Here is a 57671-nt window from a genome sequence, read left to right as displayed (position 1 = left end):
ACACCGATTCGGCCATGGGCAGCCACCGTATCGACGGAGTGCAGCTGAGCCACGCCGCCTCCTTCGGCCTGGCCGCGGCTGCCGTGCGGGCCGCTGGGACCGGACGGCACGTCCATGTCGGGCCCGTCTTCACCACCGACCACTTCTATCTGGAGCGTCCGGCACTGTTCGAGCGCCTGGAGGCGCACGGCACCCTGGCCGTGGAGATGGAGGCCGCGGGTCTGTACGCGACCGCCGCCGCCGAGGGCGGTCGCGCGCTCGCCGTGCTGACGGTCAGCGATCACGTGCGCCGCACGGAGGCGCTCACTCCGGCCGAGCGCGAGACGGACTTCGACCGTGCCGTCACCATCGCGGCCACCGCGCTGCTCACGGAAACAATCTCCTAACACGAGAGGCCATAGCCAAAACGTTTTGCATTGCATAGCTTTCGGCCAATGACAAAAAGCGGCCCCCGCTTGAGGAATCAAGAACCCGAGAAAGAGATCAAAACAATGAACAAGATCAGAGTTCTGGGGGCCGTCGCGGCGCTCTCCCTCACCCTCGCTGCATGCGGCGCCTCGACAGACGCCGACTCCGCCCAGTCCGGGAAATCCGGAAAGCTGAGAATCAAGTTCGTCATCAACGGAAACCTCGGCGACCGTTCCTTCTTCGACTCCGCGTACGCGGGCCTGAAGAAGACGGAGAAAGACCTCGGTTACAGCCTGAAGGTCGTCGAGCTGGGCAGCGACCGTACCAAGTGGTCCTCGGGCTTCGAGGACGCGGCTGCCGGTGACGACTACGACGTGCTCGCCGCGGGTACTGTCGACACGGTCGGCTTCGTCTCCAAACTGGCCCCGGAGTACCCGGACAAGAAGTTCTGGCTCTTCGACGGATCCGTCGACTACACAGGCAAGAGCGGCTGTTCCAACAAGTGTGCGAACGTCTATTCCGTCACCTTCAAGCAGAACGAGGCCGCCTATCTGGCCGGATTCCTCGCCGACAGACTCGTCGCCGCCAAGGCCCTTCCCGGCAGCAGCGGCAACGGAAAGGTGGGCGTGATCGGCGGAGTGAAGATTCCGGTCATCGAGGACTTTGTCATCGGCTTCAAGGCGGGCTTCAAGGCAGCGGGCGGAAATCCCTCCTCGAGTGTCCTCGTGCAGTACGTCGGCGGCGACAATCCGTTCGGCGACCCGGCCAAGGGCAAGCAGATCGCCTCGGCGATGTACGGGCAGGGCGCCGAACTGGTGTGGCCCGTCGCCGGATCCTCCGGTCTCGGGGTGTTCGAGTCGGCCGTCGCCAGCAAGCGGTACGCCTTCGGGGTCGACTCCGACCAGTACAAGACGCTCGCCGACGCGGCCCAGCGGCAGACCGTCGTCACCTCCATTCTCAAGAACGCCGGCAACGCCCTCTACCTGGCGGCCAAGGCGAACAAGGCCGGCACCCTCGCCTATGGCAAGCCTTCCGCCGTCGGCCTGGCCGAGGACGGCGTGGGCTACGTGGACAACGCAAACTTCGACAAGCTCGTCCCCGCCGCCGTGCGCGCCGAACTCGACGCGCAGGCCGCGAGGGTCAAGTCCGGTGCCGTCAAGGTCCCTTCGGCCTTCTGACCTCCGAGGAACACTGGTGGAACCCATGGAGAATGCCGACGACACCGGGGCCGGAACCCTCGACAAGGCCCCTGTCGCCCTGGAGGCCGTGGGCCTGGGCAAGACCTACCCCAACGGCACCCGCGCCGTCAGCGACGTCGACCTGTCGGTACCAGGCGGCGAGATCAGGGCGATCGTCGGACAGAACGGCGCCGGCAAGTCCACCCTGATGAAGCTGTTGTACGGACTCGAACAGCCGTCAGCGGGGCACATCGGCGTGCACGGGCGACGGGTCAGGTTCTCGGGGCCGCAGGACGCCATCGCCCTCGGCGTGGGCATGGTCCACCAGAACCTCATGCTGGTCCCGTCGTTCACCATCGCCGAGAACGTCGTCCTCGGCGTCGAGCCCGGCCGGGCGGGCCGCGTCGACCGCGTGGCCGCCGCCGAACGTACCGCCGCACTGGCCGAGGAGGCGGGCCTGGCCGTCGACCCGGAGGCGAGGGTCGACGCGGTGTCCGTGGGGATGCGCCAGCGCGCCGAGATCCTCAAGGCCCTGCACCGCGGCGCCCGCATCCTGATCCTCGACGAGCCCACCGCCGTGCTCACCCCGCAGGAGACCGCCGACCTCTTCACGGCGGTCCGCAGGCTCCGCGACTCGGGCATGACCGTGCTGTTCATCTCGCACAAGCTCAAAGAGGTACGGGAGATCAGCGACCACGTCACCGTCATGCGCGCCGGGTCGGTGATCGGCACCGTACGCACCGAGGAGGCGACGCCCGCGCAGCTGGCGTCCATGATGGTCGGCCGGGAGATGTCCCTCGACGTGCCGAAGCCCCCGGCACGACCCGGGGCGAGGGTGCTGCGGGTGCGTGGACTCTCGGGCCCGGCGGTGCACGGCGTCTCCTTCGACATCGCGGCCGGTGAGATCGTCGGCCTCGCGGGCGTCGAGGGCAACGGCCAGACCGAACTCGTCGAACTCCTCGCCGGGCTGCGCCGCCCCACCGCTGGATCGGTCACCGTCGACGACGCCGACGTCACCCACCTCGACGCGGCGGGCCACCGCAGGGCCGGTGTCGCCCACGTGCCCGAGGACCGGCTGTCCAACGGGGCGGCCCTGGACCGGTCCATCGCCGACAACCTGATCGTCGACCGCCACGACCGACCCCCGGTCGCACGCCGGGGCACCATACGCACCCGCCGCGTACGCGAGCTCGCGGAGGACCTGATCGGCCGCTACGCGATCCGCGCCCCGCACCCCAACACGGCGGCCGGGGCACTGTCCGGCGGCAACCTGCAGAAGGTCGTCGTCGCCCGCGAACTGTCCGCCCGGCCCCGCCTGTTGCTGGCCGCGCAACTGACCCGAGGAGTCGACATCGGAGCCATGCACTTCATGTACGAGCGGCTCGTCGAGGCCCGTGACGCAGGTGCGGCGGTGCTGCTGGTCTCCGCCGACCTCGGTGAACTGCTCGCGCTCTCCGACCGGTTGCTAGTGATCAAGGACGGCCTGCTCGTCGCCCGCTTCGACAACCCGGCTGAACTCACCGAGGAGACAACCGGCTTGTACATGCTCGGGGTGGAACGGCATCCGGACGAGCGGGTCACGGCAGGTGTCCGATGACCTCGACCCTGGAACCGGCCGCTGAGCAGCAGGGGCGGCCCGAGACGCAAGGCCGCCGGGCGTTCCTCGCCACCCGACGCCGTACGGTGGTCGTCGAGCTGACGATGACGGTGCTGACCGTCGCCGTCGCTGTCCTCATCGCCTTCCTGGTGGTCCTGGCCACCGGCAAGGACGCTACCGGCGCGCTGAACGCCCTGCTCACCGGCCCGCTGGAGCGCACCCCCCGGATCGGCCGCTGGCTCGCCGACGCCACCACCCTGGCGCTGCTCGGGCTGTCCGTCGCGATCCCCTTCCGGGCCCGGCAGATCAGCCTGGGCGCAGAGGGCCAGGTGTACGCCGGCGCCCTGGCAAGCGCGCTCGTGGCGATCAACTTCCATCTGCCGCCCGTCGCCGCCGTCCTGGTACCGCTCGTGGTCGCCGCCCTCGCCGGGGGCGCGCTGGGCGCGGTGCCGGGGGTGATGAAGGCCCGCCTCGGCGCCAACGAGATCGTGGCCACGCTGATGCTGAACGCCGTGGTCGTGCGGGTCTTCGACTATCTCCTCACCGACCATCTCAAGGCGCCCGACAGCAGCGCCGTACAGTCCGCCCCCGTGCGGCCGGACTCGGTGCTGCCCCTCCTCTCCGACTTCTTCGACGTCCCCCTGGACCAGGCGAACGTAGGCCTCTTCGGGATGCTCGCGGTGGCCGCCGCCGTCTGGTTCCTGCTCGCCAGGACACCGCTCGGCTACCGCATCCGCATCACCGGCTCCAACCCGGGCTTCGCCCGCTACGGCGGCCTCGACGTGCCGCGCACCATCGAGTGGAGCTTCGTCATCGGCGGCGCGCTGGCCGGTCTGGCCGGAGCCCACCTCGCGCTCGGGGTCTACGGCGGACTCCAACCCGACATGGCTGGCGGGCTGGCCTTCGAGGGCATCGTCGTCGCCCTGCTGGGCCGCAACAATCCGGTCGGAGTGGTCGCCGCCGCGCTCCTCTACTCGTATCTGCGGGTCGGCGGCGACGTGATGGAACAACAGACCGACGTCGGCTCCGACGCCGTGACCATCATCCAGGCGGTCATCGTGCTGCTCGTGACCGCGCGGGCGCTGCCCGAACTCGTCAAGCGGTACCTCGCCCGAAGGGAGGCCCGCTGATGGGCCCCGTCCTCGACGTCGTGCTCAGCACGGCATTCCTCGCGGCGATCCTCGGGGTGTCCACGCCCTACGTCCTCGCCGCCCTCGGCGGGCTGCTGGCCGAGCGGGCCGGAGTGCCCAACATCGCCCTTGAAGGCTCGATGCTGAGCGCCGCCTGCACGGGCGCGCTGGTCGCCGGGTACAGCGGCTCGGTCTGGACCGGAGCCGTCTGCGGGATCGCCGCCGGTTCGCTGCTCGCGCTGCTGCTCGGTGTGCTGCACCTGTATCTCGGCGCGGACGCCATCATCGCGGGCATCGGACTCAACCTCCTTGCCGCGGGCGTGACCGCGTACATCGTGTACGCGCTGCTCGGCGACAAGGGCGGGACCAGCCGACTGCACAGCGGCGCGCTGCCCTCGGTCCGCCTGCCGCTGGTCGAGGACGTTCCCGGCCTCGGCGCGGTGCTCAGCGGGCAGAACGTGCTGACCTGGGCCGCCCTGGCCGCCACCCCGGCGGTCGCCTGGCTGCTGTACCGGGCCCGGTTCGGCTTCCATCTGCGCGCGGTCGGCGAGCACCCCGAGGCGGCACGCTCGGTCGGTATCCACGTCCACCGGGTCCAGTTCCGCGCCCTCGCGCTCAGCGGCGCGCTGGCCGGGGCGGCCGGAGTGTTCCTGAGCATGGGCGCCGTGTCGTTCTTCGTCACCGGTATGACCGCCGGCCGCGGCTACATCGCCCTGGCCGCCGTCTTCCTGGGCGCGCTGCGCCCCTGGGGCGTGTTCCTGGCCGCCCTCGGCTTCGGCACCGCCGAGGCCCTCGCCGTCCAGCTCGGCAATCTCGCCGTTCCGTCCCAGCTGGTCTCCGCGATTCCCTACGTCTTCACCCTGCTGGCCCTCGCGTTCTTCGCCTGGCGCCGCCGCCGCGCGTCCCGTACCGCGGCTGCTCCCACTCCTCCCTCCGGCCTGCCCACCTTGGAGACCACATGAGCATCCGTGCCACCCGCGCCCGGATCATCGCCACCGCGGTCGTCCTCGCCGCACTCCCCGCCGTGGCCGGCACCCCGGCCGCCGCCCACGACAGCGGCATACGGCTGGACTTCCTCGGCGAGCGGGAGCTGCCGAACGCGATGGCCTTCCAGGGCACCACCGTCGGCGGGCTGTCCGCTGTCAGCTACGACGCGAAGACGGGCACGTACTACCTGATCAGCGACGACCGGTCACAGACCGGCCCGGCCCGCCTCTACACCGCTCACATCGACTTCGCCCACGGCGCCCTCAAGGATGTGGAACTCACCGGCACCCACCCGTGGCTCCGCCCGGACGGCACCACCTTCCCGCCCACCTCGACCGCCACCCCCACCGTGGCACCCGACCCGGAGGGCATCGCCGTCGACCCGCGCGACGGCAGCCTCGCCTGGACGAGCGAGGGCGAGCGCATCGTCCCGTCCGACGGGCCCGCCCTCCTCGGCGACCCCTGGATCCGCCGCGCCACCACGACCGGCGCCTACCGCGGACAGCTCCCCATCCCCCCACAGCTGCACATGAACTCTCAGGAGTTCGGCCCCCGCAAGAACCAGACCCTCGAAGGCGTCACCTTCACCCCGGACGGACGGCGGATCGTCACCGCCATGGAGGACCCCCTCTACCAGGACGGCGACGACCCCACCCCCGAGCACGGCGCGCTCACCCGCATCACCGTCCACGACGCACGCACCGGACTGCCACTGGCCCAGTACGCCTACCCCCTGGAACCGCTGTTCGCCACGCCGCCGACCGGCAGCACCGACACCAATGGCGTCAGCGACATCGTGGCCCTCGGCCACGACCGCTTCCTGATCCTCGAACGCGCCTCGATCTACAGCGACAACAACTGGATGACCCGCATCTACCTGGCCGACCTCCACGGCGCCACCGACGTCCTCGGCCGCGATTCCCTCACCGACACGTCCGCGCAACCGGTCCAGCGGATCCGCAAAACGCTCGTGACCGACCTGTCCGACGTCCCCGGGCTGACCCGAGTCGACAACGTCGAGGGCATCACCCTCGGGCCCCGACTCCCCGACGGTCGCCGAACCGTCGTCCTGGTCTCCGACGACAACTTCGCCGCACGTCAGGTGACCCAGTTCATCACCTTCGCAGCCCACGGCATCTGAAGGCGTGCTGGGCATTCGGCAACATCCGCCGCTTCCACGACGACAGTTCGCTCGCCACAGAGGCGGTGCGGCTGTCGAAACACTGCGAAGGCAAGCCACCTATGACTCTCGGCGTCGAAGCGGAGGTAACCGACGTCGGGCCGGGACCGACTCGCATGACGTGACCACACCGGTGGTGCAGTCCCTTACCAGGAAGATCGGGGTGCTGATGCGAGACCCCGGCTGATTCGGTTCATGATCCTCTGCTCCGTCGGCAGGTCGCCTTACTCCAGGGTGTTGGCGGCCCGGGGGCCATGAGCGAGGTGAGCCCGTCCCACAACCACGCAACCCCGAGATTCGGCGGGTAGGACGCGACCCAGGGATCATGCCCAGGAGTCGCCCCGGGCCGGGAGCCTGGGCCAGCCCATCCACCTTCAGCCATGATCGACAGGACCCGACCTCGGCGCCCACGGACACGGCTGCGCCGTCCCGGCCCCTGTACGGCCCCTGGGTCTTGACCCGGGCCTCAGGGCAGCCGCCCGGACGGCGAGCGACAACCTCGATCACCTGCTCCACCGCAGGTCAGAGGGTTTCGAACTCCCCGATCACCGCCGGACTCCCAACCCACGAGCAGCGGATCCAGTCCGTTCAGGCAAAGTTGACGAACCAGCACCCAAAAATGAACGTTTCCGCAGGTCAGTGACCTGCACAGGTGGGGCGGGTGGGACTCGAACCCACGGCCGACGGATTATGAGTCCTTTGGGGATCTTGGCGGTCCTTGCCGATCAACGCTCATCCATGACGTTTTCGCAGGTCAGCGACTCAGCACACCTTCGGTGCGCGCCGGGGGCGTGGTAAATGCCGTGGCGCACGCCGAAGGTGCTTCTGTCCGCCCTGACGTGGGCTGAGGCCGGTCCGGGACGCTGGAGGGGTTCGTTCCGGCCGAAACCGAGGCATCTGTGATGCCAGTGAGCTCGCAGGTCAGCATGGTGCTGAGGGCCGTCCACGGGAACCGTGGAGTGTTGCTGTGAGCACGCGCGTCAGAATTCCTGTTCCACCCTGGCCCTCCCGGAACGGTGAGCTGTCCGGCCGTCGGTGAGGGAGGGGCAAGACCGTGGACGTGCTGCACGAACGCTGCGCCGGCCTCGACATCAGCAAGAAGGACGCCAAGGCGTGTGTCCGCACCCCGAGCACAAAGCAACGGGGGTCGTTCATCACCCAGACCACGACCTGGGGTTCGACGACGAACCAGGTCCTCGCGCTGCGCGACCACCTGCTGGCCGCCGAGGTGACGCTGGTCGTGATCGAAGCGACGTCGGACTACTGGAAGCCGTTCTACTACCTGCTGGCCGAGGAGCTGAACGTGATCCTGGCCAACGCCCGGCAGGTCAAGAACCTGCCCGGCCGCAAGACGGACGTCTCCGATGCCGCCTGGCTGGCCCAGCTCGGCTCCCACGGCCTGGTCCGCCCCTCGTTCGTGCCCGACCAGCCGGTGCGCGAACTGCGGGACCTCACGAGGGCTCGCACCCAGATGACCCGGGAACGCGGGCAGATCGCCCAGCGGCTGGAGAAGATGCTGGAGGACACCGGCATCAAGCTCGCCGCGGTCGCCTCCGACATCATGGGAGTCTCCGGCCGGGCCATGCTGGAAGCTTTGATCACCAGTGAACGCGACCCGCAGATCCTCGCGGACCTGGCCAGGCGCAAGCTCCGCAACAAGATCCCCGAACTCACCGAGGCGCTGACCGGCCGCTTCCGTGACCACCATGCGTTCCTGGCCCGGCTGTATCTGGACCAGTACGACCAGCTCACCGGCGCCATCGGGCGACTGGACGAGCGGATCGAGGAGGCGATGGCCCCCTTTCGCCCCGCGCTCGACCTGCTCGACACCGTCCCCGGGATCAACCAGGCCGTCGCCGAAGTAATCATCGCGGAGACCGGCGGCGACATGAGCCGGTTCGCCTCGGCCGGGCACCTGGCGTCCTGGGCCGGCGTCTGCCCCGGCCACCACGAATCAGCCGGCCGCACCAAGACCACCAAGGTCCGCCCCGGCAACCCCTACCTCAAGGGCGCCCTCGGACTCGCCGCCTTCGGTGCGGCCAGAACCAAGGACACCTACCTACAAGCCCGTTACAAGCGCCTGACCGCCCGCCGTGGCCCGCTCAAGGCACTGGTCGCCGTCGAGCACTCGATCATCACCGCGATCTGGCACATGCTCACCGACAACGTCCCCTACCGCGACCTCCGCGGCACCTACTTCACCCAGCGCGCCCCCGAACGCGCCGCCCGCCGCGCGATCACCGCCCTCAACCAGCTCGGCTACACCGTCACCCTCAACCCGATCGAAGGCGCAGCCTGACAGCTCACAGACCAGGTGCCCGGCGGCCTCGACGACCACCGGGCACCCAGCCCTGCCCAAACAGCCCCTGACCTGAACCTATTTACGCGTCAGACGCGCTGATCAGTGTCAGTCCTGTGTGGTGCTTGTCGATCTTTTCCCGTCCTTGTGGCCCCTCAATGGCCCCTGAGCGTCTTTGAGTTCGGCGCTTACCACAGCAGCCACCGCGTCCGCCCAGTTCAGCCAAGGGGATAGAACCCTCGGACAGCGGATTCCCCTTCCAGCGCGTAGTGGCTCCCCCGACACTCAGGGAAGCCTCAAGTCGAGGCGGAGGCGTCGTCCACGTGACCGTCCGGATCGGACGTAGGGACCGAGGCGGGCAGACCCCCGGGACAACGACACCAAGAGCATCGAGTGGCACAGCGACCAGCCGATCGACAAGGTCGCTTGCGAACACTCGGCGTCTCCATCTGTCAACCCGCCCTTGTAGTAGCCCCCTTGAACGTCAGCAATCACGGATTAAGGGCACGGAGATGCTTGCGGTGTGAGTAATATCACTCACGCCCCGCAAAGGTCCTGTCGGACCCCAAGGTGCTGTCTTGCCTTATTTCGTCCGTAGCGAAGGTGGATTGGATGGCAATGATCCCCGCTGTTGGGGCCTCTCTTCTGAAGAGCAGGTACGAACTTACGGATGGGCCATACACAGGCGGCGGCGGATCCCAGATCTGGGGGGCGTACAGCGACGGATACTCGTACCTGGTCAAGACGTGGCGGTACGAGGCCGACCAGCCTGATCGAGTACAACGAGCTCTGTGGGACCAGGAGTTGCGTACGCTGTACAAGGTGGCGAGTAGCCCACGGTCCGACGAGGCCCTGGTGGTACTCAAGGACGCGGGTCTCGACCGGGAGCACCACTGCTTCGTGATGGTCCTAGAGGCGCCCGGGTACGAGCGTGTCTCAGAGGCTCTGCGTAAACGGGGACGCTATTCCTGGCTATCCAACCGGGGCACTGCTGCCCGCGAGCAGACGTGGGCCGGTCTGCTGCGCGTCGCTACCGGCCTGCATTTGTTGCATGAGCGGCATGTACTGCACCGCGGAGTGGACGTCGACTCGCTCTTCTTCGCAGAAGACCTGGGGCCGGAGTCGCTGAGGCTCGGGGGGTTCGAGTGGTCCGTCAAGCTGGGCCGTCCAGTGGGCTCCCCGCCACCCGACGGCTGGCCGTTGCCACCGGAGCGTACAACCAGCGGCACGACGACCTGGCATCAGGATGATGACTGGTTCGCCTTCGGCATCCTGTGTGCCCGGCTACTCCTCGACCTCGAACGCTTCAGCACCAATCCGCCGAACGAGCGCCATGCGCGCGTGCTGAAGGTCGTCGAGACGTCCGTGCACGAACTGACCGAGTCTGAACGCAAGCTCTTGCTGGACCTCGTCGCTGACGCTCCGCTTGAGCGCCTCACCGCCCCGTACGACATCATCAACCGCATCCAGGACATCATGCGGTCCCTGGCCAACCCGCTGCGCACCCAACAGGAGAACGTGCAGTACATCGTGACGCTGGACCTGCGGCGGCCAGAGTTCATCGACTACCTGATGAGCAACGGGCTGCGGGAGCACCTGGGACTCGGCCCTATGGGCACCTTCGTCCCCGGGGACCCCGCCCATCGCCAGGCGGCGTGCGAGTTCGTCCGCCAGGACCTGCAGACTCCGCTGTTGTACGCCATGCCGAACAGGGACTACTTCATCCTCGTCGGTGGCCGGCTCTGTCTGCGCGTCACCGCCTACCGCGGCAAGGACGGTGCACTCACCTGGCAAGTCGCAGACTGCCGCACCGCGCAGCCGCTGCGCTTCAGCAGCGGTGAGGACAGCTGTCGGGAACTTCCTGCCGGCCGGGTGTTCGCCTATGCCCGCGATGAGGTCTTCCGCGATCGCACGATCATGCAGAATGCAACCTCGTGGGAACCGGTGCTACCAAAGATCGACCGCGGTGTGCAGATCTCCCGGGAACTGTCTCGCTTCCATGACTTCGTCCGGGCAAGCAACCAGATCGAACTGCTGCTCCTAGATTCCCAGATCTTCCCATACGAGATTCTCAGCGGCCCGTCATTGCAGGATGGCGAAGAGCGCATCGTCGTGCAGGAAAGGGACCGGCCCGAGGGGCATGAGATCTTCGAGGCCTTCAACGTGGGCTTCATCGAATTCCTCCAGAAGGAGGCGCAGGGCAGCGACTCCAGCGTCATCCTCTCCGGACCACGCGATGGCGACCGGCTGCGATTGCCGCCGCGGGACCGGCAAGCCGCCGCAGACGACGGCAACGTGTGGCAGGTCGCCGGCATGGACCAGCTGACGCGCCAGGTCACGCTCGTGCGGCCTGGTCTGGACCCGGATCGTGTGAAGGCCGACAAGGAGGGGTTTCTGCGAAGTGCAGGAATGCCGGGGCAGATCAGCCTGTTCCTGCGGCGGAAAAAGGCGATCGACGCGCTAGATCAGCACAGCTATCTATTGCGGTCTCTGGCAGCCCCGAGCCATGTACGTATGGATACCGGCGCGTCCGACCTTCCTGTTCAGCTCGATCACGATCGCGTCGACGAGCCTAAACGGGCCAGTATCGAGGACATCCTGCGGGTGCGGCCCATCTATACACTCCAGGGTCCGCCAGGTACCGGGAAGACGACCCTAGTAGCCTGGTTGCTGCGCGAAATTCTGGCCGAGGACCCTGTGGTCCAGGTGCTGGTGACAGCGCAGGCCCACGGGGCCGTCGACGTGCTGCGTTCGAAGGTCGGCGAGGCGTTCCAAGACGTGCCCGACAGTGAGCGCCCCTTGGAGATCCGGTTGCACGGCGCTCGCAAATCCGGCACGGCACCTGCGGCCGACGGCGCCGAGGGCGTGGCCAGACAGGTACTGGAGCGCAGCATCACCCGACTGAGCAACCTGCCCTCCCTCAGCAACGTGCAAGTGGCGTGGCTGGAGGATGCGAAAGTCATGGTCAGCGAAATCAGCATGATGCAGGACCTGGACAAACTCGGCCGACGTTCCTCGGACTTCGTCGAACTGGTCAAGCGTGGCGCCAACCTCACGTACTGCACCACCAGCGCGGGCGACCTGGTCGCTCTGGCGGCGGGCCAGGCCTTCGACTGGTCGATCGTCGAAGAAGCAGGCAAGGCGCATGGATTCGATCTGGCGCTGCCGTTGCAAGCCGGGCACCGTTGGCTGCTCATCGGCGACCACAAGCAGCTGGACCCGTATCGGTACGAGGACTACAGACAGGGGCTCGAGAAACTGGACACGGTGGTCAGAACGCTCAAGGAGCTCAAGACGAGGGCGTCCGGGCTTCTCGACCAGGATTTGATCGACTCATGGGACCAGCGCAGCCCAGCGGAGCGGAAGGACTTCCAGGAGTTCGCCAAGGGATGGCTGAAGACCTTCGATCGCCTATACAAGTACTGCGAGGTGGCTGCCGGCGCCGACCCGTTGGTCACGGACACCGAGGCGAAGGGCGCCTCCGCAGGGCAGCTGATTGGCCAGCATCGAATGCACCCCGACATCGGCCGACTGATCTCGGAGGCGTACTACGAGGGGAGGCTAGACAACCGCACGCTGGACGAGAACGGTCAGCCAGTCACCAGGGTGCGCCACGGCTTCACAACACCACAGGGCATCCGGGACCGCGCCGTGGTGTGGCTGGACGTGCCCTGGTGCAGCGATAATGCTCAGACCCGTGAAGTGGGGCCGAGTAGCGGACAGTCTCCGTACACCAATCCGATGGAGGCCCAGGCACTGGCCAGGTTTCTGCGGCAGCTTGGGCCCAGCGCGGACTATCAGGGCAAGCTCGCGGTGCTAGCACCCTATGCCCGGCAGGTTCGCCTGCTGAGTGAACAACTGCGAGGAATACATCTGCCACAAGGGCTGGAACCTCAGCTGGGGCTGAACGTCGGTCGGGCTGACACCAACCGATTCCCCACCCACACCGTTGACTCCTTCCAAGGAAACCAGGCGGACGTCGTCGCTATCAGCCTGGTACGAAACAACCTAGAGCAGCCGGGGCAGGGACTGGGGTTCCTTGACGATCCCGGACGTATGAACGTCCTGCTCTCGCGGGCGGAACGACTGCTCATCCTTGTCGGTTCCTGGGACTTCTTCACTTACCAGGTGCAGTCGGTGCAACTGGCGGATACGTCCCAGCCGTTGTGGTCCTTTAAGCGGATCGTGACTCTCCTGGACGAGTGGTTCGAGAACGGCAAGGCTGTTCGCATCCCAGCGGAATTCGGGGGGACCCTGTGATTGTTCTCGTACCGGTGAGTATGTTCAACGTTCCCTACCAAGTAGCTCGGGGACGCCCCTACAGCCGTCTGGAGCGGCGGGTTTTGGAGGACATCGCGACACGTGAGGGTGCCACCCTGACGTCGCTCTGCGAGACATTCCAGGTACATGAGCGGCTGCTTGTGGAAGCGGTGGTCACCCTTGTCGGGGCTGGCTGGGTCGCGGTCGCCAGCGGCCGCGAAGCCACCTTCGTCCTCACCGATGAGGGCCAGAAGGCACTGAGATCGGGCAAGGATCCGGCTTCAGTGACGGTGCTGTCGGCCGCGCCTGCCACGCTAATCTTCGACCGCACCACTGGCCAGTTGGCCCGGCGCGGTGAAGTCCCTACAGTCTCACCAGAGGACGCACGCCTCGACCTGAATCCATGCACCCCGGAACGCATCCGCCGCAACGCCCTGGACGAGTCGCAGGTCCAGAAGCTGTTGCCCCGTACCAGTGGCGATTGGGTACGCAGCATCGGCCCGGCCCGGCTCACCACCTTCCGGCGGTACATCGCCGTGCGTGTCGATCTCGCGGAGGAGTCCATCGTCGGACTCCCGCGAGGCTGGTACCCGGCGCTGTCCGGTGAGGTGCTGGCAGCAGCCCGAAGCAAGCAGGAAGAGGACGAAGAGACCACACTCTTTGAGCCCGCGTCAGGCACGCCGTCCCGCATGCGAGACCTAGCGACCGCTCCGGATGGTGACAACGCGCCACCCGCACCATCGTCATCGGCTGTCGGACCCGTAGAGCCATCCCGCACGCTTACTCCGGCACAGCATTCGAGATCGACGCGGGCGACTCCCCTCACCGTTGCGAAGCGCACTTGGATCGCGGCCTCTGACCGGGCCTCCGCACCGCCACCCCCAGAGGCGGTCTCGTACCCGTGGCTAGACGACCTGCGTCCAGAAGTGCTCGGCGACGGCTCAGCGGATTCCACCATGGGCGCCGAGCTCTTGGCTGTGCTGGACGACAGAGAAGCTCATGAGCGACTGCTCGCAGAGGTGCTGTCCTCCGCTGTGCAGCACATCCTGATCGCCTCACCCGTGGCGTCCTTGGAGCGATTGTCGAAACTGGGAGATGCCATCCGGACCGCCGTCACGCGCGGCGTACGGGTGGACGTGCTCTACGGCGACACCGATGAGGACACCAGCCCTGAAGCTGTCGTGGATCTGCTGCATCGGATCGGGTACGAGGCTGCTCGTCGGCGTGGACGAGATCTGCTGCGGTCGGCGCCGCAGGGGACTCACAGCGGGGCCGGTCTGCTGCTCTTCGACCGCGGTGGCGCGCCTCTGGAAGCGGTCGTCGGTGACCACGCGTGGTGCGGCTCCGGCACAAGTGACGGGACACGTTCGGTGCATCTCCGGGGATCGGAGTTGATGGGGTACGTGGCCAGAGCGGCGGGGGGCCTCTGGGTGTGGAGCGGTGTCTCGGAGTCGGCCGACCGGTGGCGGCGTGTGGCGGAACAATGCCAGGACGCTTTGGCCCTGGAGACTGCGCGCGGTGGTGATGCTGCGAGCCAGGTCCCGGCTGAGCTGATCGTGGACGACGAGCACGCCGGAATCATGGGAGCTCTGCCTGGCGACACCCTGTACTTCGGCGGGACCAGCCGTCGTGACCAGGGCGCAGCTATCGGCATCCGGGGCGTCACGGTGGCGATGCGCCGCTCCGATGTGGAGACAGCGCGCTCCACTCTGTGAAGTGCGCTGCGCACCTGTTGGGGGGTCTCAAGTACGGTCTAAGCTCCGGGCTCGGCGCGCCAGGGGTTGGCAGTTTCGGGCAGGCGGCAGTCGAGGACTTTCGCCGTCACGATGACGCCATGCTGGTCGCGTTGCTCCTGGGCACGTGCGTCTTGATCATGTTGCACAGAGAGAAGCGTGTGACCCCGTGGTGCGCGGTGTCTATTCTCTCACTCTTTGTGGCTCCAGCGGCCACAGTCGAAGTAGCCGATGAGGTAGATAGCTGCAGTGCGGGGCGTGCGCAGGTAGTCGCGGACGAGTTGGCCGGCCAGTGCGGTCGGTACGTCCTGGTTCCAGCATCCGCGGAGTTCGAGGAACTGGTCGCGAGATTGTGCAGCCGCCACGGGTGCACGGAGGTCCGGCGGGTGGGTGGTTCGCACGACAACGGTGCTGACGCCCTCGGGCGTCCCCCGGACGGCCGGACCATGGCGGGGGACACCCTCGCCAACCTCACCCTCACCTACACCGACAGCAGCGAATCCATCACCATCTACAACGACAGCTCCGGCACCACCGACCTCGTCGTCGACTCCAGTGGCTGCTACACCTGACAGACTCCCCCCTTGAGGCCTCGGGGCCGGGCACGCAGCGAGTGCCCGGCCTCAGCCACCTCTCTGCAGGACACCCAGGCAAGGCCGACATACGGAGCGGATGCTGATCCACTCTCGAACAGGTTGGCCGCCACCGCCCGCCTTCGCATCGCTGCAGGAGAGGTCGAGGGCCTCGCAGAGGCCGCCGCACCTGCACTCCGGGCCGTTTTCCTCTTCGGACCATTTCCTTGCCCCTCGGCCATCACCGAGACGCCGAGACGCTTCCTCAGCAGACACCTGCTGCCGCTAATCATCGGGTGCCCAATCAGCAGATGGGACAACGAGTCGCCCCGTAGACACCTTCGGTCTGGACACGGCCGCACCGTCCCGGCCCCTGGGTGGCCCCTGGATCTTGGCATCGTCCCTCAGGGCAGTCGCCCGAGCGGCGAGCAACAACCTCCGATCGCCTATTCCGCCGCAGGTCAGAGGGCTTGTAGCTCTCCCAAGCGCCACCGGACTCCAAACCCACGAGCAGCGGATTCAGTCCGTTCAGGCAAAGTTGACGCTCCGACACCCAAAAATGAACGTTTCCGCAGGTCAAAGACCTGCACTGGTGGGGCGGGTGGGACTCGAACCCACGGCCGACGGATTATGAGTCCGCTGCTCTAACCGGCTGAGCTACCGCCCCATAGCGGCGTGTCGCGTACATGTGTGCGCGCCGTCTGCCGCAGCATAGCCGCTCATACGATCTCCTGCTTCGGATGGTCGGCGAACTGCGACGTTCACGACCTTGAGGACATCGGCGCAGGCCCGGCGGTTCCCCGGGACATGAAAAAGGACCCCACCAGGGGTCCTCGTTCAGCATGCTCCCCCGACTGGACTCGAACCAGTAACCTGCCGGTTAACAGCCGGCTGCTCTGCCAATTGAGCTACGGAGGACCGAGCTCCCCCGACTGGACTCGAACCAGTAACCTGCCGGTTAACAGCCGGCTGCTCTGCCAATTGAGCTACGGAGGAATGCCTCGTCGCATCGAACGCACCTACCTGGGTATTCGCCAGGGGGCGGGCGCTCGCTGCGACACATACATTAGCGCAAGCAGGGGGGTGCTCCGCCAATCGGTACTCCCCACGAGACTCCCCCACGAGGGAAGGGTGGCCGCCATGCGCTACAAGCTCACGTTCGTCGTCGGGCTCGCTCTCGGTTACGTGCTCGGTACCAGGGCCGGACGCGAGCGCTACGAGCAGCTCAAGAAGTCGGCCCGCCAGGTCGCCCAGAACCCGGCGGTCCGCAACACCGCCGAGACCGCCGCCCAGCAGGGCCGCGCCTACGCCGGCAAGGCCTTCCACTCGGTCAGCGCGAAGGTCGGCGACCACATGCCCGACTCCGTCGCCGCCCGCGTCCGCTCCCTGCGCGAGCGCAGCCAGGCCGACGGAGCGGACGACTGGGGCACCAGCAACACGTAGGTCCCCTTTTCAACACGCCCGGCTGCAGCCCCCCAGGGACGCGGGCCGTGTCCGATATGCGGCTCCGCCGCGCGGGCGCGACCAACCCCCACACACCCGCACCCGAAACACTGCGCCCACCCGAACGGCGCCCGTCGGCCGAACCACAGCGGAGCGTGCGGCAGAATTTCGGTCATGGGGATAGTCGCCGGGTTGGACAGCTCACCGGATTTCACTCGCATCGTGGTCTGCGACACGGACACGGGTGCGGTGCTCCGCCAGGGATACGCACCGCACCCGGTCGACACGCCGGACGGCGGGGCGCGCCCCAGTGACGTCGACCCGCAGGCCTGGCTGCTCTCCCTCGGGGAGGCTGCCGGCGGCGGTCTCCTCGAGGGCGTGCAGGCCATCGGCGTGTCGGCGCAGCAGAACGCGGTGGTCCCGCTGGACGCCCAGGGCAACACCGTCCGCCCGGCGATGGTCGGCGGCGACAAGCGCGCCCAGGTCGCGGCGGCCGATCTCATCGACGCGCTCGGCGGGCGCGAGGCCTGGGCGCAGGCGGTGGGGTGCGTGCCGCAGGCGGCCCAGCCGGTGACCAAGCTGCGCTGGCTGGCGAGGGCCGAGCCGGAGAACGCCCGGCGCACCGCCGTACTGCTGCAGGCGCACGACTGGCTGGTGTGGCAGCTGCTGGGGCGGCCGGTGCGGCGGACCACCGATCGCGGGGGTGCCTCCGGGACCGGGTACTGGTCGGCGGCCACCGGCGGGTACCGGCCCGACCTCGTCGAACTCGCCCTGGGGCACCAGGTGATGCTGCCCGAGGTGATCGGGCCGTCCGACGCGGCCGGTACGACCCCGGAGGGGCTGCTGATCTCCGCGGGGACCGGCGAGACGATGGCCGCCGCGTTCGGGCTGGGGCTCGGGTTCGGGGACGCCGTCGTGTCGCTGGGCGCCTCGGGGTCGGTCATGGCCGTGCATCCGGAGGCGCTCGCCGACCCCTCCGGGATGATCACCTCGCTCGCCGACGCCACCGGGATGCATCTGCCGGTCGTCACCACGCTCAACGCCGTACGGACCCTGCGCGGGACCGCGGAGCTGCTGGGACTGGCCGATCTGGAGAGCCTGTCCGACCTGGCGATGAAGTCGACGCCCGGCTCGCACGGGCTGGTCATGCTGCCGTACCTGGAGGGCGAGCGGACGCCGAACCTGCCGCACACCGCCGGGACGCTGGCCGGGCTGCGCCGGGAGTCGATGAAGGCGGAGCATCTGGCGCGGGCCTCCTTCGAGGGGATGCTGTGCGGGCTCGCCGACGCGCTCGACGTGCTGCGCGGCCGGGGTGTGGAGGTGCGGCGGGTCTTCCTGCTCGGCGGGGCCGCCGAGCTGCCGGCGGTGCAGGCGGCGGCGCCGATGCTGTTCGGCGCGCAGGTCGTCGTACCGCAGCCGGCGGACTACGCGGCGATCGGGGCGGCCCGGCAGGCGGCCTGGGCGCTCGGGGTCTCCCAGGGGACGCTGGACCCGCGCACCCCACCGGTATGGCAGGGTGCGACGGCCCAGGTGCTGGAGCCCGGGGACGAACTGGCCGTGGGGCAGGCCGTGCGGCAGCAGTACGTGTCGGTGCGCGAACAGACCCATCCGGGGGCGTTTCGGGCGTAATCGTGCGCCCCCGGTGCCGCAAGGTATCCGCTCTCGGGTTAATCGGTTGAGGTAACGCGGGTGGAGTGTCGGACGATAGGGGCCTAGGGCAAGCGACCCCGCCCCCACCGCCGACTCCGAGAGACGTAGCGTGCTCATACGACTTCTGCGGACCTATCTCAGGCCCTACAGGAAACCCATCTCCATCCTGGTGCTGCTGCAGTTCCTGCAGACCTGCGCCACTCTCTACCTGCCCACGCTCAACGCGCACATCATCGACAACGGCGTCGTGAAGGGTGACACGGATTACATCCTGTCCTTCGGCGCCCTGATGATCGGCATCTCGCTCGCCCAGGTGGTGTGCAACGTCGGTGCCGTCTACTACGGCGCCAGAACCGCGTCGGCGCTCGGCCGGGACGTGCGGGCCGCCGTCTTCGACCGGGTGCAGTCCTTCTCCTCACGTGAGGTGGGTCACTTCGGGGCGCCCTCGCTCATCACCCGTACGACGAACGACGTACAGCAGGTCCAGATGCTGGTCCTGATGGCGTTCACCCTGATGGCGTCGGCGCCCATCATGTGTGTCGGCGGCATCGTCCTCGCCCTCGGCCTGGACGTTCCGCTGTCCGGGGTGCTGGTCGCCGTCGTCCCCGTGCTGGGGATCAGCGTGACGCTGATCGTGCGGCGGCTGCGGCCGCTGTTCCGGGCCATGCAGGTGCGCCTGGACACGGTGAACCGGGTGCTGCGCGAGCAGATCACCGGCAACCGGGTGATCCGCGCGTTCGTCCGCGACGAGTACGAGCAGGGGCGGTTCGGGAAGTCCAACCGCGATCTCACCGAGATGCAGCTGGCCACCGGCAACATGCTCGCGCTGATGTTCCCGATCGTCATGACCACGGTGAACGTCTCGTCCATCGCCGTCGTCTGGTTCGGTGCGCACCGGATCGACAGCGGCCAGATGGCGATCGGCGATCTGACCGCGTTCCTCGCCTACCTCATGCAGATCGTGATGTCCGTGATGATGGCCACCTTCATGTTCATGATGGTGCCGCGCGCGGAGGTCTGCGCCGAGCGCATCGAGGAGGTCCTGGACACCGAGTCCAGCGTCGTCCCGCCGAGCGCGCCGGTGATCGAGCTGCGGCGCCACGGGCACCTGGAGATCCGGGGCGCGGGCTTCTGCTATCCGGGTGCCGAGGAGCCGGTGCTCAAGGCCGTGGACCTGGTGGCCCGGCCCGGCGAGGTGACCGCCGTGATCGGTTCCACCGGCAGCGGCAAGTCCACCCTGCTCGGCCTGGTGGCCCGCCTCTTCGACGCCACGGACGGCTCTGTCCTCGTGGACGGGGAAGACGTCTCGGGGCTGGAGCAGAAGCTGCTCGCGAAGACGGTGGGCCTGGTGCCGCAGAAGCCGTATCTGTTCGCGGGGACCGTGGCGACCAACCTGCGCTACGGCAACCCGGACGCCTCCGACGAGGAGCTGTGGCACGCGCTGGAGGTGGCGCAGGCCAAGGGCTTCGTGGAGAAGCTGGAGGGCGGGCTGAACGCGCCCATCGCCCAGGGCGGTACCAACGTCTCGGGCGGTCAGCGGCAGCGGCTCGCCATCGCCCGCACCCTCGTGCAGCGCCCGGAGATCTACCTCTTCGACGACTCCTTCTCCGCCCTCGACTACGCGACCGACGCGGCCCTGCGCGCCGCGCTCGGCCGGGAGACCGCCGAGGCGACCGTCGTCATCGTCGCCCAGCGGGTGGCGACCATCAGGGACGCCGACCGGATCGTCGTCCTCGACGAGGGACGGGTCGTCGGCACCGGCCGCCACCACGACCTCATGGCCGACAACGAGACCTACCGGGAGATCGTGCTCTCCCAGCTGACGGAAGCGGAGGCCGCCTGATGGCCGGGCCCATGGGACGCATGATGGCCGGGGGCGGCCCCGACCAGCGCTCGATGGACTTCAAGAACTCGGGCAAACGGCTGATCGCCCGGTTCAAACCCGAACAGCTCACGATCTACGTGCTGCTGTTCTGCGTGGTGGCGAGCGTCGCCCTCAACGTGATCGGCCCCAAGATCCTCGGCCGCGCCACCGACCTGGTGTTCGCCGGTGTCATCGGCAAGCAGATGCCGGCGGGGACCACCAAGGACCAGGTCCTGCAGTCCATGCACGAGCGCGGCCAGGACACGGTCGCCGACATGCTCAAGTCCACCGACTTCACCCCGGGCAAGGGCATCGACTTCGACCAGGTCGGCAACGTCCTGCTCTTCGCGCTCTGTACGTACCTCGTCGCCGGCCTCCTGATGGCGGTGGCGACGCGCCTGGTCAACCGGGCGGTCAACCGCACGATGTACCGGATGCGCGAGGACGTCCAGGGGAAGCTGTCGCGGCTGCCGCTGTCGTACTTCGACAAGCGGCAGCGCGGCGAGGTCCTCTCCCGCGCCACCAACGACATCGACAACATCGGCCAGACCCTGCAGCAGTCGATGGGCCAGCTCATCAACTCGCTGCTCACCATCATCGGCGTGCTCGCGGTGATGTTCTGGGTGTCCTGGATCCTCGCCCTGGTCGCCCTGGTCACCGTGCCGCTGTCCTTCGTGGTCGCCACCCGGGTCGGCAAGCGCTCGCAGCCGCACTTCGTGCAGCAGTGGCGCTCCACCGGCAAGCTGAACGCCCACGTCGAGGAGATGTACACCGGGCACACCCTGGTGAAGGTGTTCGGCCGCCAGGAGGAGTCGGCGAAGCAGTTCGCCGAGCAGAACGACGCGCTGTACGAGGCCGGGTTCAAGGCGCAGTTCAACAGCGGGGTCATGCAGCCGCTGATGATGTTCGTGTCGAACCTGAACTACGTGCTGGTGGCCGTGGTCGGCGGCCTCAGGGTCGCGTCGGGCGCGCTCTCCATCGGTGACGTGCAGGCCTTCATCCAGTACTCCCGGCAGTTCTCGATGCCGCTGACCCAGGTCGCGTCCATGGCCAACCTGGTGCAGTCCGGTGTCGCCTCCGCCGAGCGGATCTTCGAACTCCTCGACGCGGAGGAGCAGGAGGCCGACCCGGTGCCGGGCGAGCGTCCCGCCGAACTGCGCGGGCGGGTGGCGCTGGAGCACGTCTCCTTCCGCTACGACCCGGAGAAGCCGCTCATCGAGGACCTCTCCCTGACGGTCGAGCCCGGTCACACGGTCGCGATCGTCGGCCCGACCGGCGCCGGCAAGACCACGCTCGTGAACCTGCTCATGCGGTTCTACGACGTCTCCGGCGGCCGGATCACCCTCGACGGCGTCGACGTCACCCGGATGTCCCGGGACGAGCTCCGCGCCGGGATCGGCATGGTGCTCCAGGACACCTGGCTGTTCGGCGGCACCATCGCGGAGAACATCGCGTACGGCGCCTCCCGCGAGGTCACCCGAGGCGAGATCGAGGAGGCGGCCCGGGCGGCCCACGCCGACCGGTTCGTGCGGACCCTCCCCGACGGCTACGACACCGTGATCGACGACGAGGGCACGGGTGTCAGCGCCGGTGAGAAGCAGCTCATCACCATCGCGCGGGCGTTCCTGTCCGACCCGACGATCCTGGTCCTCGACGAGGCGACCTCCTCGGTCGACACCCGTACCGAGGTCCTCATCCAGAAGGCGATGGCCAAACTGGCGCACGGGCGGACCTCGTTCGTCATCGCCCACCGGCTGTCGACCATCCGCGACGCCGACACCATCCTGGTGATGGAGAACGGCTCGATCGTGGAACAGGGCGCACACGCGGAGCTCCTGGCCGCGGACGGCGCCTACGCACGGCTGTACAAGGCACAGTTCGCGCAGGCGGTGGCCGAGGTGGACTGAACAGGTGCGGTGCGTCGTGGGCGCGGGCGGGGGGTTTCACTCGCCCGCGCTCGCGGGGTGCCGCCGGCAGCTGAAGCGCCCCTTCGGGGGCGCTGGGGGTCCCCCCGGCCGAAGGCTGGGGGAGGAACTGCGCGACCAGCCCCCACGCACCCGCACCCGGCGTCAGTCCAGATAACCCCTCAGCTGGTCCGCGAATGCGTGATCCCGCAGCTTGTTCAGAGTCTTCGACTCGATCTGCCGGATCCGCTCCCGCGTCACCCCGAAGATCCGCCCTATCTCCTCCAGCGTCCGAGGACGGCCGTCGGCCAAGCCGTACCGCAGCTGGACCACCTTCCGCTCCCGCTCCCCCAGCGTCGACAGCACCGCCTCCAGGTGCTCCCGCAGCAGCAGGAACGCCGCCGACTCCACCGGGCTCGTCGCGTCGCCGTCCTCGATCAGGTCGCCGAGGGCCACGTCGTCCTCCTCGCCCACCGGGGCGTGCAGGGAGACCGGTTCCTGGGCGAGCCGCAGCACCTCGCCCACCCGCTCCGGCGCCAGGTCCAGGTGCGCGGCGACCTCCTCGGGCGTCGGCTCGTAGCCCCGCTCCTGCAGCATCCGGCGCTGGACGCGTACCACCCGGTTGATGAGCTCCACGACGTGCACCGGGACGCGGATGGTGCGGGCCTGGTCGGCCAGGGCGCGGGACATGGCCTGGCGGATCCACCAGGTCGCGTACGTCGAGAACTTGTAGCCGCGGGCGTAGTCGAACTTCTCGACGGCGCGGATCAGCCCGAGGTTGCCCTCCTGGACCAGGTCGAGCATGGTCAGGCCGCGGCCGACGTACCGCTTCGCCACCGAGACCACCAGCCGCAGGTTCGCCTCGATGAGCCGGCGCTTGGCCATCCGGCCCATCACGACCAGCCGGTCGAGATCCAGCGCCAGCTCGCTGTCGAGGTCGGACGCGCCGCTCAGCTTCTCCTCGGCGAACAGGCCGGCCTCGACCCGGCGGGCGAGTTCGACCTCCTCGGCGGCGGTGAGCAGCGGGATACGGCCGATCTCGCGGAGGTACTGGCGGAACAGGTCCGAGGAGGGGCTTGCGGTGTCCGCGCGGGCGGCGGCCGGCGGTTCGGCGGGCTCGGGTTCCGTGTCGGGCGCGTCGGCCGTGAGCTCCTCCGGCGGCGGGCCCTCCGGCTCGGCCCCGGTGTCCGCCTCCGGCTCCGTCTCGGGGTGCACCGCCACCCTGCTCTGCGGCGGCACACCGGCGTAGACGTCGGTGTCGGCTTCCGGCTCGTCCGTGAGCGTGCTGCTGTCTGTCTGGGTCAGGGTCTGGGTCTGCACGGGGGCGACCTCCAGGATGATCGCTGCCAGGGGGTACGGCAGCGGTACTTCGGGAGCGGAGACGACGGCCTCGCCGCTGTCCGTCCCGTACGCGATGAGTGGAACGGCGGGGGTGTGGGACCCGTCCGGGACGGGCCGGCCGCGCTCCGAGGACTCAGGCACCGCACCCCAGTGTGGGGTAAGACACATCGCCGCCACGAGGGGCGTGCGGTGACTTTTTGCGTCCGGTCCGTGACCGCGCGGTTACCCTGCCCGGCCGCACCCGCCTCAGAGCGCGGCGGCGCCCTGCTCGCGCAACGCCTGCCCGTACTGCTGGAGCACCCACAACTCGTTCTGCACGGCCGCGAGTTGGGCCGGGTCGCCGCCGGTGCCGAGGCGGGTGAGGGTGATCTGGATCTCGTGGATCCGGCGGTCGACGGCCCGGCGGCGGACGGTCACGAGTTGCTCGCCCGCGTAGTTCTCGTCGACCGTGCGCCGCATGATCGCCTCGACGGCGAGCTCCGTGACCATGGCGCGGACGGTGTCGTCGGGGGCCGTCTCGCGGACGCGGACCAGGTACTCCTGGGGGTCCTGGACGCCGTACTCGGCGCCGCCCGCCTCCATGATGGCCAGGCGTACGGCCGCGTAGGGCTCGGCGGTGAACTCGTCGAGGCCGTACGCGTCGAACGCCGGGGAGACCAGCTCCGGGCGCTGCAGGGCGAGCTTCAGCAGCTCCCGCTCGGTGGCGAAGACGGCGTTGCGGAGGTTGAGGGCGGGGCCGGAGACGGCGGGGCGCGAGGCTCCGGTGTCGTACGACGGCTGCTGCGGGCCGCGTCCCGGCCCGGAGGTCCTGCCGCCGCCCCCGCCCTTCTCGCGGGCCCAGCGGGCCAGCTGGGCCACCCGCTTGACGACGAACTGGGTGTCGAGGATGCCGAGCATGCCGGCCAGTTCGACGGCGACCTCGTGCTGGGCGCCGCTGTTCTTGATCCGGGCGACGATCGGCGCGGCCTCGTCGAGGGCGGCCGCGCGGCCCGCGGGGGTGTCCAGGTCGTAGCGGGCGACGATCTGGCGGAGCGCGAACTCGAAGAGCGGGGTGCGGGGTTCGACCAGGTCGGCGACCGCCTCGTCGCCCTTGGCAAGGCGCAGCTCGCAGGGGTCCATGCCGTCCGGTGCGATGGCGATGTAGGTCTCGGCGGCGAACTTCTGGTCGTCCTCGAAGGCGCGCAGGGCCGCCTTCTGGCCGGCCGCGTCGCCGTCGAAGGTGAAGATCACCCGGGCCGAGCCGTTGTCCATCAGCAGGCGCCGCAGGATCTTGATGTGGTCGCCGCCGAAGGCCGTGCCGCAGGTGGCGATCGCCGTCGTCACCCCGGCCAGGTGGCAGGCCATGACGTCGGTGTAGCCCTCGACCACGACCGCGCGGCTGGACTTCGCGATGTGCTGCTTGGCGAGGTCGATGCCGTACAGGACCTGGGACTTCTTGTAGATCGCGGTGTCGGGCGTGTTGAGGTACTTGGGGCCGTTGTCGGCCTCGTACAGCTTGCGGGCCCCGAAGCCGACGACCTCGCCGCCGATGTCCCGGATCGGCCACATCAGGCGGCCGCGGAAGCGGTCGATCGGGCCGCGCCGCCCCTCCTGCGACAGCCCCGACAGCAAGAGCTCCTTGTCGGTGAAGCCCTGGCCGCGGAGGTAGCGGGTGAGGTGGTCCCAGCCCTGGGGGCTGTAGCCGACGCCGAAGTGGACGGCGGCGGCCTGGTCGAAACCGCGCTCGGCGAGGAAGACCCGGCCGGTCTCGGCCTCGGGGCTGGTGGCGAGCTGCTCCGCGTACCAGACGGCGGCGATCTTGTGCGCCTCGACCAGCCGGATCCGCTCACCGCGCTGGTGGGCCGGGTTGTACCCGCCCTCCTCGTAGCGCAGGGTGATGCCGGCCTGGGCGGCCAGCCGCTCCACCGCCTCCGAGAAGGAGAGGTGGTCCACCTTCATCACGAAGGTGAGGGTGTCGCCGCCCTCCTGGCAGCCGAAGCAGTGGAAGAGTCCCTTGCTCGGGCTGACCTGGAAGGACGGCGACTTCTCGTCGTGGAACGGGCAGAGTCCCTTGAGGTTCCCGCCGCCCGCGTTGCGCAGCTGGAGGTACTCGGACACGACGGCGTCGATCGGGACCGCGTCCCGTACCGCCTTCACGTCCTCGTCATTGATCCGTCCTGCCACGCGTGAATTCTACGGGGGCGGACCGACAGTCCCGTCGCCCGGAGAGACCACGGAGCGGTCAGGGCAGAAGGCTGCCGAGGGGGGTCTTGGGGTCGGCGAGGGCCTCGGTGTCCACCGGTTCACCGCTGCGGACGAGCTTCTGGATGTCCTCTGTGACATCCCACACGTTCACGTTCATCCCGGCGAGCACCCTGCCCTCCTTCACCCAGAAGGCGATGAACTCCCGCTTGCCCGCGTCCCCCCGGATCACCACCTGGTCGTACGACCCGGCCGGCGCCCACCCGCTGTACTCCATGCCCAGGTCGTACTGGTCGGTGAAGAAGTACGGCACCCGGTCGTACACCGCCTCCTGCCCGAGCATCGAGCGGGCCGCCGCCGGGCCGCCGTTGAGGGCGTTGGCCCAGTGCTCCACGCGGAGCCTCGTGCCGAACAGGGTGTGCGGGAAGGACGCCACGTCACCGGCCGCGAAGATGTCCGGGTCGGAGGTCCGCAGCCGTTCGTCGACGACGATGCCGCCGCCGTGCTCCCGGTCGGCGATCTCCAGTCCGGCCGCCTCGGCGAGGCCGACGCGCGGTGCCGCGCCGATCGCGGCGAGGACGTCGTGCGCCGGGTGCTCCTCGCCGTCGTCGGTGCGGGCGGCCAGGACCATGCCGTCCTGACCGACGATCTCGGTGAGCCGCACCCCGAAGCGGAAGCGGACCCCGTGCTCCTGGTGCAGCTGCGCGAAGACGTTGCCCAGTTCGGGTCCGAGCACACCGTGCAGCGGGGTCGGTCCGTGCTCGACGACGGTGACCTCGGCGCCGTACGTCCGCGCCGCCGCCGCGACCTCCAGGCCGATCCAGCCGGCGCCCGCGATGACGAGGTGCCCGTTGTCCCGGCCGAGGGCGGCGAGGACGCCCTTGAGGCGCTCGGCGTGCGCGAGGCGGCGCAGGTGGTGGACGCCGGCCAGGTCGGTGCCGGGGATGTCGAGGCGGCGGGGCTCGGCACCGGTGACCAGGAGCAGCTTGTCGTAGCGGACGATCGTGCCGTCGTCGCCGAAGCGGACGGTCCGGGCGGCGCGGTCGATCCGGTCGACGGTCTGGCCGAGGTGCAGTTCGATGTCGTGCTGCGCGTACCAGGCGGGCTCGTGCACGAAGACGCTGTCGCGCTCCTCCTTGCCGAGCAGGAAGCCCTTGGAGAGCGGCGGCCGCTCGTAGGGGTGGTCGCGTTCGTCGCAGATCAGTATCACCCGGCCGCTGAAGCCCTCGGCTCGGAGCGTCTCGGCCGCCTTCGCGCCGGCGAGTCCGCCTCCGACGATGACGAATGTCTGGTCCGCGTCGACCACTTGATGCCTCCTCGTAAGGGTGCCGCCACATATGCCGCCCACATGCGCCGCACTGTGAGCCTCCCGCACGCAGCGTGATGCGGGAAGAGGGAGTGCCCCCCACTGACGCGATCATGACCTGATCGGGCCAGACAAGGTCACAAATCGTTCACATACGCCCCGTCAGCCTCGCATGCAACGACCGCGCGGAGGCGTCGGTGAGCGAGCCGATCTGATCGACGATCACCCGCTTACGGGCGTGGTCGTCACCCGCCGTGTCGAACAGCGCCCGGAACTGCGGATCCAGGCCGTCGGGGGCGCGGGCGGTGAGCGCCTCGGCGAGTTCGGCCACCACGACCCGCTGATCGGCGCGGATCCGCTCCTGTTCGGCGCGCTGCATGACATACCGGTGGGCGATCGCCTTCAGGACCGCGCACTCCATCCGCGCCTCGCGCGGTACGACGAGTTCGGCGCCGTAGCGGGTCAGCCGGCCGCCGCCGTACGTCTCGCGCGTCGCGCCCTCCGCGGCCAGACAGAACCGGCCGATGAGCTGGCTGGTGGCGTCCTTGAGGCGGGCCTGGGCGACCGCGGTGCCGTCGTAGCCGTGCGGCCACCACTCCTCGTCCTGGAGCCGGTCCAGGGCGGCGGCGAGCTCGGCGGGGTCGGTGCCGGCGGGCACGTACCGGCCGACGGCGACGGCGAACACCTCCTGCCGTTCGGGTTCCGCGTGCAGGCAGTTGGGGTCGATGTGGCCCGCGTGCAGGCCGTCCTCCACGTCGTGCACGGAGTAGGCGACGTCGTCGGACCAGTCCATCACCTGCGCCTCGAAGCAGGTGCGGGTGCCGGGGGCCTCCTTGCGGACCCAGTCGAAGACCGGCCGGTCGTCCTCGTACACCCCGAACTTCGGGGACGCCGGGTCGGTGGGGTGCGCGCCGCGCGGCCACGGGTACTTGGTGGCCGCGTCCAGGGCGGCGCGGGTGAGGTTGAGGCCGACGGAGCCCTCGGGGGTGAACCGCTTGGGCTCGATACGGGTGAGGAGCCTGAGCGACTGGGCGTTGCCCTCGAAGCCGCCGCAGTCGTCGGCGAACTCGTTCAGCGCCTGCTCGCCGTTGTGGCCGAACGGGGGGTGACCGAGGTCGTGGGAGAGGCACGCGGCCTCCACCAGGTCCGGGTCGCAGCCGAGGGCTGCGCCCAGCTCACGGCCGACCTGGGCGCATTCGAGGGAGTGGGTGAGACGGGTACGGGGACTGGCGTCCCAGACCTGGGTGGCGGTGCCCGGAGTGACGACCTGGGTCTTGCCGGCGAGCCTTCTGAGGGCGGCGGAGTGCAGGATGCGGGCGCGGTCGCGCTGGAAGGCGGTGCGGCCGGGGCGTTTGTCGGGTTCGGGGGCCCAGCGGTCGGCTGACGCCGGGTCGTAGGCCGGGGGTGCGGGTGCGGGGACTGCCATGGTTCGACAGTACGGGGCGGTAGTGACAAATGGGTGTTTGGTGCGCCTGCCGATCTGCCGGGTTGGGTGCGGGTGCGGGTGCGTGGGGGCTTGTCGCGCAGTTCCCCGCGCCCCTAGGCGGCCGCGGTCACCGGCGTTCCCAGTGTCCGCTCGTACCGGTGGAGGATCAGGTCGGCCATCGCGTCGTGGACGCCGAGGGGGGCTGCCGTGATCCACGGGGCGTGGGCCGCGCACTCCGTCGCGAAGCGGCCCGGGGCCGTGAAGTAGGAGGCGATGGCGATGTGGCGGCGCCCCCTCGCCCGCAGGGCGGTGATCGCTTCCGGGACCGTCGGGGTCGCTGCCGAGGCGTAGGCCGGGAGGACCGGGACGCCCAGGCGGACCGCGAGGAGGTCGGCCGTGCGGGCGGTGTCGACCCTGGCGTCGGGGTCGCGGGAGCCCGCCGCCGCCAGGACCACCGCACTCGCGGGCCGGGGGCGCCAGCCGGCCTCCAGCAGCCGGTCGTGCAGGGTGTCGACCAGGAGGGGGTGCGGGCCCAGCGGCTCCGCGACGCGCGTCCGGGCCGCCGAGGCCGCCGCCATCTCCGGGATGTCCTGCCTGACGTGGTAGCCGCGGCTGAGCAGGAGCGGGACGAGGACGGCCCGGGCGTTGCCGAGGGCGGCGAGGGTGTCCGGGAGCAGCGGCTCGTTCAGCTCTATGTGACCGAGGTGCACGGGCAGGCCGGGGCGCAGCTCGCGCACCCGCTCCATGAGCGCCCGCACGGTGGCCAGCGCCCGGGGGTCGCGGCTGCCGTGGGCCACCAGGACCAGGGCGGGCGGGCCGGGGCGCGGGGAAAGGTCGGTCACGGTCATGCGAGGATCCTCGCCGGGCGAGGTTGCACCGCCGTTGCCTGACCGTCACAAGTGTTTTCCGGCACTTCACGGCACGAATCCGCACGGTGTGAGCGAACCGGAACGTCCCGCGCTGCGTCCTCCAAGGTCGAAGCCGACAGGGGGGAACAACCGTATGAAGATCCGCCGACCGCGGCTGCCGCGCACCCGTACCGGCCGACGGCGGCTGGTACAGGGCGTGATGGCCGGATGCGTGCTGGCGCTGCTGCCCTCCACCTGGCTGTACGTGGCGACGGCCGGCCGGCTGCACTCGGTGACGGACGTGCCACGCACCGACGTCGCCGTCGTCTTCGGCGCGGGCCTGTGGGACGGCGAACCGTCGCCGTACCTCGCGAACCGCCTGACCGCGGCGGCGGACCTGTACAAGGAGGGCCGGATCAAGGTCGTCCTCGTCACCGGCGACAACAGCCGCAAGGACTACGACGAGCCCGACGCCATGCGCACCTACCTCACCCGGCACGGCGTCCCGGCCAAGCGCATCGTCAGCGACTACGCCGGCTTCGACACCTGGGACTCCTGCGTCCGCGCCAAGAAGATCTTCGGCGTGAACCGCGCGGTCCTGATCAGCCAGGGCTTCCACATCCGGCGCGCGGTGGCCCTCTGCGAGGCCGCGGGCGTGACGTCGTACGGCATCGGAGTCGACGCCAAGCACGACGTCACCTGGTACTACGGGGGGACGAGAGAGGTCCTGGCGGCGGGGAAGGCGGCCCTGGACGTCGTCTTCGAGCCGAACCCCCAGTTCCTGGGCAAGAAGGAACCGGGGGTCGCCAACGCCCTCGCGGCAGCGCGCCCCTAGGGGCGCGGGGCTGTATCAATGTGCGGCTCCACCGCGTGGGCGCGACCAGCCCCCACCCACCCGCGGACAACTACCGAAACCGCGCCCCCCGTTTCTCCGAACACGCCTCCATCCCCTCCCGTAGCCCACCCTCCAACGCCCGATCGCGATGGCCGCCCCGGCCGTGGGACACCAGCCCCGCCCTCTCCGCCTCCCGGGCGTCCATGGTTCTCCCGGTGAGCACCAGGTCCATCGCCTTGGCGCGCCCGACCAGCCGCGTCAGCCACTGGGTTCCCCCGATCCCCGGGATCACCCCCAGCCGGATCTCGGGCTCGCACCCCCGCCCAGCGCGACCCCGTTGACGGCGGCCACCTTCGGCACGCGCAGGTCCGCGACCTCCTCCCACCAGCCGAAGTAGTCCTCGGCACAGCAGCGTTTGGCTCCGCCGGAACAACACCGCGACGCTCCGCGTCGCCACCACGAGATTCGCTTCACCCGGGCCTGAAGGCCGGAGCACTGGCCCTCACGTGGGCCGGGGCCCGGCGGGGAGACCGTCGTCCCGGTCGCGTAACACGCGACTGTCACGTGCCGTAACACGCCGGAAGCACGCTGGCCGCATGGAGACCGCCTCGACGCCCACCCACTGCCCGTACTGCGCCCTGCAGTGCGGCATGGCCCTGTCGCCCCTGCCCACGGGTGGCGTCGAGGTCTCCGAGCGCGCGGACTTCCCGGTGAACCGGGGCGCGCTGTGCGGCAAGGGCCGTACGGCACCCGAGGTGCTGTCGCCCGCGGTGCGGCTCACCTCGCCGTTGGTGCGCAAGGGCGGCACGTTGGTGCCGGCCTCCTGGGAGGAGGCGCTGGACCGGGTCGCCACCGGGCTGGCGGCGGCGCGTACGGCCCACGGCCCGGACGCGGTCGGTGTGTTCGGGGGCGGCGGGCTGACGAACGAGAAGGCGTACGCGCTCGGCAAGTTCGCCCGGGTGGTGCTGGGCACCTCGCAGATCGACTACAACGGCCGCTTCTGCATGTCCTCGGCGGCGGCCGCCGGCACGAAGGCCTTCGGCCTGGACCGGGGCCTGCCCTTCCCACTGGAGGACATCCCGAGGACCGGGTGCGTGATCCTGGTCGGTTCCAACCTCGCGGAGACCATGCCGCCGGCGCTCCGCTACTTCGCCGAACTTCGGGAAAACGGCGGCACGTTGATCGTCGTCGACCCGCGCCGGACGAAGACCGCCGAACAGGCCGATCTGCATCTCGCCCCGCGCCCCGGCACCGATCTCGCCCTCGCTCTCGGCCTGTTGCACCTGGTGGTGGCCGAGGGGCGGACCGACGAGGCGTACATCGCCGGGCGCACGGCCGGCTGGGAGGAGGCGCGGGCGGCTGCGATGGCGCACTGGCCGGAGTACGTGGAACGGATCACGGGGGTGTCCGTTCCTCAACTCCGGCAGGCGGTACGGCTGTTCTGCGAGCCCGAGGCCGCGATGGTGCTCACCGCGCGCGGGCCCGAGCAGCAGTCCAAGGGCACCGACACGGTCGGCGCGTGGATCAACCTGTGTCTGGCGACCGGCCGGGCGGGCCGTCCGCTGTCCGGCTACGGCTGCCTCACCGGGCAGGGCAACGGTCAGGGCGGCCGCGAACACGGCCAGAAGGCCGACCAGTTGCCCGGCTACCGCAAGCTGACCGACCCCGAGGCGCGCCGCCATGTGGCCGGGGTGTGGGGCGTGGACCCGGACAGCCTGCCGGGGCCGGGGCGCAGCGCGTACGAGCTGCTGGACGCGCTGGGGACGGAGGTGCGGGCGCTGCTGCTGATGGGGTCGAACCCGGTGGTGTCGGCGCCGCGGGCGGGGCATGTGGAGGAGCGGCTGGGGTCGCTGGACCTGCTGGTGGTATGTGACGTAGTACTGTCCGAGACCGCGGCCCTCGCCGACGTCGTCCTCCCGGTCACCCAGTGGGCCGAGGAGACCGGCACCACCACCAACCTCGAAGGCCGTGTGCTGCTGCGCCGTCAGGCCGTCACCCCGCCCGCCGGGGTCCGCAGCGACCTGGAGGTCCTGCACGGCCTCGCCGCCCGCCTCGGCGTGGAGAAGGGCTTCCCGGCCGACCCCGAGGAGGTCTTCGAGGAACTCCGCCGGGCCAGCGCGGGCGGCCCCGCCGACTACGCGGGCATCAGCTACCGCCGACTCGCCGAGGAACAGGGCGTGTTCTGGCCCTGCCCCGCCGAGGAGCCCGCGTCCGCCGGCACCCCCCGCCTCTTCCTCGACCGCTTCGCCACCGAGGACGGCCGGGCCCGCTTCGCCCCCGTCACCCACCGCCCGCTCGCCGAGGAACCGGACGACGAGTACCCGCTGCTCCTGACCACCGGCCGGGTCGTCTCCCAGTACCAGTCCGGCGCCCAGACCCGCCGCGTCGCCGAACTCAACGCGGCCGCGCCCGGCCCCTTCGTCGAACTGCACCCGCGCCTCGCGGCGCGCCTGGGCGCGGCCGACGGCGACCCGCTGGCCGTGGTCTCCCGCCGCGGCCGCGCCGTGGCCCCCGCCCGGATCACCTCGACGATCCGCCCGGACACCGTCTTCATGCCCTTCCACTGGCCGGGCGAGGGCCGCGCCAACACCCTCACCAACCCGGCCCTGGACCCGACTTCGCGCATGCCGGAGTTCAAGGCGTGCGCGGTGCGGGTGGAGACCGTGAAGTCCTGAGGTCCGTTCCGGGTCAGCGCGCCGGCCAGTCGCCCCCGGCGATCCGCCGCCCGTCGACGCGCAACTTCTCGGCCACGGCGGGCCCGGCGACGTACACCCAGGCCCGGACGGCGGCCCCGTCCCGCAGCCGTACGACATCCCGCTCCACGCGCACGTAGAGGCTCGCCGGGTCGCCCGGCACGCACTCCTCCAACTCGTCGAGTTCCAGGAGCAGCCGGTCGTACGACTCCGGGCGCGCGGTGACGAGTTCGCCGCGCACCTCCCCCTCCGGTTCCTCGACGGCGTAGGGATAGCCGGGCCCGTCGTAGAGCACCGCGCCCGCCAGCCGGCCGGGCTCCTCCGTTTCCGTGCGCCCGCGCAGGAACGCGTCGTGGTTGATCTCGCCGGGACGGAGCGTGCCGTAGACGAAGAACGGGAGGTGGCGGGGGTCGCGGGTGGTCACAGAACGGATTCTCCACCCACTCCACCTCCACACACATCTCCATGGAGGCGCTATGGACATGACATGTCGGGGGCTCTTAAATCTCTTCCACCATCAGCGCCACCGTTCCTCGAGACCGAGCGGGAGCAAGTCCTGTTGTCAGAACCCATGCTCAGCCGAACACCCCGAACGGTCTTGGGTGTTCTGGTCGACCGCGTTCTCCCGGCGTCCGGGCGGCACGGATCGCGTCCGTGGTCCGGGGATGCGGGGGCGGCTTCCCTCACGCCCGAGTCCCACCGGTCCGGCCTGGACGGTCCGATGCCCGCGCCCATCACTCTGGTGGATGCGGGGCGGTGCCGTCCGTCGCCGGATCGGGTGCCCCAGGGCGCGCCTTCCGATGGCCACCGCTGCCGCGTCGTGGCGAGTGACCTTCCTGTTCTTGGTGGTCAAGGGCTCTCGCCAGTACTGGGCACCCCACCTGCTGGTACAGGCGGGGTCAACGGCGATTACGGCGATGCCGAGTTCGGCCGCCATACCAACGAGCCGCGCCCGCAGCCTGGCCACGGGCATGCCGGAGATCAGCTTGCGGAAGCGTTTACGGCTGCCTTGCTTCTCGCGAGTCCTCTCCGATGGGAAGTCGAGGTCCTCGACCGCGATGGCGAGGCCGTGGCGCTTGGCCCAGTGCAGCAGCCTCATCAAGGCGTGCCGGACCTGCGCGTCACGGCGGTCGGAGGTGCCGGTGAGGTCGTAGTCGAAGCGGACGGGCCGACCGACAGGGTTGCCGTGTTCATCCAGGCGGCACGCGGCCAGGTGGTCCGCGTTGGTGTCGACACCTACGAGGCCGTTCGCGCGGGCCACCTCCAGTGGCACGGTCTGGACCGGCGAGACAGTCCAGGACGCGGTCAGGTACCAGCGACCCCGGCCCACGTCTTCATGGATGCGGTAAGCGACGGCCCGGTTGGCGGTGACACGATCGGCCCACCGCTCACCTCGGTGCGCGAAAGACACCTTGCCGTCGAGGACGTACCGACCGTGCGGTGCGTTCGCCAGATGCGCCAGGGGCGCAGGGAGTTCGAGGGAGACCTCACCCTCGGGACTGACGCGGATGGTTTCGTTGCCGTACCGCTTGCCGGACTCGCCATCGGCCTGCAGGAAACGGCGGCCGGCCTGCCACCGGTACCTCCACCCCTTCTCGGTAAGCCCATCGGCATCCAAGTGGTGCCGGGTGTTCAACAGGCGCTTGCCACCGCGCACCACGTGAACCACGTGAACCACGTGAACCACGTGAACCACGCCAGCCTGCCAGTCGGACAGTGCCGCCTCCAGCCTGCTTTGAAGAGCGTGCAGACGGCGGGACTTGGTGAACCATTCCCGTCGGCTGCGACAGCCACCCGGAGTGTGTTTGGTGCCTTTCTCCCTGACAGGCAGAGACAGCCGGTGCGTGATCGTGCGCACTGCCGCTTGGAGGCTGTGGATGTACGCGAGCGAGGCACGGCGGGCCAAAGCCCACTGGTCATGCGTGGCCTTCGTGATCGACCCGGCCCAGCGAGAGGAAGACTCCACGGTCAGAGACTTCTTGCGCTGCGCCCACCGCTCACCGTCATACTCCGGCCCGGTCGCACAACGCACCTTCAGATCACCGGAGGCGAGCGACCCCAGGTGGTCACCGACCAATCGCAGGACTTTCTCGTCCCCGGGCCTCAAGCCCTTGAGCCGGTCACGAACCGCCACTCCGGAAGGGCCGGGCACTACGAATGGCACCGCCACCGCGCGCAGCCCACCCATCCCCGTCGCCCCCCGATCCGGCGTCGCAGAAGCCCATCACCTTCCCCAACGACCCACGCCACCGAGGGTCACGCATTCGAGGAGAGAACTTTCGTTCCTACCGAGAAAGCCTGCGTACGCCGCCGCTCTCCCACGCACAAGAGCACGCTCACGTACCTCTGATGCCACCCCTTCACACCCCCCCACGCCTTCGAGGCGCATCCCCAAGGAGACCGATGAGCCGGACACGGAACACCCGAGCCTCCCGTCTCGCCACGGCGGGCGTCGCCGTCACCAGCGCGACCCTGCTGGCTGCCGCCCTGTCCCCCGCCGCCCACGCCGACACCAGACCGACCAGGGCCACCGCGATCGAGAACGCGGCGCAGGCACTCGTCCAGTACGCGGGCACCCTGGGACTCACGTCCACCGAGAGCACCTCGGTCCGGGACGTGGTCGTGGACAGGAACGGCACCCAGCACGTCCGTTACGACCGTACGTACCGGAAACTCCCCGTCCTGGGCGGCGACTTCGTCGTCCACCTCAAGCCGAACGGCAGCTACCGGAGCGCCGACCGCGCGACCCGCGGCACGATATCCCTCGCCTCGATCGTGCCGAACATATCCGCGCCGAAGGCCGCCGACCTCGCGGTGAACGCGCTGCGGGCGGCGAACCTCGGCGACGCGCTCAAGCAGGTGCAGGCCAAGCCGCAGCTGGTCGTCGACGCCCTGCACGGCACCCCGAAACTGGCCTGGCGCACCAACGCGGTCGGCAAGGACTCGCTCGGCAACCCGGTCGCCCGCACGGTGCTGACGGACGCCCGTACCGGCGCCCAGATCGACGCCTGGGACAGCATCGAGACGGCGACCGGCGACGGCCAGTCGCTGTACAGCGGCACGGTCCCGCTGCAGACCACGCAGTCCGGGTCGACGTACAACCTCACGGACCCCACCCGCGGCAACACGTTCACCGGGGACGCGGCCAACAAGACCGACCTGTGCATCTTCGGCATCTGCATCAGCCGGGCGCCCAACACGGTGTTCACCGACGCCGACAACCACTGGGGCACGGGGGCCACTTCGGACCGCGCCTCGGCGGCCGTGGACGCCCAGTACGGCACCAACGAGACCTGGGACTACTACAAGAACGTCCACGGCCGGAACGGCATCGCCGGGGACGGCAAGGGCTCGTACAACCGCGTCCACTACGGCAGCAGCTACAACAACGCCTTCTGGGACGACAGTTGCTTCTGCATGACGTACGGCGACGGTGACGGCACCACCTTCGGTCCGCTGGTGGCGCTCGACGTGGCCGGCCACGAGATGACCCACGGCGTCACCTCCAAGACGGCGGCCCTGACGTACTCGGGCGAGTCCGGCGGCCTGAACGAGGCCACCTCCGACATCCTCGGCACGCTGGTCGAGTGGTACGCCAACAACTCCTCCGACCCGGGCGACTACCTGATCGGCGAGAAGATCGTCCGCTCCGGCTTCGGCAAGACGGCGCTGCGCTACATGGACCAGCCCTCGAAGGACGGCAACTCGGCGGACTACTGGAGCTCCTCGGTCGGGAACCTGGACGTCCACTACTCCTCCGGCGTCGCGAACCACTTCGCGTACCTCCTCGCGGAAGGCAGCGGCGCGAAGACCGTCAACGGCGTGAGCTACAACTCGCCGACCTACAACGGCTCGACGGTCACCGGCATCGGCCGCGACAAGCTGGGCGCGATCTGGTACCGCGCGCTGACGGTCTACATGACGTCCTCGACGAACTACGCGGGCGCCCGGACGGCGACGCTGAACGCGGCCAAGGACCTGTACGGGGCGGGGAGCACGGAGTACAACGCCGTGGCGGCCGCCTGGAGTGCGGTGAACGTGAACTGAGTCGCGTTCCGGATCCATGACGGCGGCCGCCCCGGCGAACGAACCGGGGCGGCCGTCGCATACACCCCGGACGACGTGGAATAGCGCAATTCAGGGAAAGGAACCCGCGAAGTCGAGGAATTCCGGAATATCTCCTGAGCGGAACCCATGGTGAAGATGTGCAGCTTCGGTGACGGCCCGCCGAATTCCCCGACCACCATGTCCGTACATGCACTTGCGGCAATTCTCCACGTGCACTAACTAGATAAAACATGAACTTGTTCAGCCGCCCCCACACCGCGCGCCGCACCCCCACGGCCCCGCCCCGCCCCACGAAGGCACCGGCCTCCCCCACCTCCGCGCCCATCCTGCTCGACCCCGCCCTCGCCGCCCTCACCGGCGAATGGATCATCGACCCGGCCCACAGCAGAATCGGTTTCTCGGTCCGGCACGCGATGGTGACGACGGTCCGCGGAGCGTTCACCGCATACAAGAGCCGGCTCTACTTCGACGGCCGCGACCCGTCCCGCTCCCAGGCGGAACTCATCCTCTCCACGGGCAGCGTCGACACCGGCGTGGAGCAGCGGGACGCCCACCTCGTCGGCCGCGACTTCCTCGACGCCGCGGCCTTTCCCCGAATGCGCTTCCAGAGCACGGCGGTCCGCCTCAAATCCCCCGACGTGTACGTCATGACCGGCGACCTGACCATCAAGAACACGACGCGTCCGGTGGACCTGGAGCTGACCTACATAGGCCATGTCACCGACCCCTTCGGCTACCAGCGCGTCGGCTTCGACGGCACCACCACCATCAACCGCATGGACTGGGGCCTCGCCTACAACTCCCGGCTGGCGGAGGGCGGCGCGATGGTGAGCGAGACGGTACGGCTGCAGTTCGACATCGCGGCGATCCGGACGGTGCCGGAGGGCGCGGTTTGACGTGCTCCCTGGCCTAAAGTCCAGGGATTCCGGCCTGGGCCGTGCGACCCTTCCGGGGGCTTCCTGCTTCACCGCGCTGCGCGGGCACACGTGCCCGTCTTACCGGCGCTCCACAGGCGTTTGGCGTCTCCGCCCGTCCGGCGGCGACGATACGGCGTCCTTCGAAGAGGACATTGCGGGCTGCGTTGTGGTCGCGGTCGTGCACCGTGCCGCACTCGGCGCACGCCCACTCACGGACGTCAAGAGGCTTCGGACCGTCCCGGAAACCGCAGGCCGAGCAGACCTGGGAAGAGGGGAAGGCCCGGTCCACCTTGGCGAAGGTACGGCCGTGCCTGAGTGCCTTGTACTCCAGCATGCCGACGAACGCGGACCATCCCGCGTCGTGCACGGACTTGGCGAGCCGGGTGCGGCCCAGACCGGACACCGCGAGGTCTTCCACATACACCGCTTGGTTGTCGCGGATGATCTGTGTGGATACCTTGTGGTGGAAGTCCCGGCGCCGGTCCGCCACCCTGGCGTGCTGGCGTGCGACCTTGATGCGGGCCTTGGCCCGGTTCTTGGATCCCTTCTGCTTGCGGGACAGCTCCCGCTGCAGGCGCTTGAGTTTCTTCTCGGCCCGGCGCAGGAAGCGCGGGCTGTTGATCTTCCGGCCGTCGGACAGGACGGCGAAGGCGGACAGGCCCAGGTCGATACCGGCGTCGGTCTCCGCCTCGGGGAGGATGTCCGGCCCGGTGTCCACGACGAAGCTGAGGAAGTACCGGCCGGAGCTGTCCTTGGTGACGGTGAGAGAAGTCGGGGCTGCCGGAAGCCGGCGCGACCACGTGACCTTGAGGTTGCCGACCTTGGCCACGTACACCGTGCCGTCGCCCTGGAGGCAGAAGGCGTTGGTGTTGAGGCGGATCGACTGCCGGGTGTCCTTCTTCGACTTGTACCGGGGCGGCCCCGCCTTGCGGCCCTGCCGCTTGCCCTTGACCGAGTCGAAGAAGTTCTTGTAAGCGGTGTCGAGGTCGCGAAGGGACTGTTGCAGGACGACCGCGGAGACGTCGGCGAGCCAGGCGCGTTCTTCGGTGCGCTTGGCCTGGGTGATGCGAAGCCGGGACAGCTCGGCCGACTTCACGTACGGCAGCCCCGCCGCGTGTGCTTGCCTGCGTTCACTCAGACAGTCGTTCCACACAACACGGGCGCACCCGAACGCCTTCGCCAGCGCACGGCGCTGGGAGGCATCCGGGTAGACCCGGTAGTTGTAGCGGAGCTGCATATCGATCACCGTATTGATGCCGTGCGGCCACTCGCGACAGAAGATCACATTCCATCGGAATTGCGCGCGGAATGAGCAATCATGTTCGATATCGCATCGACACTGGTGCACTACCCGCCCAAGGTCGCCGTCCCCAAGCTGGTCAACAGCCTCAAGTTCACCGGCAGGATCAACCGCGCCATCATGCACGGGCACCTGTGGTCGCCCGCCTACCTCTCCGCGTCGTGCGGCGGTGCGCCGTTGGCGATCGTCCGCCAATACGTCGAGCAGCAGAAACGTCCGCTCTAAAGTGCACGTCAGAGCAGTCTTGAGATGCATTCATCCCCGGCGTGAACGCCGGGGCTTTCTGCAAGGAACCCGGTAACGGGAGCATCGCCTCCGGAGGGCTCGTGATCGCGGCCGGCTCCCGGCCGTCAGGCCGTGCGCACCGCCGTCAGCGGTCCGCCGGCCCATGCCAGGCGGACGCATCGGAAGTCCTCCCGTGCGTCCAGCTCGGCCAGAAGGCACGAGGTCCAGGGCCCGGTCGAGGTGGGTGAACCTGCCCGGCCAGGTGTCTGCGAAGACGAGGTCGTTCCCGGGCGACGGCCTGGATGCCGGGGTCGAGTTCGACGGTGGTCAGGCGGGAGGCCGGGTCCATGCCGCTGAGGAGCCAGGCGGTGCCCTCCCCGGCCCCGGTGCCGAGTTCGAGGATCCGGCCCGCGGGCCGGGCGGCGGAGAGCGCCGCCAGGAAGCTTCCCGTGCGGTCCTCGCTGGACATAAGGCCGCTGCCGCGCTCGCCGAGCTCGTGGAGGTTCAGCTGCGGGTGCAGGGTGCTGACCACCCGAACACCCTGGCCGTTCGGCACAGCCTGGCCCGCTGGCAGGGGGAGGCCGGTGACGCGGCGAGGGCCGCGCAGGCCTTCGCGGAGCTGGTGTCCGACCGACGGCGTATGCAGGGCCCCGACCACCCCGACACCCTGGCCGCCCGCCACAACCTGGCCAACTGGCAGGGGGAGGCGGGTGCTGCGGCGGGGGCCGCGCAGGCCTTCGCGGAGCTGGTGTCCGACCGGCGGCGGGTACAGGGCCCCGACCACCCCGACACGGTCCTGGCCCACCGGGAGGCCCAGGGTTGGGCCGAGCGGGCGACGGGCTACAACATACCTGCGGTGGCGGGCCGTTCACGGCTCCGCCGGTGGGCGGCAGCCCGCCCGTGGGGGAAGAAGGCGGCGCGACCCTGAGGGCCGCCCCCGGGCAGGACCAATGAGTTCCGCGCGCCGTCGGCCGAACCACTGCCTGCCCCGTCGACGCAGACATCCACCGGCTCGACGCGGTCCGGCCCGCGTGTTCCGTGCCTCGCTGTCTTAGTCATCGATGCCGGGGACTGGTGGAGTGGCGTGGGCTGCGAGGACGGGGGCGCGGCAGGGGTGTCGCACGATCTCGAACAGACCGTCACCACTCTCACCCGTGAACTGCTCGCGTTCGAGGCGCTCTTCGAGCTCCGTCACGGCGTCATACGCGCACTCCTTGGCCGCGCTGCTGAGGCGAGGCATGACCAGACGCCTGATCTGCCGCTCCACATCGAGACTCTTCCGCTCCACCGCCTGCTTGGCATCGGCGATGCGCCAGTCGACGTCGACGGTGCCGTGGAAGCGCAAGCCCTTGTCGGCACTGTCGAGTTGCACATCGAGCACGGTGCTCTCCTGGGCGACGTTGACAACCCAGTAGGTGCTCGTGGGCCGGAACCAGCGCTGTCCGGATGTAGGCAACTCACCCTTGGGCAGACAGTGGAGTGTGGTGCCGAGGAGAAGCACCACGCATTCGCCGGCTCCGGGGCGGGCTTCTCCCATGATGGAACGGGGCCAGGCCATGGGGAATGGCCCGCGCACGGGTCCGTTCGGGACAGCCAAGTCAACTCCTCGGTCTCTGTTGTCACTCAGGGCGTAGAGCTGCCGCAGAAGGCGGACGTCGGAATTCCGACTGTCGATCAATCACGCTAGCGTCGAGTGGGTGACGACCACCCGTGGCGTTCGCGGACTCCCGTTCCTGTCCCGGATGAGCTCCCCTCGTGACCGGTTTCGTCCATACCGAGGCCCTTCTTGCATAGCGACCGCCCCGGGGAGCGACCGCCTGTCGGGAGATGCCGTGGTCGTAGCCGTGATCGGCGAAGAGGGCGCGGGGTCACCCGTTCACTCCCCCCGGCGCCCCCATTCGTGTGTTCTTCACACTATTCGCTGTGCAGCCCCTTTGACCTGCCCGAACTCCCCAGCAACCCGCTTCGTGACCCCCCTCTGTGACACCCGTTCATCCCACAGCTGACGGAATCTCGGGGAGCGGGGCCGGGCCGCCTGCTTTTACCTCGGTAGAGCAAGGGAGTGGACGAGCTCGACGGAGGAGCACCATGCGACGCACCGCCCGTCTGCTGGCCGGGACCGCGCTCGCCGTGGCCGCGGCCGGTGTGGCCGCCGCACCGGCGTACGGCGGCGGCACCGACACCCTGGACGTGTACCCGTCGACCGCGGCGCCGGGCGGCCAGGTCAGCGTGAACACCGCGGCCTGCGGGGAGAAGGGGTCGGCGGTCGGCGACGCCGGCTCCGTCGGCGCGGGCACGTTCACGCTGGCGCCGAGCGCGCACGAGGGCGAGGCGATCGGGCAGTTCCGGGTGCCGCCGAGCGCGCAGCCGGGGACGTACGAGATCGTCGCGAAGTGCGCCGACGGGACCCGGCAGGTGACCGGGGACCTGACGGTGGCGCTGACGCCGGCCGCCGCCGGGCAACTGCAGCCCCACGGCAGTGTGAAGACGGGGGTCGGTGGTGCCCTGGGCACCGACCCCGTGCAGACCGCGGCGGGTGTGACGGCTCTGGCCGTCGCCGCCGCGGGCGGTACCTGGCTCCTGCATCGCCGGGCGAGAGGCGATGTGATCTGACGGACACCCTCCGCTGTCCGTCCGCCGGTACCGCACATCCCACCCCCTCCGGGTCCGACGCCCCTCGCGGCCCGGAGGGGGTAGGGGGTCACGTTTGCCAGAGGTTCTCACCTTCCCTGGCGCCTGGTCCCCCTGTGAGACGTTCCGACCTCTGAAAGAGGGGTTCGCATGCGCAAGATCGGGGACACCGCGATAGCCGCCGTCACCGTCGTAGCCCTCGGCTCGGGCATCTGGCTCCTCGCACCCGGCGCCGGAGCGCACACCCCGCCGCAGCCGTCCGCCGCCGAGGGCCGCCCCGACCCCGTCGAGGAACGGCTGCGGGCTCCCGCACTGCCGCACTCCCCGCCCACCCGGATCCGTATCCCCGCCATCCATGTGAACGCCCCCCTCATGGGCCTCTCCCTCACCCCCGCCGGCAGCCTCGACGTCCCGCCCGCCGGCGAGAAGAACCTCGCCGGCTGGTACGAGGCCGGCACCGCGCCCGGCGAGATCGGCACCGCGATCGTCGCCGGGCACGTCGACAACACCGAGGGCCCGGCCGTCTTCTACGACCTCGGCGCCCTCAAGCGCGGCGCGACCATCGAGGTGGACCGGCAGGACAAGGCCGTCGCCGTGTTCACCGTGGACGCGGTGGAGGTCTACCAGGCCCGCGACTTCCCGGACGAGAAGGTGTACGGCGCCGCGCGGCGCCCCGAGCTCAGAGTGATCACCTGCGGCGGCGGTTACTCGCGCACGACCGGCTATCAGGGCAACGTCGTCGTCTTCGCCCACCTGACCGGCAGCCGCTGAGCCGTACACAACCGCTCCCCCGCCCGACCGTCCCCCTCCGGCCTGCGGCGCAGCCCGACCGCACCCCCGCGTTTCCCCCACCTCACAGCCCCCGCCGACCCGCCCCCGGACCCCTCACACCCATCCCCCGCCTTCGAAGAGGGCAGCGTTCCTCGTGGGAAACAGTGGTGATGCGGCCGGGTAACGTCGGCCGCGCACGCTCCTGGCATGACCTCGAATACGCGTGTGGTGGTGATCGGCGCCGGCCTCGCGGGCGTCCGTCTCGCCCGGCGGCTCGGTGAGCTCGGCACGGCCGGAGGGGCCAGTGGCGCCGGCAGGGCCGGTGCGCCCGGCACCTCCGTGACGCTCGTCGGCGACGAGGAGCACCGCCCGTACAACCGGGTGCTGCTCGCCGAGGTGCTGGCCGGCCGCTACGCCCCCGAGGTGATCGCCCTGCCCGCGCCCGCCGACATCGTCCGCGCCCGGGTGACCGGCATCGACCGCGCCGCCCGGACCGTCGGCTGCGCGGACGGCACGGAGATCGCATACGACACGCTGGTCCTGGCCACCGGCTCCAACCCGGTACTCCCGCCGCTGCGCGGGCTGTTCACGCCGGACCACGTCCTCCCCGAGGGCGTGCACGCGTTCCGGACCATGGACGACTGCCTGGGGCTGTCCAAGACGGTACGGCCCGGGGTGCGGGCGGTGGTCGTCGGCGGCGGGCTGCTCGGGGTCTCCGCGGCCCGCGCGCTCGCCGTGCGCGGCGCGAAGGTCGTCCTCGCCCAGCAGGCGGAACGGCTCATGGAGCGCCAGCTCGACCCGGCCGCCTCGAAGCTCGTGCTGCGCCACCTGAAGGACCTGGGCGTCGAGGTGCACACCGAGTGCCGGGTGCGGGACCTGCGCTGCGTCGGCGGCGCGGTCCGCTCGGTGGAACTCGCCGACGGGTACGTCCTCGACGCCGATCTCGTCGTCGTCGCGTGCGGGGTCCGGCCCCGGGTCGGCCTGGCCCAGGACGCCGGACTCGCCGTCCACCAGGGCATCCTCGTCGACGACGAACTACGCACCTCCGACCCGCACATCCACGCGATCGGCGACTGCGCCCAGCACGAGGGGACGGTGTACGGCCTGGCGGCACCCGCCCTCGAACAGGCCGAGGCGCTCGCCGAGTTGCTCGCCGGGGACGGCGACTGCCGCTACACCGGCACCCGTTCCCTCACCCGGCTCACCCTCGCCGGCACCGACTCCCCGCTCAAGACGTTCGACCTCGCCGCGTTCGGCGAGACCGAAGCCCGCCCCGGCGACGACGTCGTACAGCTCGCCGACGCCACCCGGGGCACGTACCGCAAGGTCGTCGTCCGTGACGACCGGCTGGTCGGCGGGGTCCTGGTCGGCGAACTCGGCACCGTCGGCGCGCTCGCCCGCGCCTGGGAGGGAGCAGAGCCGCTGCCCTCCGGCGGCGGGCCGCTGCTCCACCTGCTCACCAACGATGGAGGCTCCTGATGACCACCGCCCCGGGGGCCACCCCCACGATCGTGCTCGTCGGCCACGGCATGGTCGGCCAGCGCTTCCTCGAGGCGCTCGCCGAGCGCGGCCTGACCGCCACGCACCGCGTGGTCGTGCTGTGCGAGGAGCCGCGTCCGGCGTACGACCGGGTCGCCCTCACCTCGTACTTCGCGGGCAAGAGCCCCGAGGAACTCTCCCTGACCGACCTGGAGTTCATCGAGACGCACGGCATCGAGCTGTACGTCGACGACCCGGCGGTGACGGTCGACCGCGAGGCGCGGAAGGTGACGGCCAGGTCGGGCGCGGTGTTCGCGTACGACACGCTGGTCCTGGCCACCGGTTCCTTCCCGTTCGTGCCGCCCGTCCCGAACAAGGACGCCACCGGCTGCTTCGTCTACCGCACGATCGAGGACCTGCTCGCGATCGAGGAGTACGCGAGGACGGCCACCACGGGTGCCGTGGTCGGCGGCGGTCTGCTCGGTCTGGAGGCGGCCGGCGCGCTCAAGGGCCTCGGACTCACCTCGCACATCGTGGAGTTCGCGCCCCGGCTGATGCCGGTCCAGGTGGACGAGGGCGGTGGCGCGGCCCTGCTGCGCACCATCGAGGAGATGGGGCTGAGCGTGCACACGGGTGTGGGCACGCAGGAGATCGTCGTCGACGAGGCCGGCGCCGTGACCGGCATGAAGCTGTCCGACGGTTCCGAACTCGCCACCGATCTGGTGGTGTTCAGTGCCGGTGTGCGGCCGCGCGACCAACTCGCCCGGGACTGCGGGCTGTCCGTCGGCGAGCGCGGCGGCATCACGGTCGACGAGCAGTGCCGTACCGTCTCCGACCCGCAGGTGTTCGCGATCGGCGAGTGCGCGCTGGCGGCGGACGGCCGGGTGTACGGCCTGGTGGCACCGGGTTACGAGCAGGCCGAGACGGCCGCCGCCACCATCGCCGCCGACGAGGCCGCCTTCACCGGCGCGGACCTGTCCACCAAGCTGAAGCTGCTCGGCGTGGACGTGGCCTCCTTCGGCGACGCGCACGGCGCGACCGAGGACTGCCTGGACGTCGTCTACTCCGACTCCCGTTCCGGTCTGTACAAGAAGCTGGTCATCGGCCGGGACGGCACGCTGCTCGGCGGCATCCTGGTCGGGGACGCGGAGGCGTACGGCACGCTGAAGGCGTTCACCGGTTCGGTGCCGCCCATCTCGCCGGAGTCGCTGGTGCTGCCGGCCGGCGCCGGGGAGTCCGTGCAGCTCGGCCCGACCGCGTTGCCGGACGACGCGATCATCTGCTCCTGCAACAACGTCCGCAAGGGCACGATCCGCGGCGCGGTCACCGAGCACAGCTGCACCACCGTGCCCGAGGTGAAGAAGTGCACCAAGGCCGGTACGACGTGCGGCAGTTGCGTCAAGGTGCTCGGCCAGCTGGTCACCGCCGAGCTGGAGGCGTCCGGCGTCGAGGTCGACAAGGGCCTGTGCGGCTGCTTCGCGCAGACCCGCGAGGAGCTGTACGAGATCGTCCTCGCGCTGCGCCTCAACACCTACCAGGACCTGCTGGACCGCTACGGCCGGGAGGGCGCCCGGGGCGGCGACGGCTGCGAGGTCTGCAAGCCGGCGGTGGCGTCGATCATCGCGTCCCTCGCCCCGACGATCGGCGCGAGCGGCTATGTCCTGGACGGCGAGCAGGCCGCGCTCCAGGACAGCAACGACCACTTCCTCGCCAACCTCCAGAAGAACGGCTCGTACTCGGTCGTCCCGCGGATCCCCGGCGGCGAGATCACCCCCGAGGGGCTGATCGTGATCGGTGAGATCGCCCGCGACTTCGGCCTCTACACGAAGATCACCGGCGGCCAGCGGATCGACATGTTCGGGGCGCGGGTGGAACAACTCCCGCTGATCTGGACGCGATTGGTGGACGCGGGCTTCGAGTCCGGGCACGCGTACGGCAAGTCGCTGCGCACGGTGAAGTCCTGCGTGGGCTCGACGTGGTGCCGGTACGGCGTCCAGGACTCGGTGCGGATGGCGATCGACCTGGAACTGCGCTACCGGGGGCTCAGGTCGCCCCACAAGCTCAAGTCGGCGGTCTCCGGCTGTGCCCGGGAGTGCGCGGAGGCCCAGTCGAAGGACTTCGGCGTGATCGCCACCGCGGGCGGCTGGAACCTGTACGTCGGCGGCAACGGCGGCGCCACCCCGCGCCACGCGGACCTGCTCGCGCAGGACCTGTCCGACGCCGAACTGGTCCGGCTGATCGACCGTTTCCTGATGTTCTACATCCGTACGGCCGACCGCCTGGAGCGCACCTCGACCTGGCTGGAGCGGATCCCGGGCGGCCTCGGCCACGTCCGTGACGTCGTCGTCGAGGACTCCCTGGGCATCTGCGAGGAGCTGGAGTCGCTGATGGCCGCGCATGTCGCCCACTACGCCGACGAGTGGGCGTCGACCGTCAACGACCCGGAGAAGCTCGCCCGGTTCGTGTCCTTCGTCAACGCCCCCGACACCCCCGACCCGGTCGTCGGCTTCGTCCCCGAGCGGGACCAGATGAAGCCCGACCTGCCGCTGCTGTCCATCGGCATGCGCCCCGCGCACGACACGGCAGACGTTCTGGAAGGAAGCGCCCAGCGATGACCCTGGCACCCGAGACCACCGACCTGAAGGTCCAACTGCAGCTGGAGGACAGCTGGTTCACGGTCTGCGACCTGGACCGGCTGACCCCCGGCCGGGGCGTGGCCGCACTCCTGCCGGACGGCCGCCAGGTCGCCCTCTTCCGCGACCGCGCGGACCGGCTGTACGCCATCGACAACCGCGACCCGTTCGGCGGCGCGGCGGTCCTCTCCCGCGGCCTGACCGGCACCCACCAGGGCCGCCCGTTCGTCGCCTCGCCCCTGCTGAAGCAGCGCTTCGACCTGGTGACCGGGCAGTGCCTGGACGACGAGACGGTGCGGGTGGCCGCGTACGAGGTTCGGGCAGCCTGAACTCCCCGCCCTGCTTGACCGATCACTGCTTGACTGATCGTTCCAGAAAAAACTAGGCTCTGGCACATGGCCAGGACCAAGGAGTTCGACCCGGACACCGCGCTGCTGTCGGCCCTGGAGCTGTTCTGGCGGCGCGGCTACGAGGCGACGTCCATGGCCGACCTGGTCGAGCACCTGGGCATCGGCCGGGCCAGCCTCTACGCGACCTTCGGCAGCAAGCACGACCTGTACCTGAAGGCGCTGGACCGCTACCAGCAGGACCGCCTCCCGCCCCTGCTGCGGGCCCTGTCCCAGCCGGGCCCGGTACTGCCGGCCGTACGCGCGCTGGTACGGCAGTACGCCGACGAGTCCGCCACCGACGAGCTGCGGCTGCGCGGCTGCATGGTCACCAACGCGGCGGCCGAACTCGCCCCGCACGACCCGGCCGCCGCGCGCAGCGTCGAACACGACTGGGACCGCGTCGAGACGGCGCTGCACGCGGCCCTCGTCCGGGCCCGGGCCCAGGCCGAACTCCCCGCCGACCGCGCGCCGCTGGCCCTCGCCCGCACCCTGCTGGTCCTGCTGCAGGGCCTGCGGGTGGTGGGCAAGGCCTCGACGGACCCGGCGCGGGTCCGGGACGCGGCGGACCAGGCGTTGCGCCTGCTGGACTGACGGACCCTCCCCGCTGCCGCGGGGATTTTTTTCGCCTCGATACTGAACCGATCGTTCAAGAAAAGGGAAGATCATACTGATGGCTACCACTGGGGATCGTTTCTCGGGTCGTACGGCGCTGGTCACCGGCGGCGGCAGTGGCATCGGGCGGGCCGTCGCCCTGGCGTTCGCGGCGGAGGGCGCGCGCGTGGTCGTGACGGGCCGCCGTGCGGAGCCGCTGAAGGAGACGGTCACGCTGATCGAGGAGCGGGGCGGCGAGGCGCTGGCGGCACCCGCCGACGTCTCGCGGCCCGGGGACGCGGAGGCGCTGGTGGCGGCCGCCGTGGACCACTTCGGTTCGCTGGACGTGGCGGTGAACAACGCGGGGGTCTTCCGGGGCGGGGTGCCGCTGGCCGACCTCCCGGAGGCCGACTGGCACGAGCAGCTGGCGGTCAACGTCACCGGCGTGCACCTGGCGCTGCAGGCCGAGATCCGGCGGATGCGGACCCAGCCGACGGGCGGCGCGATCGTCACCGTCTCCTCGAACTTCGGCGTCCACACCGCGGCCCCCGGCGCCGCCGCCTACTCGGCGACGAAGGCCGCGGTGACGGCGCTGAGCCGGGGTGCGGCGCTGGACCACATCCGCGACGGCGTCCGCATCAACGTGGTGAGCCCCGGCGCGACCGCCACCTCGATGTCGCTGCGCGCGGGCGAGACGGACGCGGACCGGGCGGAGCGGGCGCGGGCCACCCTTCCCCTGGGCCGGGTCTCGGCCACGGAGGAGATCGCGGCGGCCGTGCTGTACCTGGCCTCGGACGCCGCGGCGTCGGTGGTGGGGACGGACCTGGTGGTGGACAGCGGCGCCTCGCTGTAGCCGCCGGCCACCGGCCGCTGCGGCTCAGGACGCCTTCAGGACGCCTTCAGGACGGCGTCGTAGGACACCCCGCTGAGCCGCTCCGACGCGTCCCAGAGGCGTCGCGCCATGGTGTCGTCACGGGTCCAGGGCGCCCGCCGGGAAGGGGCGGGCGCGCCGCGCCACATCGCGATCGAGGGCCCGGTGAAGGAGTCGGGCCGTACGCCGGGGGCGGTGGCCGCGTAGAGCGTGGGCAGGGCCCCGGCCTCGGCGGACTGCGCGAACACGGCATTCGCGGCCGCCATCATCCGCTCGGTGCCACGCCGCCCCTCGGCACGGGGCCCGGCGGTCTGCAGACCGGTGGCGGCGTACCCCGGATGAGCGGCGGCGGCGACCGGACCGGCACCCTGCCCTTCGGCACGCCGGGCCAGCTCGTGGGTGAACAGCAGGTTGGCACTCTTGGACCGCGCGTACGCGACCCAACGCCGGTAGCGGCGCGCGCTGTTGACGTCGTCGAGATCGATGTTGGCGAGGACGTGCATCATGCTGGAGACGGTGACGACGCGGGCGCCGGGGGCACGGAGCAGCAGGGGCATGAGCAGCCCCGTGAGGGCGAAGTGCCCGAGGTGGTTGACCCCGAACTGCGTCTCGAACCCGTCCGCTGTGGTCCCGTACGGCGGCGCCATCACCCCGGCGTTGTTGACGAGCAGATCGAGCCGGTCGCAGGGGAAGGACCGCGCGAACTCCCGTACGGACCCCAGGTCCCCGAGATCCAGCCTCCCGAACTCGACGTCCGCGTCCGGCACTTCGGCGACCATCCGGTCCCCGGCCGCCCGCCCCCGCGCCTCGCTCCGGCAGGCGAGCACGACCCGGGCGCCCTTGCGGGCCAGCTCCCGCGCGGTGACGTACCCGAGCCCGCTGTTGGCCCCGGTGACGACGGCGACCCGACCGGCGAGATCCGGGATGTCACCACTGTTCCAGCCCCTGCTCAGACCTCTGATCCGGCCGCCGCTCATGGGGTGCCCTCCACCGGTGGGGTCCGTGTCGCGGCCAGCATACGAGGGCGGGGCGCCGGGGATGCCGGACGACGCGGCCGTACACCGCACGGCCCGCGCACGAACCGGCCGGCGCGTAGGGTGCCGGGATGATCGGCATTCCGGAGGCACTGGCGCGGGGCACGATCGACCGCGAGGGCGACCGTGGGGCGGCCTGGATCGCGGAACTCCCCGCGATCGTGGCCGACTTGCTGGAACGCTGGGAGTGCGTACCCGACGGTGAGGTGATGCACGGGGGTGTCGGGCTGGTGGTCCCCGTACGACAGCGGCCCACCGGCACACGCGCCGTCCTGAAGGTGTCCTTCCCGCACCCCGGCAACGTCCACGAGCCGGACGCGTTCGAGGTGTGGGCCGGCCGTGGTGCGGTGCTGCTCCACCGACGCGACGACGCCCGCTTCGCCCTCCTCCTGGAACGGGCCCACCCGACCACGCTGGCGGCGCTGGAGTCCGACGACGAGACGGTGGTGACCATCGCGGGCCGCCTCAACCGCCGCCTGGCCGTCCCGGCGCCCCCGGACCTGCCCCGCCTCCGGGACCGGGCGGACCTCTGGGCGACGGAACTGCACCGGAACACGGCGGAACTGTCCCACGCGCTCCCGCCCCGCGTGACGGACGCGGCCGTGGCCACGGCCCGCGAACTGGGGCTCACCCAGCCGGACACCCTCGTCCACGGCGACCTGCACGCACGGAACATCCTGCGGGCGGACCGCGAGCCGTGGCTGGCCGTCGACCCGAAGGGCCACGTCGGCGACCCGGCGTACGACGGCGGCACCCTGCTGAAGTCCCGCGCGCTCTCGCTCATGCGGGCCGACGACCTCCCCAAGGCCGTCCACCGTCTCCTCGACGTCTTCGCGGACGCGGCGGAACTGGACCGCGAACGGGTCGGACGCTGGGCCCAGTTGCACGCCGTGCAGGCGGCGTTCTGGGGCCGCCGGCACGGGTTCCGTATCGCCCGGGGCGGCCCTCAGCGGGACCGGATCACCGAATTCGCCGACACACTGGCGGAGTTGCTGGTCGCGTGACGGCGCACGACCGTACAGGATGCGCACATGGCCCACCTCCACGACATCGTCGTCGACGCCGCCCACCCCGCGTCGGCGGCCCGCTTCTGGGCCGCCGCCCTCGACGACTACGCCGTAGCCCCCTACGACGACACCGAACTGGCCCGCCTGCGCTCCCTGGGCATCGACAGCCCCGAGGACGACCCGACGGTCCTGCTCGAACCGGCCTCGGGCGGCCCGCGCCTGTGGTTCCAGCTCGTCCCGGAACAAAAACAGCTGAAGAACCGCGTTCACCTGGACGTCCGGGCCGCCGACCCGGAGGCGGAGACACTACGCCTGACGGCACTCGGGGCGTCGGTGCGCGCCCGCCACGACGATCACACGGTCCTGGCGGATCCGGAGGGCAACGAGTTCTGCCTCTTCCCCCTCACCCCCTAGCTGTTGCGGGTCAGGACGTTGGTGACGGCGCATAGTGGTGGGCAAGATGGGTCGCGAGGTCGCTGAGGTGAGCCCTGGCTTCGGTGGGGCCGTGCACAGTGATGGCGCTCCCGAACGGCAGTAGTGCTCGCACGTCCTCCAGATGCAGGAAGCGGATCGTTGCCTTGCGGCCGGTGGCGGATTCTTCATGTTCGTCCCAGACGAGTCGTCGGCCAAAGATCCGTTGCGCTCGCTCGATCTGGGTCTGGTCGATGGTGGCGCTGACCTCTATCGCGTGGTTGTGTTCCCACTGATCAACGAGCGCTGCAGCGACGGTTGCCAGGGTCTGGCTCTCGCGGATCCGTCGTGGCTGGTCGACTTCTTTCCACGTCGCGATCCGTTCGAGTCGGTACATCCGCGGCAGTCGGGCACAGTCGGCGACGAGGTACCAGATGCCGGCCTTGGCGAACAGCCCGTAGGGATCCACGACCAGGTCGCGTGGGCATGACTCGCGTGGGCTGTCGTACTCGATCCGTAGTCGGCGACCTCGCCGCACTGCGCCGATCAGCGAAGCCGGAGTCGTGCCGGAAGCTCGTGCCTGACGCCAGGGACGGCTGTCCACGTGCACTACGTCGGTGAGCGGCAGGAGCTCATGAACTCGACGTGGCTGTGCAGCGGCGATCTTGGAGAGCGCGCGCCGGCTTTCGACCGATGCGTTGAGCTCCTCACGTTGCTTCTCATCCAGCCCGGTGAGCGACAGATGATCACGCTCGCCCGGTGTGAGTCGCGTGAGGTCGAGTCCGGATCCGGGCAGCATGGTCACGCCTCCGAGGCGGCCCCGGTGTGCGGTCACCGGCAGACCGGCGTCGCGGAGCCAGTTCAGGTCTCGGGTGATGGTTCGAAGGGACACCCCGAGCGCTGAGGCGAGTTCCTGTGTGGTCACGGCATCCCTCGATTCGAGGAGCAGCATCAGGGTGAAGAACCGGTCTGGGGTCACACACCAATTTTTTCAGGAATTGCGACACGATGCGGCGCATATCCCGGTCAGGCTGGTGGATGCGTACCTACGACCTGGGAGAAGGAACAACCATGACCACATCCGTCGTGTCCATCGTCTACGTGAACGACGCTCCCGCCGCAGCTCGTTTCTACGGCGACCTCCTCGGCAAGAGCCCCTCGTTCGAGACTCCGGGATACATCACCTTCGACCTCGGGCCAGGCGCTGACCTCGGTCTGTGGTCCGGCCAGTTCGAGGATCTGTCACCGGACGTCCCGCGCACCAGTGAGGTTTGCCTGGCCATCGACGGTGGGCCCGACGAGTTCAACGCGACCTTTGAGCAGTGGAAGTCCAACGGGGTCACGATCCTGCGCGAACCTCATGATGCGGGGTTCGGGCTGACCTTCCTCGCAGCCGATCCTGACGGGAACCGTATCCGCGTCGCACCGCGGGACTGAAAGGCCGCAATGCGGCAGGCGCGCACGACAGGTGTCACGCCTGCCGTCGTCCGACTTCGAGAGGACGACGAGTGCCTCACGCGAGTGCGCTCCTGAGCGTCGAGGGCCGAGACGGCTCGTGAAGCGGTGCCGGACACGTTCCATTGCCCCCGTCGCCGCTGAGATGGGTATCTCTCGCGCATGCGCCGGCAAGTGGGTACATCGCCGGCGGCTACACGGTGATGCGGGATTGCAAGACCGGGCGTCGAGTCCGCACCGGAGTCCGAACGCGACTCCGGCATGGATCATCGAGCAGATCGAGTCCTGGCGCCGCGAGCTCAAGTGGTCCGCGCAACGGATCAGCGACGAACCTGTCAGTATCGGTTTTGTGATCGACCGGCGAACTGTCAGCCGACACCTGACCCGGCTCGGCCTCGGCAAACGCCGCTTCATCGACCCAGGCGGTGAGAACAACCGGAAGCCGGGGAAGATCACCGCCCGGATCCACGGCCGGGACAGCGATCAGGCCGAGGTCGCCAGTCGGGCGAAGTCGGCCGGGGCAAAGCGTGGCTACGTCTACCTGCACTCCGTCGTCGATGGCTTCCCACGGCTCGCCTGCACAGAACCGCTGGGTGGAGAAGGGCGCGACAGCTGCTGCTTTCCTCGCCCGGGCGCAGGTCTGGTTCGCCGCCCACGGCATCAACCACATCCACCGGGTCGTCACCGACAATGGCGCTTGCTACCGCTCCGGCGACTTCGCCCGCATCGTCGGGCAAGGCACCCGGCATCAGAGAACCAAGCCATACACACCTCGGCACAACGGGAAGGTGGAGCGCTACCAGCGCGTCATGGCGGAGGAAGTCCTCTACGCCCGCGAGTTCACCAGCGAGGACGCCCGGTCAGCCGCGATCGCAGTGTGGAACATCCACTACAACTACCACCGGCCGCACCGTGCTGCCGCCGGAAAGCCGCCAGCGGCACGCCTCCGCGAGAGCGTCACCAACGTCGAGCCCTCATACACCCAGCGACCGCCCACCCGCCCTCCGTTCGCCCCCGTCACCGCCGCCCGCCGAACTCCCACTCCTGCACCTCGACGTCCGCGTACCGGACCGGCCCCAGAACGGCCCGCGCCGCCTCCGGTCCCTCGGCCCGGACCAGCGCCGCCGTACCGACCCAGACGCCGCCGTCGTCGGACAGCAGCGGCCCGAACGCGATCAGCTCGCCACGATCGGCCCCGCCCGGCAGGTCGCCCCCACCACCGCCGACGACGGCGTCCTGCTCCGGCCCAAGGCCCAGCACCAGGTACCGCTTGCCACCGCTCCGCCCACCCGGGAACTCCCACATCGTGCGCCCCAGCAGATTCCGCCACCGCCGCAGCAGCACGTCCCGGTACGCGCCCGCCTGGTAGTTCGGCTCGTCGAAGGCGAACGCCCGGGCAGCCGCCGGATCCGGCAGCTCGACGATGTGCACACTCCCGCTCAGCGTCTCACCGTCCGCCCCGAACGTCGGCCCACGAGCGATCAGCTCGGCGCCGTACCGGTCCATGTACGACCAGTGCTCCTCCACCAACGCCCTGCGCAGCGCCCCGGAGCCGACCCGGTCCCGGTGATAACAGAAGAACTCCATGACCACGAAGCCTTTCGCAGCACGCCCGCCGACTCAACCGCAAATACCAGCGCCACGACGCCCGGAGGGGGCGGTCCCCGATACCGGTTACCGCCCCCTCCCGTACCCCTCCCTCCACCTCAGTCCCGCCGGATCAGCTCCGGGTCGATCCGACGCCCGACCAACGGCAGGGCACCGAGGGCGGCGACCGCCATGACACCCAGCGTGCCGGCGAGCAGAAGGGGCAGCCCGGCTCCGTCCCAGAAGATCGCGCCGCCGCCGGTGACCAGGTAGCCGGACTCGGCCATCTTCCCGACGACGACGGCCAGCGCGAGGCCGATGGCCAGTGGCAGGACGACCTGGGCGACCTGAACGGCCCTCAGGGTGCGTGGGCGTGCGCCGAGCAGTGCGAGGGCGGTGACTTGGGGACGGCGTTCGACGGCTCGGTCGGTGGCGGCGACGAGGTAGGCGCCGATGCCGATGACCAGGCCCAGGACCATGCCGACGGCGAGGAGCGTCTTGATGACGGCGATCTGCTGGAGGCCCGTGATGTCCAGGCCCTGCGGGAGCACGTCGGCGGTCGGGGCGACATGGCCGATGCCGTCGAGAACCCGGCGGACGACATCCGGGTCGGATGTGCTGACGAGCGTGAACGTGGCGTTCACGGGCCGGCTGCCCGGCGGAAGCGCGGACGGCGGCAAGAGAACGGACTCGGGGTCGATGACCAAGCTCCCCGGGAACTCGCGGTAGGGAAGACTGCGTTCCGGCACTGTGAGCGACAGCCTCCGGTATCCGCCGTCCAGTTGCACGGCGAACCTCGCACCGGCCTGGGGGGCCTCGCCCACCGTCCCTTCGGTACCCCGCAAGCGCATGGCCTGTCCGTCCACGCATGGCCCGGTCCACGACACCGCTGCGCGGAGCTGGGAGCAGGTGGCTACGACGACATGAGGGGACCAGGCCGTCTCGGAAGCTCCGACGAGCGACGACTGCATGCTGACGACATGGCCTTGGGTGTCCTTCAGGTGCCCGAGTGATCGTCGCTGGGCTGTCGTGAGCTCCCCGTAGGGAATGTCGTAGCTCTGGATCCTGGAGGAGTTCCTGGTGGCCTGGTCCAGTTGGATCAGTACTCCCTGTGCGAGGGAGGCGGCGAACACCAGGAGGACGAGACCGGCGGCCACCCGGAGCGTGCCGCCCGGTTCGGCCTCGTTACGGCGCATCGCGAGACCGAGCGCGAGGGAACGGGTCGACCGGGCCACCCGCTGGGCGAGCATCCGGCACAGGGGTGCGAGGGTCGTCACGAGACCCACGCCGATCATGATGATCGCCGACGGAATGAGCAGCGACGGCAGGAAGGTGTCACGAGGCGCGTGGCCGGTGATACCGGCGGCGCAGTACCCGGCGGCAATGCCGGATCCCGCGATCAGTGGCAGGAAGCCCCAGGACGACGGGGGTTTCTCCACCGCCGCCCGGCGGACGGCGAGCGGGTTGGCGGCCGCCTTCCGCGCGCTGGCCCGGCCGACGAACCAGGCGAGCGCCGGGCATCCCACGAGGCAGGCCAGAAGCGTCGTACCACTCGGCGTGCCGTCCCCCGGGTACCACGTGAATCCGGGAAGGCCGGCCCGGGAGAAGAGCTGGTTCAGGATCCAGTACTCGCCCAGCCCCAGAAGTGCGCCCAGACCTGCCGCCGCAACGGTCTCGGCGGCGTTCACCCGCTGCACTTCCTTGATGCTCATCCCCAGCAGCCGCAGCGCGGCCAGTCTGCGGGCCCGCTCCGCGGCCGAGAGGCGGGCACACACGGAGAGGAAGACGGCGAGCGGCAGCAGCACGATGCCGACCATCGTGAAGCGCAGGATGTCGAGCGTCGACGGATCCACCGTGGAGATCGGTGCTTCCCGTTTCCCGAAGCGGGTCACCGGCAGTCCGTCGGAGAGCTCGCCGCGGCTCATGCCCACGTAAGCGACGAGTTCATCGGGGCGTGCCAGCCCTGGCGGTCCGATCAGCCCCTCCTCCCGACCGGGCAGGCGCTGGGCCAGCCCGTTCTCGGTGCGCAGCAGTTCATGCAGACGCGGGGACACGAAGACCTCTCCGCGGTCGGGGACGGCCTTCAGACCCGGCGGCGGCGCCACGGCTTCGGTGCCCCGGGCGAGGAAGATGCGGACAAGGGGCCTCGAGCCGTACGGGTCGGTACGCTCCAGCCACAGCGGCAGTCCACTCACGTCGGCTGCGACGGCACGGTCGGGCGGAACGGCCTGACGGGCCGCTACGCGAGCGTCCTGTGCCGCGAGGATCCCAGGAATCGTGAGTACGACTGCCAGACAGCAGACCCCGATCGAACCGCCGAGTGTCATGAGCACGAACCGTGCGCGGTTGCCACGCCCGCTGCCGAAGAGCAACCGCAGCCCCAGGAGGGTCTCGTTCACCGGGCCGACCGCCCCTGAAGGGTGAGTACACCGTCGATCATGGTGTACCTGGTGTCCGCGCGCGCCGCGACGTCCGCGTCATGCGTGACGAGGACGACGGCGGCACCCTGCGAGCGGGCCAGTGTGAGGAACTCTTCCAGTACGGCCTGCGCGTTGACGCTGTCGAGCGATCCGGTCGGCTCGTCGGCGAAGACCAAGGCGGGCCGGTGCACGAGGGCACGTGCGACGGCGACGCGTTGGCTCTGCCCGCCCGACACCTGGGAGGGACGCCGTTCCCGTAGTTCCTGGAGCCCCAGCCGGCCAAGGACCTCCCCGGCGGCCGCCAGCGCCTGCGCCTTGCGCTGCCCGGCCAGCCGCAGGGGCAGCGCGGCGTTCTCCTCGACGGTCAGCTCCGGAAGGAGCTCACCGTACTGGAAGACGAAACCGAACCGATCGCGCCGCAGCGCGCTGAGTTCGCTGTCGCTGAGGTCGCCCAACGTGCGCCCCTCGAAACGGACTTCACCGCAGCTGACGGGCAGCACGCCCGCCAGGCAGTACAGGAGGGACGACTTCCCCGACCCGCTGGGACCGGTGATGGCCGCGATCTCCCCGCGCCGGAGCGCGATGTTCGCTGCCGCCACGGCCCGGGACGAGCCGTAGGACAGGTCGATTCCCTGTGCAGCAAGGACTTCGGACACCGTGAGATCCGCTCAGCCCTAGCGCGGTTGGTAGTGCCGCGGGGACGAGCAGTTGTCCGGCCTGAGTGTTCCCTTGTCGAGGCAGACACGGAAGTACGCGTCGTCCGTGTACCGCTGGGCACCGTCCCAGTTGGAGTGGTGCAGACGCACCCGCTGCCGCTGCTTCCCGTAGTAACGGGCCCAGTCGTGCCCTTCGACTCGGACCTGCACATAACCGTTGTGGTTGTCATCGGGATCGGTGTCGATCAGATATCCGCTCCATTCGAACGAACCGTGGTTCCGCTCCGCTGGATTGAACCGGTAGAAGCCCTGCTCGAAGGCCGCGCCTCGGGTCTTCAGATCGGGCAGCTTCTGCCAGGAAGAGGCGAACGCCGTTCCAGCCCCCGCGAGA

47 protein-coding genes, 3 tRNA genes and 2 pseudogenes (2 of these 52 cut by a window edge) are annotated in these 57671 nt (G+C 69.9%); 31 read left to right on the top strand and 21 right to left on the bottom strand.

What is annotated here, in order from left to right; all coding sequences use genetic code 11:
- From deoD to ACFZDK_RS43925, 9 genes are all read left to right on the top strand, one after another.
- Positions 1–386, top strand: the 3' portion of a protein-coding gene (gene deoD, locus ACFZDK_RS43965; RefSeq protein ID WP_390981555.1) for a purine-nucleoside phosphorylase. The gene continues 331 nt to the left of window position 1, outside the view; only the last 386 of its 717 coding nucleotides appear in the window; the start codon falls outside the window, past its left edge; it ends in the stop codon at positions 384–386.
- 105 nt (positions 387–491) lie between these two features.
- Positions 492–1586, top strand: a complete 1095-nt coding sequence (locus tag ACFZDK_RS43960) for a BMP family ABC transporter substrate-binding protein (RefSeq protein ID WP_390981553.1) — start codon at positions 492–494, stop codon at positions 1584–1586.
- 25 nt (positions 1587–1611) lie between these two features.
- Entirely contained in the window at positions 1612–3183 is a 1572-nt protein-coding gene (locus ACFZDK_RS43955; RefSeq protein WP_390981709.1) for an ATP-binding cassette domain-containing protein, read from the top strand.
- Complete coding sequence (locus ACFZDK_RS43950) at positions 3180–4313, top strand: ABC transporter permease (RefSeq protein WP_390981551.1); 1134 nt, start codon at positions 3180–3182, stop codon at positions 4311–4313. The genes ACFZDK_RS43955 and ACFZDK_RS43950 overlap by 4 nt, the downstream gene beginning before the upstream one ends.
- The gene (locus ACFZDK_RS43945; RefSeq protein WP_390981549.1) at positions 4313–5275 is read left to right on the top strand and encodes an ABC transporter permease; all 963 of its coding nucleotides are present in this window, start codon (positions 4313–4315) and stop codon (positions 5273–5275) included. The genes ACFZDK_RS43950 and ACFZDK_RS43945 overlap by 1 nt, the downstream gene beginning before the upstream one ends.
- Entirely contained in the window at positions 5272–6441 is a 1170-nt protein-coding gene (locus tag ACFZDK_RS43940) for an esterase-like activity of phytase family protein (protein WP_390981547.1), read from the top strand. The genes ACFZDK_RS43945 and ACFZDK_RS43940 overlap by 4 nt, the downstream gene beginning before the upstream one ends.
- 1093 nt (positions 6442–7534) lie before the next feature.
- Positions 7535–8779, top strand: coding sequence for an IS110 family transposase (locus ACFZDK_RS43935; protein WP_390981545.1), 1245 nt, complete (start codon positions 7535–7537; stop codon positions 8777–8779).
- A gap of 855 nt (positions 8780–9634) precedes the next feature.
- A complete protein-coding gene (locus ACFZDK_RS43930; protein ID WP_390981543.1) occupies positions 9635–13039 on the top strand; it encodes an AAA domain-containing protein in 3405 nt (1134 codons plus the stop codon).
- Between the two features lie 83 nt (positions 13040–13122).
- Complete coding sequence (locus ACFZDK_RS43925) at positions 13123–14754, top strand: hypothetical protein (protein ID WP_390981541.1); 1632 nt, start codon at positions 13123–13125, stop codon at positions 14752–14754.
- A gap of 209 nt (positions 14755–14963) precedes the next feature.
- Here the strand turns inward: ACFZDK_RS43925 and ACFZDK_RS43920 are convergent, their stop codons facing one another.
- The gene (locus ACFZDK_RS43920) at positions 14964–15137 is read right to left on the bottom strand and encodes a hypothetical protein (protein WP_390981539.1); all 174 of its coding nucleotides are present in this window, start codon (positions 15135–15137) and stop codon (positions 14964–14966) included.
- An 81-nt stretch (positions 15138–15218) separates the two neighbouring features.
- Between ACFZDK_RS43920 and ACFZDK_RS43915 the strand changes: the two genes are divergently transcribed.
- A complete protein-coding gene (locus tag ACFZDK_RS43915; protein ID WP_390981720.1) occupies positions 15219–15344 on the top strand; it encodes a hypothetical protein in 126 nt (41 codons plus the stop codon).
- A 590-nt stretch (positions 15345–15934) separates the two neighbouring features.
- On the opposite strand, the gene ACFZDK_RS43910 is transcribed toward ACFZDK_RS43915, so the two are convergent.
- From ACFZDK_RS43910 to ACFZDK_RS43900, 3 genes are all read right to left on the bottom strand, one after another.
- A tRNA-Ile gene (locus ACFZDK_RS43910) sits at positions 15935–16011 on the bottom strand.
- A gap of 178 nt (positions 16012–16189) precedes the next feature.
- Positions 16190–16262, bottom strand: a tRNA-Asn gene (locus ACFZDK_RS43905).
- Positions 16263–16267: 5 nt separating this feature from the next.
- Positions 16268–16340: transfer RNA gene (locus tag ACFZDK_RS43900), tRNA-Asn, on the bottom strand.
- A gap of 144 nt (positions 16341–16484) precedes the next feature.
- Between ACFZDK_RS43900 and ACFZDK_RS43895 the strand changes: the two genes are divergently transcribed.
- The 4 genes from ACFZDK_RS43895 (at position 16485) to ACFZDK_RS43880 (ending at position 22208) form a co-directional block, all read left to right on the top strand.
- A complete protein-coding gene (locus tag ACFZDK_RS43895; protein WP_390981537.1) occupies positions 16485–16787 on the top strand; it encodes a YtxH domain-containing protein in 303 nt (100 codons plus the stop codon).
- 174 nt (positions 16788–16961) lie between these two features.
- Positions 16962–18416, top strand: coding sequence for an FGGY family carbohydrate kinase (locus ACFZDK_RS43890; protein ID WP_390981535.1), 1455 nt, complete (start codon positions 16962–16964; stop codon positions 18414–18416).
- 130 nt (positions 18417–18546) lie between these two features.
- On the top strand, positions 18547–20280 hold the full coding sequence (locus ACFZDK_RS43885; protein ID WP_390981533.1) for an ABC transporter transmembrane domain-containing protein: 1734 nt from the start codon (positions 18547–18549) through the stop codon (positions 20278–20280).
- On the top strand, positions 20280–22208 hold the full coding sequence (locus ACFZDK_RS43880) for an ABC transporter transmembrane domain-containing protein (RefSeq protein WP_390981530.1): 1929 nt from the start codon (positions 20280–20282) through the stop codon (positions 22206–22208). The genes ACFZDK_RS43885 and ACFZDK_RS43880 overlap by 1 nt, the downstream gene beginning before the upstream one ends.
- Before the next feature lie 162 nt (positions 22209–22370).
- Here the strand turns inward: ACFZDK_RS43880 and ACFZDK_RS43875 are convergent, their stop codons facing one another.
- From ACFZDK_RS43875 to ACFZDK_RS43855, 5 genes are all read right to left on the bottom strand, one after another.
- Positions 22371–23687 carry a sigma-70 family RNA polymerase sigma factor gene (locus tag ACFZDK_RS43875; RefSeq protein WP_390981528.1) on the bottom strand — a complete coding sequence of 439 codons (1317 nt, stop codon included), beginning with the start codon at positions 23685–23687 and terminating at the stop codon, positions 22371–22373.
- A 105-nt stretch (positions 23688–23792) separates the two neighbouring features.
- Positions 23793–25709 carry a DNA primase gene (gene dnaG / locus ACFZDK_RS43870; protein WP_390981526.1) on the bottom strand — a complete coding sequence of 639 codons (1917 nt, stop codon included), beginning with the start codon at positions 25707–25709 and terminating at the stop codon, positions 23793–23795.
- Positions 25710–25767: 58 nt separating this feature from the next.
- Positions 25768–27033: an FAD-dependent oxidoreductase gene (locus ACFZDK_RS43865; RefSeq protein WP_390981524.1), complete on the bottom strand. Its 1266-nt coding sequence runs from the start codon at positions 27031–27033 to the stop codon at positions 25768–25770.
- Positions 27034–27181: 148 nt separating this feature from the next.
- Positions 27182–28459, bottom strand: coding sequence for a deoxyguanosinetriphosphate triphosphohydrolase (locus tag ACFZDK_RS43860; RefSeq protein WP_390981522.1), 1278 nt, complete (start codon positions 28457–28459; stop codon positions 27182–27184).
- Positions 28460–28572: 113 nt separating this feature from the next.
- Positions 28573–29307, bottom strand: a complete 735-nt coding sequence (locus ACFZDK_RS43855) for a CbiX/SirB N-terminal domain-containing protein (protein ID WP_390981520.1) — start codon at positions 29305–29307, stop codon at positions 28573–28575.
- A gap of 154 nt (positions 29308–29461) precedes the next feature.
- Between ACFZDK_RS43855 and ACFZDK_RS43850 the strand changes: the two genes are divergently transcribed.
- Positions 29462–30142: an ElyC/SanA/YdcF family protein gene (locus ACFZDK_RS43850; protein ID WP_390981518.1), complete on the top strand. Its 681-nt coding sequence runs from the start codon at positions 29462–29464 to the stop codon at positions 30140–30142.
- A 166-nt stretch (positions 30143–30308) separates the two neighbouring features.
- On the opposite strand, the pseudogene ACFZDK_RS43845 reads toward ACFZDK_RS43850, so the two are convergent.
- A pseudogene (locus ACFZDK_RS43845) lies at positions 30309–30523 on the bottom strand (enoyl-CoA hydratase-related protein); the annotation flags it as partial.
- A gap of 215 nt (positions 30524–30738) precedes the next feature.
- Between ACFZDK_RS43845 and ACFZDK_RS43840 the strand changes: the two are divergent.
- Positions 30739–32817, top strand: coding sequence for a molybdopterin-dependent oxidoreductase (locus ACFZDK_RS43840; protein WP_390981516.1), 2079 nt, complete (start codon positions 30739–30741; stop codon positions 32815–32817).
- A 13-nt stretch (positions 32818–32830) separates the two neighbouring features.
- Here ACFZDK_RS43840 and ACFZDK_RS43835 read toward each other — a convergent pair whose 3' ends face one another.
- Together ACFZDK_RS43835 and ACFZDK_RS43830 are read right to left on the bottom strand one after the other, a co-directional pair.
- Positions 32831–33259 (bottom strand): gamma-glutamylcyclotransferase, encoded by a 429-nt coding sequence (locus tag ACFZDK_RS43835; protein WP_390981514.1) that lies wholly within the window; start codon positions 33257–33259, stop codon positions 32831–32833.
- 138 nt (positions 33260–33397) lie between these two features.
- Entirely contained in the window at positions 33398–35023 is a 1626-nt protein-coding gene (locus tag ACFZDK_RS43830; protein ID WP_390981512.1) for an IS200/IS605 family accessory protein TnpB-related protein, read from the bottom strand.
- 215 nt (positions 35024–35238) lie between these two features.
- Between ACFZDK_RS43830 and ACFZDK_RS43825 the strand changes: the two genes are divergently transcribed.
- Entirely contained in the window at positions 35239–36882 is a 1644-nt protein-coding gene (locus tag ACFZDK_RS43825; protein ID WP_390981510.1) for a M4 family metallopeptidase, read from the top strand.
- Between the two features lie 251 nt (positions 36883–37133).
- The gene (locus ACFZDK_RS43820) at positions 37134–37799 is read left to right on the top strand and encodes a YceI family protein (RefSeq protein WP_390981508.1); all 666 of its coding nucleotides are present in this window, start codon (positions 37134–37136) and stop codon (positions 37797–37799) included.
- Between the two features lie 13 nt (positions 37800–37812).
- Here the strand turns inward: ACFZDK_RS43820 and ACFZDK_RS43815 are convergent, their stop codons facing one another.
- The gene (locus ACFZDK_RS43815) at positions 37813–39057 is read right to left on the bottom strand and encodes an RNA-guided endonuclease TnpB family protein (RefSeq protein WP_390981506.1); all 1245 of its coding nucleotides are present in this window, start codon (positions 39055–39057) and stop codon (positions 37813–37815) included.
- An 81-nt stretch (positions 39058–39138) separates the two neighbouring features.
- Between ACFZDK_RS43815 and ACFZDK_RS43810 the strand changes: the two genes are divergently transcribed.
- Entirely contained in the window at positions 39139–39345 is a 207-nt protein-coding gene (locus ACFZDK_RS43810; protein WP_390981504.1) for a transposase, read from the top strand.
- 145 nt (positions 39346–39490) lie between these two features.
- Here ACFZDK_RS43810 and ACFZDK_RS43805 read toward each other — a convergent pair whose 3' ends face one another.
- Positions 39491–39877, bottom strand: coding sequence for an O-methyltransferase (locus ACFZDK_RS43805; RefSeq protein ID WP_390981502.1), 387 nt, complete (start codon positions 39875–39877; stop codon positions 39491–39493).
- Between ACFZDK_RS43805 and ACFZDK_RS43800 the strand changes: the two genes are divergently transcribed.
- Positions 39860–40273, top strand: a complete 414-nt coding sequence (locus ACFZDK_RS43800; RefSeq protein WP_390981500.1) for a tetratricopeptide repeat protein — start codon at positions 39860–39862, stop codon at positions 40271–40273. The two genes, ACFZDK_RS43805 and ACFZDK_RS43800, sit on opposite strands and share 18 nt — an antisense overlap.
- Before the next feature lie 123 nt (positions 40274–40396).
- Here the strand turns inward: ACFZDK_RS43800 and ACFZDK_RS43795 are convergent, their stop codons facing one another.
- Positions 40397–40882, bottom strand: coding sequence for a hypothetical protein (locus ACFZDK_RS43795; RefSeq protein WP_390981498.1), 486 nt, complete (start codon positions 40880–40882; stop codon positions 40397–40399).
- Positions 40883–41433: 551 nt separating this feature from the next.
- Between ACFZDK_RS43795 and ACFZDK_RS43790 the strand changes: the two genes are divergently transcribed.
- From ACFZDK_RS43790 to ACFZDK_RS43760, 7 genes are all read left to right on the top strand, one after another.
- Positions 41434–41958, top strand: coding sequence for a hypothetical protein (locus tag ACFZDK_RS43790; RefSeq protein ID WP_390981496.1), 525 nt, complete (start codon positions 41434–41436; stop codon positions 41956–41958).
- Between the two features lie 168 nt (positions 41959–42126).
- Positions 42127–42747 (top strand): class F sortase, encoded by a 621-nt coding sequence (locus ACFZDK_RS43785; protein WP_390981494.1) that lies wholly within the window; start codon positions 42127–42129, stop codon positions 42745–42747.
- 207 nt (positions 42748–42954) lie between these two features.
- Complete coding sequence (locus tag ACFZDK_RS43780; protein WP_390981492.1) at positions 42955–44226, top strand: FAD-dependent oxidoreductase; 1272 nt, start codon at positions 42955–42957, stop codon at positions 44224–44226.
- Positions 44226–46841: a nitrite reductase large subunit NirB gene (gene nirB, locus ACFZDK_RS43775; RefSeq protein ID WP_390981490.1), complete on the top strand. Its 2616-nt coding sequence runs from the start codon at positions 44226–44228 to the stop codon at positions 46839–46841. The genes ACFZDK_RS43780 and nirB overlap by 1 nt, the downstream gene beginning before the upstream one ends.
- Positions 46838–47188 carry a nitrite reductase small subunit NirD gene (gene nirD, locus ACFZDK_RS43770; protein ID WP_390981488.1) on the top strand — a complete coding sequence of 117 codons (351 nt, stop codon included), beginning with the start codon at positions 46838–46840 and terminating at the stop codon, positions 47186–47188. Before nirB ends, nirD begins: the two co-directional genes overlap by 4 nt.
- Before the next feature lie 66 nt (positions 47189–47254).
- Positions 47255–47839, top strand: a complete 585-nt coding sequence (locus tag ACFZDK_RS43765; RefSeq protein WP_390981486.1) for a TetR family transcriptional regulator — start codon at positions 47255–47257, stop codon at positions 47837–47839.
- Positions 47840–47918: 79 nt separating this feature from the next.
- Positions 47919–48692, top strand: coding sequence for a glucose 1-dehydrogenase (locus ACFZDK_RS43760; protein ID WP_390981483.1), 774 nt, complete (start codon positions 47919–47921; stop codon positions 48690–48692).
- Between the two features lie 35 nt (positions 48693–48727).
- Here ACFZDK_RS43760 and ACFZDK_RS43755 read toward each other — a convergent pair whose 3' ends face one another.
- On the bottom strand, positions 48728–49687 hold the full coding sequence (locus tag ACFZDK_RS43755) for an oxidoreductase (protein ID WP_390981481.1): 960 nt from the start codon (positions 49685–49687) through the stop codon (positions 48728–48730).
- A gap of 128 nt (positions 49688–49815) precedes the next feature.
- Between ACFZDK_RS43755 and ACFZDK_RS43750 the strand changes: the two genes are divergently transcribed.
- Both ACFZDK_RS43750 and ACFZDK_RS43745 read left to right on the top strand, forming a co-directional pair.
- Positions 49816–50748, top strand: coding sequence for an aminoglycoside phosphotransferase family protein (locus ACFZDK_RS43750; RefSeq protein WP_390981479.1), 933 nt, complete (start codon positions 49816–49818; stop codon positions 50746–50748).
- A 27-nt stretch (positions 50749–50775) separates the two neighbouring features.
- The gene (locus tag ACFZDK_RS43745; RefSeq protein WP_390981477.1) at positions 50776–51165 is read left to right on the top strand and encodes a VOC family protein; all 390 of its coding nucleotides are present in this window, start codon (positions 50776–50778) and stop codon (positions 51163–51165) included.
- Between the two features lie 10 nt (positions 51166–51175).
- Here ACFZDK_RS43745 and ACFZDK_RS43740 read toward each other — a convergent pair whose 3' ends face one another.
- Entirely contained in the window at positions 51176–52141 is a 966-nt protein-coding gene (locus ACFZDK_RS43740; protein ID WP_390981475.1) for a WYL domain-containing protein, read from the bottom strand.
- A gap of 92 nt (positions 52142–52233) precedes the next feature.
- Between ACFZDK_RS43740 and ACFZDK_RS43735 the strand changes: the two genes are divergently transcribed.
- Both ACFZDK_RS43735 and ACFZDK_RS43730 read left to right on the top strand, forming a co-directional pair.
- On the top strand, positions 52234–52599 hold the full coding sequence (locus ACFZDK_RS43735; protein WP_390981707.1) for a VOC family protein: 366 nt from the start codon (positions 52234–52236) through the stop codon (positions 52597–52599).
- Positions 52600–52670: 71 nt separating this feature from the next.
- Positions 52671–53600 (top strand): annotated as a pseudogene (locus ACFZDK_RS43730) (IS481 family transposase); the annotation flags it as partial.
- Between the two features lie 34 nt (positions 53601–53634).
- On the opposite strand, the gene ACFZDK_RS43725 reads toward ACFZDK_RS43730, so the two are convergent.
- From ACFZDK_RS43725 to ACFZDK_RS43710, 4 genes are all read right to left on the bottom strand, one after another.
- Positions 53635–54204 (bottom strand): YciI family protein, encoded by a 570-nt coding sequence (locus tag ACFZDK_RS43725; RefSeq protein ID WP_390981473.1) that lies wholly within the window; start codon positions 54202–54204, stop codon positions 53635–53637.
- 119 nt (positions 54205–54323) lie between these two features.
- Entirely contained in the window at positions 54324–56603 is a 2280-nt protein-coding gene (locus ACFZDK_RS43720; RefSeq protein ID WP_390981471.1) for an FtsX-like permease family protein, read from the bottom strand.
- Positions 56600–57280 carry an ATP-binding cassette domain-containing protein gene (locus ACFZDK_RS43715; protein ID WP_390981469.1) on the bottom strand — a complete coding sequence of 227 codons (681 nt, stop codon included), beginning with the start codon at positions 57278–57280 and terminating at the stop codon, positions 56600–56602. The genes ACFZDK_RS43720 and ACFZDK_RS43715 overlap by 4 nt, the downstream gene beginning before the upstream one ends.
- 18 nt (positions 57281–57298) lie before the next feature.
- A protein-coding gene (locus tag ACFZDK_RS43710; protein ID WP_390981467.1) for a hypothetical protein crosses the window boundary here: on the bottom strand, positions 57299–57671 show its 3' portion. It continues 41 nt past the right edge of the window; only the last 373 of its 414 coding nucleotides appear in the window; the start codon falls outside the window, past its right edge — the gene reads right to left on this strand; the stop codon is at positions 57299–57301.

This window comes from Streptomyces sp. NPDC007901, from assembly GCF_042959465.1.
Classification (GTDB): Bacteria; Actinomycetota; Actinomycetes; order Streptomycetales; family Streptomycetaceae; genus Streptomyces.
This window is presented reverse-complemented; position numbering and strand designations above follow the sequence as displayed.

Excerpts from the sequence above, each read along its gene's own strand:
- ACFZDK_RS43790 (WP_390981496.1), top strand. The coding sequence starts at position 41,434 with ATGCGACGCACCGCCCGTCTGCTGGCCGGGACCGCGCTCGCCGTGGCC.
- ACFZDK_RS43950 (WP_390981551.1), top strand. The coding sequence starts at position 3,180 with ATGACCTCGACCCTGGAACCGGCCGCTGAGCAGCAGGGGCGGCCCGAG.
- ACFZDK_RS43795 (WP_390981498.1), bottom strand. The coding sequence starts at position 40,882 with ATGGGAGAAGCCCGCCCCGGAGCCGGCGAATGCGTGGTGCTTCTCCTC.
- ACFZDK_RS43760 (WP_390981483.1), top strand. The coding sequence starts at position 47,919 with ATGGCTACCACTGGGGATCGTTTCTCGGGTCGTACGGCGCTGGTCACC.
- ACFZDK_RS43725 (WP_390981473.1), bottom strand. The coding sequence starts at position 54,204 with ATGGAGTTCTTCTGTTATCACCGGGACCGGGTCGGCTCCGGGGCGCTG.
- ACFZDK_RS43810 (WP_390981504.1), top strand. The coding sequence starts at position 39,139 with ATGTTCGATATCGCATCGACACTGGTGCACTACCCGCCCAAGGTCGCC.
- ACFZDK_RS43855 (WP_390981520.1), bottom strand. The coding sequence starts at position 29,307 with ATGACCGTGACCGACCTTTCCCCGCGCCCCGGCCCGCCCGCCCTGGTC.
- ACFZDK_RS43745 (WP_390981477.1), top strand. The coding sequence starts at position 50,776 with ATGGCCCACCTCCACGACATCGTCGTCGACGCCGCCCACCCCGCGTCG.
- ACFZDK_RS43940 (WP_390981547.1), top strand. The coding sequence starts at position 5,272 with ATGAGCATCCGTGCCACCCGCGCCCGGATCATCGCCACCGCGGTCGTC.
- ACFZDK_RS43960 (WP_390981553.1), top strand. The coding sequence starts at position 492 with ATGAACAAGATCAGAGTTCTGGGGGCCGTCGCGGCGCTCTCCCTCACC.
- ACFZDK_RS43750 (WP_390981479.1), top strand. The coding sequence starts at position 49,816 with ATGATCGGCATTCCGGAGGCACTGGCGCGGGGCACGATCGACCGCGAG.
- ACFZDK_RS43755 (WP_390981481.1), bottom strand. The coding sequence starts at position 49,687 with ATGAGCGGCGGCCGGATCAGAGGTCTGAGCAGGGGCTGGAACAGTGGT.
- ACFZDK_RS43830 (WP_390981512.1), bottom strand. The coding sequence starts at position 35,023 with ATGGGTGGGCTGCGCGCGGTGGCGGTGCCATTCGTAGTGCCCGGCCCT.
- ACFZDK_RS43815 (WP_390981506.1), bottom strand. The coding sequence starts at position 39,057 with ATGCAGCTCCGCTACAACTACCGGGTCTACCCGGATGCCTCCCAGCGC.
- ACFZDK_RS43780 (WP_390981492.1), top strand. The coding sequence starts at position 42,955 with ATGACCTCGAATACGCGTGTGGTGGTGATCGGCGCCGGCCTCGCGGGC.
- ACFZDK_RS43765 (WP_390981486.1), top strand. The coding sequence starts at position 47,255 with ATGGCCAGGACCAAGGAGTTCGACCCGGACACCGCGCTGCTGTCGGCC.
- ACFZDK_RS43895 (WP_390981537.1), top strand. The coding sequence starts at position 16,485 with ATGCGCTACAAGCTCACGTTCGTCGTCGGGCTCGCTCTCGGTTACGTG.
- nirB (WP_390981490.1), top strand. The coding sequence starts at position 44,226 with ATGACCACCGCCCCGGGGGCCACCCCCACGATCGTGCTCGTCGGCCAC.
- ACFZDK_RS43915 (WP_390981720.1), top strand. The coding sequence starts at position 15,219 with ATGGCGGGGGACACCCTCGCCAACCTCACCCTCACCTACACCGACAGC.
- nirD (WP_390981488.1), top strand. The coding sequence starts at position 46,838 with ATGACCCTGGCACCCGAGACCACCGACCTGAAGGTCCAACTGCAGCTG.
- ACFZDK_RS43840 (WP_390981516.1), top strand. The coding sequence starts at position 30,739 with ATGGAGACCGCCTCGACGCCCACCCACTGCCCGTACTGCGCCCTGCAG.
- ACFZDK_RS43890 (WP_390981535.1), top strand. The coding sequence starts at position 16,962 with ATGGGGATAGTCGCCGGGTTGGACAGCTCACCGGATTTCACTCGCATC.
- ACFZDK_RS43955 (WP_390981709.1), top strand. The coding sequence starts at position 1,612 with ATGGAGAATGCCGACGACACCGGGGCCGGAACCCTCGACAAGGCCCCT.
- ACFZDK_RS43860 (WP_390981522.1), bottom strand. The coding sequence starts at position 28,459 with ATGGCAGTCCCCGCACCCGCACCCCCGGCCTACGACCCGGCGTCAGCC.
- ACFZDK_RS43945 (WP_390981549.1), top strand. The coding sequence starts at position 4,313 with ATGGGCCCCGTCCTCGACGTCGTGCTCAGCACGGCATTCCTCGCGGCG.
- ACFZDK_RS43785 (WP_390981494.1), top strand. The coding sequence starts at position 42,127 with ATGCGCAAGATCGGGGACACCGCGATAGCCGCCGTCACCGTCGTAGCC.
- ACFZDK_RS43735 (WP_390981707.1), top strand. The coding sequence starts at position 52,234 with ATGACCACATCCGTCGTGTCCATCGTCTACGTGAACGACGCTCCCGCC.
- ACFZDK_RS43880 (WP_390981530.1), top strand. The coding sequence starts at position 20,280 with ATGGCCGGGCCCATGGGACGCATGATGGCCGGGGGCGGCCCCGACCAG.
- ACFZDK_RS43820 (WP_390981508.1), top strand. The coding sequence starts at position 37,134 with ATGAACTTGTTCAGCCGCCCCCACACCGCGCGCCGCACCCCCACGGCC.
- ACFZDK_RS43825 (WP_390981510.1), top strand. The coding sequence starts at position 35,239 with ATGAGCCGGACACGGAACACCCGAGCCTCCCGTCTCGCCACGGCGGGC.
- ACFZDK_RS43850 (WP_390981518.1), top strand. The coding sequence starts at position 29,462 with ATGAAGATCCGCCGACCGCGGCTGCCGCGCACCCGTACCGGCCGACGG.